Source organism: Citrobacter sp. XT1-2-2, from assembly GCF_023516235.1.
Lineage (GTDB): Bacteria > Pseudomonadota > Gammaproteobacteria > Enterobacterales > Enterobacteriaceae > Citrobacter > Citrobacter werkmanii.
Genome location: NZ_CP097324.1, coordinates 3158881 through 3216551, shown reverse-complemented (window position 1 = coordinate 3216551; position 57671 = coordinate 3158881). Strand labels below are relative to the sequence as shown.

Below are 57671 nucleotides of genomic sequence, written 5' to 3'. Positions count from 1 at the left end.
TCTTTTGAGGAAGCGGTATGCATTAAAATTACCGCGCTGATGGCAAACGTGGCGCTGATTGCGCCGCTGCTGGGACCGTTAGTTGGCGCGGCCTGGGTGCATGTTCTGCCGTGGGAAGGGATGTTTATCCTGTTTGCCGCCCTCGCAGCTATCTCCTTTTTTGGCCTGCAACGCGCGATGCCGGAAACGGCGACCCGGCTTGGTGAAAAACTGTCCATTAAAGATCTGGGTAAAGATTATAAGCTAGTGCTAAAAAATGGGCGTTTTGTTGCCGGCGCGCTGGCGTTGGGTTTTGTCAGCCTGCCGTTACTGGCGTGGATTGCCCAGTCGCCGATTATTATCATCAGCGGAGAACACCTCAGCAGTTACGAATATGGCCTGTTGCAGGTGCCGATTTTTGGGGCGCTGATTGCTGGTAATCTGGTGCTGGCGCGTCTGACTTCGCGCAAGACCGTGCGTTCGCTGATTATCATGGGCGGCTGGCCTATCGCCGTCGGGCTGGTGATTGCCGCGGCGGCCACGGTGGTGTCATCCCATGCGTATTTGTGGATGACGGCGGGTTTGAGTATCTATGCGTTTGGCATTGGCGTGGCGAATGCGGGGTTGGTCCGCCTGACGTTGTTTGCCAGTGAAATGAGTAAGGGTACGGTTTCTGCCGCCATGGGCATGTTGCAGATGCTGATTTTTACCGTCGGTATTGAGTTGAGCAAACATGCTTATCTGCTGGGAGGAAACGGCTTGTTCAGCCTGTTTAATCTGGCAAGCGGCGTACTGTGGCTGATATTGATGGTTATCTTTCTGAAAGATAAACGGGTAGGGAATTCCCGGGAAGGCTGAAGCCCGGTTGCCCGGGCTTCGCAAAACTTAGTGGTGATCGTCAATCTGATGTTCGATGATCATCCCTTCACCTACGCTGGCAACATGTCGCGCATAAGGATGCGCGCGATAGACCGGGGCCGGGGCAGGTGCCGGCGCAACATACACCGTTTGCGGCGCGGTCGTCACGCTGACCGCCTGCGGAACGCTGACGGAAGAGGGCACGACCACCACTTTATAACCGCTTGGTACATCCACGGTAACGCTTTGCGCAAATGTTGTTCCGGTAAAGCCCAGCAACAATGTTGCCATCAGTACACTTTTCTTCATGATCCGCTCGCCTGAAGTAATCACCGGAGGTAATAATCCAGTGGAGTTAATTTGAGGCGGATTATGAATAGATCATATCATCATTTTGTTGCCGTCTGTGCTGAGGCGTTAATGTGTAAACGGCGCTTCGTTTTTTAATACGCGGTCGATAACATCCAGCACACCCTCTTCGTTGTTCGATCCCGCGCGATATTTTGCCGCCTGGACAACCGGTTCGTGAGCGTTGGCCATTGCGAAACTAAATCCCGCCTGACGCAGCATCTCAATATCATTTCCGCCATCGCCAAACACAACAACCTCGTCGTCGCTAATATTCCAGCGTTGTTGCAGCAGGCGCAGACCGTTTGCCTTATGCACACCTGGAATAATTAAATCGATGCTGCCGTAGCCGGTATGCACCGGTACCATGATATCGCCAATTGCCTCATGGAGATCGGCCTGCACCTGCGGGATACGGTCGTCTGAAATATTCAGCCCGAATTTGAAAAAAACGTCGTTGAGATTGTCAAAATTATCTACAAACTCAAGACGATGATAGTACATGGCGGAAACGGATTTATGCTCATCGCTGTATTTTTTGAGCGTATAGGCGCTGTTTTTACCGCAGGCGATAATGTCGATGTCCGTACGGGTCAACAGATGATTCACGATGGCCTTGAAATCGTCTTTTGCCAGTTCACCGTTAAAAATATCTTTCCCTTCACTGACTACCCAACCGCCGTTTTCAGCGACAAATGAGATTTCATTGGCCAGTTCAGGGAAAAAGGAGATGAGCTGGTAATACTGGTTGCCGCTGGCGACGACAAAACGGATGCCTTGTTTTTTCATCTGCTGGTATTGCGCCATAAACCGCTCACGGTTATAGGTCTTTTGGTCGCTTAAAAAAGTGCCGTCCATGTCGACCGCAATTAATTTGATACTCATTAGCTGTTCTCCATCACAGGGGTATTTTTGAGATCCGGTTTCGCCACCGCTTTCGCGACGATGGCGGCGATAAGCACCAGCGCCAGCACCACCAGCATAGCGCTGCGCAGGCCGTAGTGTTCACCCAGATAGCCGAGCAGCGGCGGCCCTACCAGGAACGCCAGGTAGCCGGTGGTCGCCACAACGCTGACGCGGGTTGGCGCATCGGGACCGGTGTCGCTGGCGGCTGAAATGGTCAGCGGGAAGCCGAGTGATGCGCCAAGCCCCCAGAGAATAACGGAAACACCTGCTACCCATGTGCTATCGACAAAAATAATCAGACTGATGCCAAGTGCACCCATCAGCGCGCTGGCACGCACTACCGCGACGCGGCTGTAGCGGTCGATGAACCAGCCGCCGGTGAATCGACCCACGGTCATACCCAGCGTAAAACCAGCATAAATCAGCGAGCCTGATGTCGGGCTAAACCCGTGGCCATCCACCATTAGCAGCGGCAGCCAGTCGTTGGCCGAACCTTCAGCAAACGCCATTGCCAGCACTACGACGCCAATCAGCAGCAACTGAATGTCGCGATAAAAAGGCACGCCTTTTTCGCTGGAGTGAGCGCCGTCAGAGGCATTCTTGCCTGTGCCGTCTGGAATGGCCTTGATGGCGATAAAGATAGGCGTGATTGCCACCATTGCCGCCAGTAAAATATGTAAAGTCGCTGGAACGCTGAAGGCGGTAAGCATCATCCCGACCCCGGCTCCCGCCAGCGTTCCCAGACTGTAAAAACCATGCATCATCGGCAGCACGGTTTTGTTCATTTCGCGCTCAACTGCCGCGCCTTCGACGTTGATGGCGACTTCCGCCGCGCCAAAACTGGCGCCAAACACGCCCAGGCCAAACGCGAAAAGCCATGCGGAATGCAACCAGAGCGCCGCGCTGAGGATAGCCATCCCGAGGACTGCACAGGACATGGTGGTGCGGATCACTTTACGCGTGCCAAATCGTTTCACCAGCCAGGCCGAACAAAGAATGCCACTCATCGAACCAATTGAGAGTCCAAACAATACCGCGCCCATTTCGGCGGTGGAGATGGAGAGGATATCTCGGATGGCAGGAGTACGCGTTGCCCAGGAAGCCATTAGTAATCCGGGTAAAAAGAAAAACGTGAAAAGCGCCCAGGTGCGACGTCTTAAGGCTTTGCGTGATGAGATGCCAGTCATGAATTCGAGCCAAAGAAAAGAGGGAAGAAGACAACATTAGCAAGACTGTGTACATTTGTACACAAATGCAAGGAGAGGAAATGCAGTGCGACGCGCGAACGATCCGCTACGGCGGGAAAAGATAGTTCAGGCCACCCTGGAGGCGGTAATCGCCTACGGTGTCCATGGGGTTACGCACCGAAAAATTGCCATGATTGCCGGGGTGCCGCTGGGTTCAATGACCTATTATTTCTCAGGAATAGATGAGCTTTTAATGGAGGCGTTCGGGCGCTTTACTGACACAATGTCTCAGCAGTATCAGGCTTTTTTTGCCGACGTTGCGGATGCGCAGGCAGCCTGCCATGCCATTACCGAGATGATTTACAGCTCCCAGGTTACGACGCCCGATAATATGGAACTTATGTACCAGCTGTATGCTTTCGCCAGTCGCAAACCGACGTTGAAAATGGTGATGCAAAACTGGATGTTACGCAGTCAACAAACGCTGGAACAATGGTTTGAACCGGTAACTGCGCGGGCGCTGGATGCGTTTCTCGAAGGAATGACGCTGCATTTTGTCACCGACAAAAAACCGCTGTCGCGGGAGGATATTCTGGTGATGGTGGAGCGTATTGCCGGATTGCCGCAGAGATAACATTATCAAAATGGTTTGTCGAGGCGGGTAACGGCCTGACGTAAAAAATCGATGATTTTCATCGCCGCTGGCGTCAATGGTCGGGCGGCTATTTTTACCGTCCCGACATCCATATAAGTAATAAAATCATCAATCGTTCTGTGCATAACGCGCAGACCATCCAGTGACCACGGGCGATACACCAGGTCGGATAAAATGGTTATGCCTCTGCCTTTTGCAACCAGGCTTCTTATGGCTTCAAAAGAGTTGCTGCGAAAACTGATATTGGGCGTATAGCCACGCTGCTGCCAGTAATCGATGATTACGTCAGGGTACTTATCGGTTTCCAGCAGTAAAAATGGAAGCTTCTCGACGTCTTTTAAACGGATCGATGCCTGGCTCTGTAGCGGATGCCCAATAGACGTCCACAGGCGGCGCTGTGAACGAATAAATGTTTCGATCTCCAGGTCGTTATCATGGCTGATATTTGAGGTCAGAAGCAGACAAAAATCGACCTTGTGTTCCCGGAGCGCCTGTGCCAGTTCCGGTGCTGTAGCTTCATAAAACACGATCTCCAGCAAAGGAAAACGTCGTTCAATATCGTTGAGTATATCCGGGATAAGATAAGCAGAGAGCGTTTCGGCAATGCCTATGCGCACCGTGCCGGTAAGAATTTCACTCCTGTCATGCAGGTCGTCAACAGCCGAGTGGCTACTGTTGATGATGTTGCAGGCATGTGCCAGAAAGCGCTCGCCCTCGGCGGTGAGCTTCACCCCTTTGGGGTAACGTACAAATAGCTGCACGTCTAATGCTTCTTCCAGATTCCGCATGGCAATAGTCATTGATGACTGAGAAATATGACAGCGCGCAGCAGCTTTGGAAATTTGTAATGTTTCTGCAAGTGCGATGTAAAACTCAAGTTGCCTTAGCGTAAATTTCATAGTTTTAATCTATGCACATGGATAAAAACGTTATATTAGCATTCATTCTCACGCCGCCGTAGCCTTGTGGTCATACCGTATAACTGACAATAAGGCGCAAATATGCCCTATTTTTTACTCAGTCTGGCTGCCTGTTTTTGGGGTGGGAATTATGTGGTTGGTCATCTATTGGTCGCCGAAGTTGATCCCATTGTTTTATCAGCGGCACGCTGGATATTTACCGCGTTATTATTGATGGCGCTCTATTTTCGTCAGGTCGCAGAGCAATGGCCGGTGATGAAAAAATCCTTTGGTACTATCGTCTTCCTCGCGCTTTGTGGTCAGGTTCTTTTCCCCTTAACGCTGTATATCGGCCTGCAATATACAACCTCGCTCAATGCGGCGATTTATATGTCCACGACTCCGGCGCTCGTTCTGTTAATCAATAAGTTCTTTTTTAAAGAGCGGATTTCTGCGCGAAATATAGCCGGTGTGATCCTCAGCACCGTTGGCGTTATCTGGCTGGTATCGCAGGGAGATATGATGCATGCGCGGGTGTTTGCACACCTGAATCAGGGCGATGTCTGGACCATGGGGTCGGCGGTAAGTTGGGCTGTTTATTGTGCTTTTTTGCGCATTAAACCGCGTGAGGTGAAGGGAAACGCCTTTGTCGCCGTGAGCGCGCTGCTCGGTGCGATGGTGCTTATTCCGGTACTGGCTGTGGAGCTGATGCGCAATGGTATGCCGGGCTGGGATAGCTATGCCAATACAGGCGTTATTACTGGGCTGGCATACCTTGTTATTTTTCCTTCCTGGCTGTCATATTTGTTATGGAACAAAGGGATTAGCGCCATTGGCGCAACCCGCGGAGAGATATATTCACACTTGATCCCACTGAGTGGCGGATTATTTAGCGTTATGTTTTTGCACGTCACTCTGCATTCATATCATCTGGTGAGCGCGTTGGTTATTATGTGCGGTATAGCATTGTGTTCCCGCCCGAGTGCAAAAAAAGGCTCGCAGCAGCGCGCGGCGTAAAAAAGCGAGTAAATTAGCTTACAGTTGCGCCCCCGGTAATATTTACCACTGTGGCGGTTATTGCTCCGGCATGGTCTGAAGCCAGAAAGGTTGTAACCTCAGCGATTTGTGCCAGCGTAGGCAGGCGTCCGATCATGGTGCCTTGTGCCGCACCGCCTAACCATTGTTCGACGGTTAAACCCATTGACTGCGCTTTCGCGGTGAAAATCTCCCCGGTATAGGAACCGGCCGCTACCGCATCCACAATCGCATGCGAGCGCACGCCGACGACACGAATGTTTTTTGGTCCCGTCTCGCTGGCAAGCGCTTTAATAAACGCTTCTGTTCCTGCACAGCCGACGATATGGCCGAGATGCCCGGGCATCGCCATCGGGGCGGCGGGCGCAACGATGGTGATAATGACGCCAGCTCGATTGCCGCCCATGTGCGGCATTACGGCTTTTGCGATATTGAACTGCGCCGCAAGGAAAGGGGTGATACCGCTCATAAACTCAGAGAGGGATAATGCGTCGATGCGCTTGCCCTGTTCATGCATAAAGCCGGTCGCGTTAACCACCACATCAATTCCACCGGTTTGCTGTACCAGGCGGGTAACTTGTGTTGAGGTGTCGTGCTCGTCGAGCACATCGGTGATAAACGTATCGACGGTACCCCCCGCCATTCGCAGGTGACTGGCCGCCCAATCAAGCTTTTCCTGACAGCGCGCGCCCAGGCATACATGGGCACCTTCGCGTGCCATCGCCTGTGCAACCGCGCTACCAATAGCACCGCTGCCGCCGAAGATCACAGCAACCTTTCCAGTAAGCAACATAGTAAACTCCCGTCACCTTTAAGCACCGATTAAAAGTATGTGCCATAACCGGCGTGCTGCAAATTTTGGAGGGATGGCGGGGGAGAAGGGGGTGATAGCAAATTTCAGGCAACAAAAAACCCATCAACCTTGAACCAAAACGGCGGGGTTGATGGGCTCCACAAATTGGGGACATCAAAGAAAAGCAGTGGCAATAGTTATGACTGACACCTTGAAGAAAAGTTCTGCTGAACTGCAAAAAATTTTCTTTTAAGGGTAATTTTCAGTGCTAACCAAGGCCTGGCCAGACGATGACGATGAGTGTCCCCGCCAATGTCAGCAGAACGTTGGCAATGGCGTAAGTGCCAGCATAGCCTAATGCCGGGATGTTGCTGCGGGCCGTGTCGCTGATAATTTCCATTGCCGGAGCGCAGGTACGTGCGCCCATCATGGCGCCAAACAGCAGGGCGCGGTTCATGCGCAATACGTAAGCGCCAAACAAGAAACAAATAACAACCGGAACCAGGCTTACAATCAGACCGGCAATCAGCATTTGACCACCCACGACGCCAAGGCCATTGCCAATACCGCTACCCGCGCTTAAACCGACGCCTGCCATGAATACCATCAAACCAAACTCTTTCACCATGTTCAGCGCGCCCTGCGGGATATAGCCAAACGTAGGATGGTTGGCACGCAGGAAGCCCAGCATAATCCCGGCGAACAGTAATCCAGCCGCATTCCCGATGCCGAAGCTGAAATTGCTGAACTGGAAGGTGATCATCCCAATCATCAGACCAATGATAAAGAAGGCGCAGAAGGCCAACAGATCGGTCACTTGACTGTGAATGGAAATGAAGCCGATACGATCTGCGATCGTTTTAACGCGACGGGCATCACCGCTCACCTGCAACACGTCACCTTTATTGAGCACGACGTTGTCATCAATAGGCATTTCGATCTGGCTGCGGATTACGCGGTTGAGGAAACAGCCGTGGTCGGTCAGTTTCAACTGGGCCAGGCGACGGCCAACGGCATTGTGGTTTTTCACCACAATCTCTTCCGTGACGATACGCATATCGAGCAGATCGCGATCGAACACTTCTTTGCCGTTACGGAAACTGGGATCGAGGCGGGCATGCGCGTCTGGATAACCTACTAAGGCTATTTCGTCGCCCATTTGCAGCACTGCGTCACCGTCCGGGTTAGCCAGGATGCCGTTGCGGCGGATGCGTTCAATGTAACAGCCGGTCTGACGATAAATACCTAACTCGCGCAGGTTCTTACCATCAGCCCATGCTACCAGCTCCGGGCCCACGCGATAGGCGCGGATCACTGGCAGATAAACCTTACGGTTGGCGTCAGTGTCCAGACCTCGTTCACGCGCAATTTGTTGGGCGCTGGTTTGCAGGTCCTGATGCTGAAGTTTCGGCAGGTAGCGCGCACCGACAATCAGACTGACCAGTCCAATCAAATAGGTGAGGGCGTAACCCAGACTCAGGTTATCGAGGGCGGTGGAAAGCTGCGCGCCTGCCATTCCGGAATGGCGCAAGGTATCGCCTGCGCCGACCAGCACCGGCGTGGAGGTCATCGAACCGGCCAGCATACCCGCCGTCAGGCCGATGTCCCAGCCAAATAGCTTACCCAGCCCCAGGGCGATCAGCATTGCGCTACCGACCATCACCAGAGCAAGCATTAGATAATTTTTCCCATCGCGAAAAAAAATCGAAAAAAAGTTGGGGCCGGCTTCGACGCCGACACAAAAAATAAACAGCATAAAGCCGAGATTTAATGCATCGGTGTTAATACTAAAGTGCTGCTGACCTAATAATAGGGACACCACTAAAACGCCAATGGAATTACCGAGTTGGACTGAACCCAGGCGTAATTTACCCAGGCAGAGGCCCAGAGCCAGGACCACAAATAATAACAGGATGTAATTCCCATTTAACAAATCTGCGACGTTTATATTCACTGAGGCTAACTTCTTGTTTACTAGTAAGCTATTGAAAGAAATGGCAATTTACGCTAATGTTTTTGCCAGAAATTAAGGGGCGACAGCACCGCACACAGCCCCGATTAATGCAGCATAACAATATATGCGGATAGTTTAATCTCATTACGTATCAACGGCTATAAGAATCGTGTGGGTGTGTTTTTGGCATGGAATGCCGAGTTACTTTATCTGACTGGACGCCTGCGGGCGAAAAGAGTGTTCGATAGAGAATGTGTCAGGAGGAACGATTGAAACATAAGCAAAGTTGGGCGGGGGCGATCTGCTGCTTTGTGCTCTTTATTGTGGTGTGTCTTTCATTAACGCTAAACGTGAAAGGGGCATTCAGAGCGGCAGGGCATCCTGAGGTCGGGTTGTTGTTTTTTATCTTGCCTGGTGCTGCAGCAAGCTTTTTCTCCCACCGTCGGGAAGTGCTCAGACCTCTTCTTGGTGCAATGTTGGCGGCGCCATGCTGTCTGTTGCTAATGCGGTTCGTTTTTATGCCGACGCGTTCATTGTGGCAAGAACTGGCGTGGTTATTCAGTGCGGTTTTTTGGTGCGCGCTTGGCGCATTGTGTTTTTTGTTTATCAGTAGCTTGTTCAATCAGCATCAACGACGGAAAAAGAACTGATCACGCCCTCCCGCGGAGGGCGTAGAAACAGCTGTCAGGCGAACAGATTCATATTCTCTTTTGCCCACGCCTCAAAATCCGTGCAGCCGCCGATGTGTTTTTGATCAACAAAAATCTGCGGAACGGTTTCTACTGGCTTACCTACCGTCTTTTCCAGATCGGCTTTCGTAATACCTTCGGCATGAATATCAATGTAGCGGAAGTTAAAATCGTCATGCTCATTGCTTAATTTTTCTGCTAATTCTTTTGCGCGCACGCAATACGGGCACCCTGGGCGACCAAAAATAACGGCAAACATCTCTCTCTCCTCGAACTTATCAGGCCGGATGGCGAATACTTATTATGATGCCGCGATTTGTGACGGATGGAAAGCAGGTTCGGCCTGTTGCTTTGATATCCTCAAGCTATAACTGTTAAACACGACGAGCCGGAACGTTTTATAATAAAAGCCATTTCGCCGGGAGACCGCTTATGCGCACCATTGGTGTATTACCGAAAAGCGTATTGATGCTGGAAATAATGGGGATGGTTTTGTTATCGCTGGCGCTGCTGTCGCTTAACGATTACCTGACCTTACCCGCGCCGCTTAACAGCCCGCTCGCCTTAGTTGTGATGATATTTCTGGGCGTACTGCTGATGCTCCCTGCCGCGGTGATGTTGATGTGGCGCATTGCTCAACTGCTGGCGCCGCAGCTCCTGTCGCGCGCTCCCGACGATTCTTCCCGTTCAGACAGAGAAAAAAGAGATGACGCCAACCATTGATTTAATCCGCAGCCACCGTTCTATTCGCCGTTTCACCGAAGAAGCTATTTCTGACGCACAACGAGAGGCGATTATTGCCGCCGCTCAGGGCACCTCAAGCTCCAGTTTTTTACAGTGCACAACGATTGTTCGGATAACCGATAAAACCCTGCGTGAATCACTGTCTACCTTATCTGGCGGTCAAAAGCACGTGGCGCAGGCCGCTGAATTCTGGGTGTTTTGCGCTGACTTTAACCGTCATTTGCAGATTTGCCCTGACGCGCAGTTGGGGCTGGCAGAACAACTGCTGCTGGGCGTGGTTGATACGGCGATGATGGCGCAAAATGCGCTGACGGCGGCAGAATCGCTGGGACTTGGCGGTGTGTATATAGGTGGGTTGCGTAACAATATTGAGTCGGTCACGGAATTATTGAAGTTGCCGCAGCATGTTCTGCCGCTGTTTGGTTTGTGCCTTGGCTGGCCTGCGGATAACCCGGATATCAAGCCGCGCCTGCCTGCGTCGCTGGTTGTGCACGAAAACCAGTATCAGCCGCTTGATACAGACGTTTTGTCGCAGTATGACGAACAGCTTGCGCAGTACTATCTGACCCGCGGCAGTAATACGCGTCGTGACACCTGGAGCGATCACATTCGTCGAACCATCATTAAAGAAAGTCGTCCCTTTATCCTGGAATATTTGCATAAACAGGGATGGGCCACGCGCTAAAGATTTCAACCCAGTGTATGATACGCCTGCTTTTACCAGGTCATTGAGAGGTGCAGGGTGAAAATTGCCATTTTGTCCCGGGACGGAACGCTCTATTCTTGTAAGCGCCTGCGTGAAGCGGCGATGCAGCGCGGTCACCTGGTTGAAATTATCGATCCGCTTTCTTGCTATATGAACATCAGCCCGGCGGCGTCATCTATTCATTACAAGGGCCGCCAGCTTCCTCATTTTGACGCGGTGATCCCACGGATTGGTTCAGCGATTACCTTTTATGGTACGGCGGCGCTGCGTCAGTTTGAAATGTTGGGTAGCTATCCGTTAAATGAATCGGTAGCGATTACGCGCGCGCGCGATAAGCTGCGTTCGCTGCAGTTGTTGGCGCGTCAGGGAATCGATTTACCCATTACCGGGATTGCTCACTCCCCGGACGATACCAGCGACATGATTGATATGGTTGGCGGCGCGCCGCTGGTGGTGAAACTGGTTGAAGGTACACAGGGGATCGGCGTGGTGCTGGCGGAAACGCGGCAAGCCGCGGAAAGCGTCGTGGATGCGTTTCGTGGGCTGAATGCTCATATTCTGGTTCAGGAATATATCAAAGAAGCGCAAGGGCGGGATATTCGCTGTTTCGTGGTGGGTGACGAGGTGGTGGCCGCCATTGAACGCCGGGCGAAAGAGGGCGATTTTCGTTCTAATCTCCATCGCGGCGGGGTTGCTACGATTGCGAATATCACGCCGCGCGAAAGAAAAATTGCGCTCAAAGCCGCTCAGACTATGGGGCTGGATGTTGCAGGTGTTGATATTTTGCGTGCAGAACGTGGGCCGCTGGTCATGGAGGTTAACGCTTCTCCGGGACTGGAGGGGGTCGAGAAAACCACCGGGATAGACATTGCCGGCAAGATGATCCAGTGGATCGAGCGCCATGCTACGCCTGAATTTTGTCTTAAAATCGGCGGCTAAACACAATATCGATTGCGATCGTGGTATGACACGCTCTTTTTGCGTAAGCTGTGCCGGTATTTTTTTCATCAATAGAGGTCGCACATTATTATGACATCACTGGTCGTTCCCACTCTGGATACGTTGCGTCAATGGCTCGACGACCTGGGCATGAGTTTTTTTGAATGCGATACCTGTCAGGCGCTGCATTTACCTCATATGCAGAACTTTGACGGCATCTTTGATGCAAAAGTTGATTTGGTGGATAACGTCATTCTGTTTTCTGCAATGGCGGAAGTCAGACCTTCCGCACTGCTGCCACTGGCCGCCGATTTGTCCGCGATTAATGCCAGTTCACTGACGGTGAAAGCATTCCTGGATATGCAGGATGATAATCTGCCAAAGCTGGTGGTTTGCCAGTCTTTATCCGTTACGCCGGGCGTAACGTTTGAACAGTTTGAGTGTTTTGTTCGCCAGAGCGAAGAGCAGATATCGATGGTGATCCTCGAAGCCGGGGCGCATCAGCTGTTATTTAACGCTGAAGACGATACGCAAAACAGCAATGCTGAAGTCCATTTCCTCCATTAATTCTCCCTGAATCTGGACACATTTTGCGCAGCCGCTACCAGAGCGGTTGCGTACTGCCTGTTTTTATTCTGCTTTTAACCTTTTATTAAAGAATTATTCACTTCAATTCTGCTCCTTCCGCTTTATGTCATAGACAATTCCTGCATAAAAAATTGATAAAAGACGTTTTTTAATCTGGGCTATATCCACAAAACCTGGCTAAAGTTATTCTTGCGAAGCATATAGACGTCAATTCTCGAACAGCCCGGTGTGACCTGAGCTGTGACTACAATACGTGGTGAATGAGTGAGCGGATATCTGCGCGCGATAGCGGCATCGGGAGAGGACTCTCTTTTCATTGGTGCTGCATGAAAGAATATGCACGTTTCTTGCATATCATTAGAGTGTGACATTTTTGTTCGTTTGTTAACGAACTTTCAGAAGGAAAGAGATTATGACCGCCTTAAATAAAAAATGGTTATCAGGCCTGGTTGTGGGTGCTCTGATGTCCATCTCTGCCGGCACGCTCGCTGCTGAACAAAAAACGCTGCATATTTATAACTGGTCTGATTATATTGCTCCGGATACGGTGGCTAACTTTGAAAAAGAGACCGGAATTAAAGTTATCTATGACGTATTTGATTCCAATGAAGTACTGGAAGGTAAGCTCATGGCGGGTAGCACCGGTTTTGACCTGGTTGTTCCTTCCGCCAGTTTCCTCGAACGTCAACTGACCGCCGGCGTCTTCCAGCCGCTGGATAAGAGCAAACTACCGGGCTGGAAAAACCTCGATCCTGAGCTGCTGAAGCTGGTGGGTAAACACGATCCGGACAACAAGTTTGCGATGCCGTATATGTGGGCAACGACCGGCATTGGCTATAACGTGGACAAAGTGAAAGCGGTGCTGGGGCCAGATGCGCCGGTTGATAGCTGGGATCTGATCCTCAAACCGGAAAATCTGGAAAAACTCAAAAGTTGCGGTGTCTCTTTCCTTGATGCGCCTGAAGAGGTGTTTGCTACCGTACTGAACTATTTGGGTAAAGATCCCAACAGTACCAAAGCAGATGATTACACCGGACCGGCGACCGACCTGCTGTTGAAACTGCGTCCGAATATTCGCTATTTCCACTCTTCGCAATATATTAACGACCTGGCAAACGGAGATACCTGTGTAGCAATTGGTTGGGCGGGGGACGTATGGCAGGCGGCGAACCGTGCAAAAGAAGCGAAAAATGGCGTCAATATCTCTTTCTCAATTCCTAAAGAGGGGGCGATGGCGTTCTTTGACGTGTTCGCAATGCCAGCTGATGCTAAAAACAAAGAAGAAGCCTATCAGTTCCTCAACTACCTGCTGCGTCCTGATGTGATTGCGCATATTTCCGACCACGTGTTCTATGCCAATGCCAACAAAGAAGCGACGGCTCTCGTCAGTCAGGAAGTTCGTGATAACCCTGGTATCTACCCGCCTGCGGATGTGCGCGCCAAGCTGTTCACGCTGAAAGTACAGGATCCGAAGATCGACCGTGTCCGTACCCGAGCGTGGACGAAGGTAAAAAGCGGAAAATAACCTGATGTTTGGGACATGACCCGGCAGGATTTATGCCTGCCGGGCAGTGTTGATCCTAAACACACCTAACCCGGCAATACGCACCACCGTGGTGCGTTATTTGCACCGTTTCTTTGTTTTATGCCGGAGAGCACCTGAGTGAATGATGCAACCCCACGCCCACACGCGAAAATCCGCAAGGCGCTGACCCCGCTGCTTGAAATTCGCAACCTGACCAAGTCTTTCGACGGGCAACACGCCGTCGATGACGTCAATCTTACTATCTACAAAGGTGAAATATTTGCCCTGCTCGGCGCATCCGGCTGTGGCAAATCGACTCTGCTGCGCATGTTAGCGGGATTTGAACAGCCGACAACCGGGCAAATTATGCTTGATGGCGTCGATTTAGCGCACGTCCCGCCTTATCTGCGACCGATCAATATGATGTTTCAATCCTATGCCCTGTTTCCGCACATGACGGTAGAGCAGAACATTGCCTTTGGCCTCAAGCAGGACAAGCTGCCAAAAGCTGAAATTGCCAGCCGGGTGAATGAGATGCTGGGCCTGGTGCACATGCAGGAATTTGCCAAACGCAAACCGCATCAGCTTTCCGGCGGTCAGCGTCAACGTGTGGCGCTGGCGCGTAGCCTGGCGAAACGGCCGAAGTTGCTGCTGCTGGATGAACCGATGGGGGCGCTGGACAAAAAGCTCCGTGACCGGATGCAACTGGAAGTGGTGGATATCCTTGAACGCGTCGGCGTGACCTGCGTGATGGTAACGCACGATCAGGAAGAAGCCATGACGATGGCAGGGCGGATTGCGATCATGAACCGTGGGAAATTTGTGCAGATCGGCGAACCGGAAGAGATCTACGAGCATCCGACTACGCGCTATAGCGCCGAGTTTATCGGTTCGGTTAACGTCTTTGAAGGACTACTGAAAGAACGCCAGGAAGATGGGCTGATTATTGAGTCTCCTGGATTGGTGCATCCGCTGAAAGTAGATGCAGATGCGTCTATTGTCGATAACGTCCCAGTGTATGTTGCGCTGCGCCCGGAAAAAATCATGCTCTGTGAGGCTCCTCCCCCAGACGGTTATAACTTCGCGGTAGGCGAAGTGGTGCACATTGCCTATCTGGGCGATTTATCGGTGTATCACGTACGTTTGAAAAGCGGCCAGATGCTGAGCGCTCAGCTACAAAATGAACATCGTTATCGCAAGGGATTACCAACCTGGGGTGACGAGGTCCGTTTGTGCTGGGATGCAGACAGCTGTGTGGTGTTGACGGTTTAAGGAGCGAAGATGAGTACACTTGAACCTCCGGCGCGCGTGGATAAAGCAGGGCGATTCACGCTGCTTATGTCGCGGCTGCAAATGAACCACGGGCGCAAGCTGGTGATTGCGCTGCCGTATGTGTGGCTGCTGCTCCTGTTTCTTCTGCCGTTTCTGATCGTCTTCAAAATCAGTTTGGCTGAAATGGCGCGGGCTATTCCACCGTATACCGACCTCGTTTCATGGGCTGACGATCAGCTATCCATCACGCTCAACTTAGCCAACTTCCTGCAACTAACGGACGATCCGCTCTATTTTGATGCCTACCTGCAATCTTTGCAGGTGGCGGGGATTTCGACGATCTGTTGTCTGCTGTTGGGCTATCCGCTGGCGTGGGCCGTCGCACACAGTAAACCCTCGACACGCAATATTCTGTTGCTGCTGGTGATCCTGCCGTCCTGGACGTCGTTTTTGATTCGCGTGTACGCCTGGATGGGGATCCTGAAAAATAACGGTGTACTGAATAACTTTCTGATGTGGCTGGGCGTTATCGATCAACCATTGACGATTCTGCACACCAATCTGGCGGTCTATATCGGGATTGTTTATGCCTATTTACCCTTTATGGTGCTGCCGATTTACACCGCGCTGACGCGTATTGATTATTCGCTGGTAGAGGCGGCGCTGGATTTGGGCGCCCGACCGTTGAAAACCTTCTTTAGCGTGATTGTGCCATTGACCAAAGGTGGGATTATCGCCGGATCGATGTTGGTGTTTATCCCGGCTGTGGGTGAGTTTGTAATTCCGGAACTGCTGGGCGGCCCGGATAGTATCATGATTGGTCGCGTGCTGTGGCAGGAGTTCTTTAATAACCGCGACTGGCCGGTGGCATCTGCCGTTGCCATTATTATGCTGCTGTTACTGATTGTGCCAATCATGTGGTTCCACAAATATCAGCAAAAAAGCATGGGGGAACACGGATGAATAACTTACCGGTCGTGCGTTCGCCGTGGCGTATTTTTATCCTGGTGCTGGGCTTTACCTTCCTGTACGCACCGATGCTGATGCTGGTTATCTATTCGTTTAACAGCTCGAAGCTGGTAACGGTCTGGGCGGGGTGGTCAACGCGTTGGTATGGTGAACTTTTCCACGATACCGCGATGATAAGCGCCGTTGGCATGAGCTTAACGATTGCTGCGGGTGCGGCGACGATGGCGGCAATCCTCGGCACTATAGCCGCCGTGGTAATGGTGCGTTTTGGCCGTTTTCGCGGATCGAATGGGTTTGCTTTTATGATTACCGCACCGCTGGTTATGCCGGATGTCATTACCGGTTTATCACTGCTGCTGCTGTTTGTGGCGCTGGCGCATGCCATCGGCTGGCCTGCGGATCGCGGTATGTTGACCATCTGGCTGGCGCACGTCACCTTCTGTACGGCGTACGTGGCGGTGGTGATTTCCTCACGGTTGCGCGAACTGGATCACTCCATTGAGGAAGCGGCGATGGATCTTGGCGCTACGCCGCTGAAGGTCTTTTTCGTTATCACGCTGCCGATGATTATGCCTGCGGTGATCTCCGGCTGGTTACTGGCCTTCACGTTGTCGCTTGATGATCTGGTTATCGCCAGCTTTGTCTCTGGTCCTGGCGCCACAACATTACCGATGCTGGTGTTCTCCAGCGTACGTATGGGGGTTAACCCGGAGATCAACGCGCTGGCGACGCTGATTCTTGGCGTGGTAGGAATCATCGGATTTATCGCGTGGTATCTGATGGCGCGAACAGAAAAACAACGGATTCGCGATATCCAACGTGCAAGACGCGGCTGAAAAAACTAAAATCTGCCAACCTGTCTATACGGCGCCGCTGTGGTGGCTGCGCCGTTTTCATGGAAGACGACGCGTTGGGATTTTTTAAGAAATCATCCACATCACATGCTCGCTTAAACGTCCCTGCGTTGGTGCAGGTGGCGGCGCTGGCTATTATCATGATCCGCTGTCTCGATCTGTTGATGATTTTTAATACGCTAGGGTTGCGTGGAACCAGCGAATTTATTCATCGCAGCGTGCAGACCTGGAATTTGACGCTGGTGTTTCTGGGCAGCCTGGCGCTGCTGTTTATTGAAATCTACTGCGCATTTTCGCTGGTGAAAGGACGTAACTGGGCGCGTTGGGTTTATCTGTTGACCCAGATTATCGCCAGCGTTTATCTGTGGGCGGCCTCGTTGGGTTATGGTTATCCGGAACTGTTCAGCATTGCGGGAGAGTCCAGACGTGAGATCCTGCGTACGCTGGTGATGCAAAAGTTGCCGGATATGCTGGTGTTGCTGCTACTGTTTGTTCCCGCGTCCAGTCGGCGGTTCTTCCGTTTGCAGTAAATGTGGTCGGTGTTGTTTGTAGGCCAGATAAGGCGTTTACGCCGCCATCCGGCACCGACGCCGCACAATTGCCTGATGGCGACCCTAACGCGTCTTATCAGGCCTACGAAAGCTCAGGCCTGATATGCATCCCGAATGATTTTACGTATATAATCTCCGCCCTCGATCACGTAAAGGTTTTTGTATGCAGTGCGCACTCTATGACGCCGGTCGCTGTCGTTCCTGTCAGTGGATTGAACAGCCGGTTTCCCACCAACTCACCGCCAAAATGGCCGATTTACGCCAACTGCTTGCTGAACATGCGGTGGCGGAGTGGCGCGCGCCGGTCAGCGGCCCGGAACGCGCTTTTCGCAACAAAGCCAAAATGGTGGTCAGCGGCAGCGTGGAAAAACCACTGCTTGGGATGCTGCATCGTGACGGTACGCCGGAGGATTTGTGTGATTGTCCGCTCTATCCTGCGTCTTTTTCGCCCGTATTTGCCGCGCTCAAACCGTTTATCGCCCGTGCGGGGTTAACGCCCTATAATGTGGCGCGTAAACGCGGGGAGCTTAAATATCTGCTGTTAACGGAAAGCCGGTTTGATGGCGGTATGATGCTGCGCTTTGTCCTGCGTTCAGACGCCAAACTGGCGCAGTTGCGTGCAGCGCTACCGTGGTTGCAGGAACGGTTGCCACAGTTAAAAGTGATCACTGTGAATATTCAACCGGTGCATATGGCGATTATGGAAGGGGAGACAGAAATCTTCCTCACCGAACAACAGGCGCTGGCGGAACGCTTTAATGATGTGCCGCTGTGGATACGTCCGCAGAGCTTTTTCCAGACCAACCCAGTGGTGGCGGGACATTTATATGCCACCGCACGCGACTGGGTGCGCCAGCTTCCGGTTAATCATATGTGGGATCTGTTTTGCGGCGTAGGAGGGTTTGGTCTGCATTGCGCCACGCCGCAGATGAAACTGACAGGTATTGAAATCGCGCCAGAGGCGATTACCTGTGCGAAACAGTCGGCGCAGGAGCTTGGGTTGCAAAATCTGCGTTTTCAGGCGCTGGATTCGACTCAGTTTGCTACCGCCCAGGATGAAGTACCCGATCTGGTTTTGGTGAACCCACCGCGTCGCGGGATTGGCAAACCGCTGTGCGATTTTCTTTCCCGCATGGCGCCACGTTTTATTGTCTATTCAAGCTGCAATGCGCAAACCATGGCGAAGGATATTCACGAGTTGCCAGGGTATCGCATTGACCGCGTTCAGCTTTTCGACATGTTCCCACATACCGCGCATTACGAAGTGTTAACGCTGCTCAGCAGACAATAACGGATATGCCTGATGGCGCTTTGCTTATCTTAAACGGTTTGGCTGAGCAGGCGCTGTTTGATGTTTCTCACAAGTCTAACGGCTTTAGCAACGTTGATGTTTTGGAAGTAACGGATAAGGGACAAGAGGTTGAGTTTTGGGATCGCAAGGATGGTGCCTATATATATCATCGTGCGGTGGCTGAAATTAAAGAATGCACTGAAACCGGTCCAAGTGGCATGAAGATTGTTCGCGTGTCGTATACGAGGAAGCCGGTTGATGTACCAAGTTGGGTAGATAAAAGCGCATTCGCTGGTGTCAGAGAAATGACTGAACCTGCTGAAAGTCTTATCTCTCTTGTTAAGACCAGTAATAGTTGGAAAGCTAACTAAAGGGATACCAGATCGATAAATGCCCCTGTTGCTTTGTAGAAAGCCAGGCGGGGGCATGATTGCTCAAACTACTTAGTCACAGTTTGATATAGAGTCTACTCGAAATAGTATATCTTCGTAATATTTGAACTGTATTTCTCATTGGCATGTCTACGGTTATGGTTGGCACTTATATCAACCTCCCGGTAATTGCTATCATAGGACTATTGCTGTAAAGATGTTCTCTTTGATAATATTGAATTCAGTTAGTGAATAGAATGTGAAAATTAAAAAATGAGATCCACTATTTATCTAACGTTGTTGTTTTTAAATATTTGATTAATGCAAATGTTTATTCTGAAAATTATATTTTCATGTAGAGTATGATTGCTTTGAGACTGATAGGTAATCATGTCAGAGTAAAAATAATTGATTTGGCTAAGTGAGTTATTGTAATATGAGTTAATCCAGAACTGATAAAACATCAAAAGTAATGAACGTAATAGATATTGTAAAAGATTCGTGGTTATTCGATGAGCATTTCAAGGGGATCACTGGGCCGCTAATCGTAGCTATTTCTTTCTGGTCAGTAAAATCTATAAGACGACTTTTTTTTCCATTCTTTTGGATCTTTAGAAATAATCTGTCATCCGGTTTTTTAAAACTATCGGTAGATGATAAAATTGATGCCTTAAAAATAATAGGTGAATATAAAGAGAGTGACAAAGAATATAATGTTTTAATTAAGGAGTTAAAACTAAAACAATATGGTCTGTTTTATCCTCTACCAATACTACAAGTGTTATTCAGTTATATTCATGATAATAATATTCGTATGAACAGCACAGGTTTTTTGTCCTTTTTAGATTGCAATCAGATTTTTGATTATGATAGGCATACAATGCCAATACATTCTTCAAAAAAAATAATTCTTCATTTGATTGCTTATGCCGTATTTATGGCTTTTCTAATCTACTATATTTTTGGCGTGTTTGAGTTAATTGGTTCACTATATCATGATCCTAAAAATTTGATTAATACAATGACATTATTATCAATGCTTGTTATTGTTATTATAATATTTAGAATCATATATATAATTTTAGAAAATTCAGTTTCTTTTATTTGGGCTATTAACTTTTCGAAAAAACTTAGGGAGTATTCATTTTCAATGAAAAGAGAAAAGCTACTTGAGAAATATAGAGTAACACCTAAATATTCTGATAGAAGTAGCTAATATATTTATTTATCAAAAATAATAACAAGACTACGAATAGATATTATTATAACGTCTGATTAAACCTAGTTTTGTAGAGTTAGCTTTATAACAAACTCTACAAATATTTATGTAGTAGGCGTTTATAACGTCTGGATTGGGGACTGCATTTTATAAGAACAATGAAATATTGTTGGCTGCAGTAAGTCCTCCTCTATGTGCGCACCTAATTATTCAGGAGTAATATTCATGGTTGGCCATATTTTATTATTATCGATAAACCTGTCTAAATTAAGCTTGTTTAGATCTAAAAATAAATAATCTTCTGTCTCGCCTCTATTTATTCCTGCAGCCCAATATGAAAAAAAACGGCTATAATATCTGAGGCCTGTAATTGTAAATATTCTTCTGAGTTAGCATGTGTTAATTGCATCCCTTTTAATGAATGTTGAATTTACGGCGATCATAGCCTAATTCTACATCAGATTGAGATCAACCCAAAATTGTGAAAAGAGCAGTTTTTTCGATGCTGTGGGATTAATCATGGCTTATATAAAAGTCTTTTGGATAGTCATTGCCTCATTGAACACAATATGCAAATAGTGTAGGGATAGATGGATCTAAAGATAGTTTATTAACTCCATTTAATGCATCATATAATAATATTTCTAGTTTGAAATATAAGTTCTATATCTCTTTTGAATTGCTCATGTCTAGAGAATTCTCTAATGTTTTCAACATCAGGGTAAAATTTATCAATCTGCGCTTGTTCTTGTCCAGGAATCATGTTGACAAAAGATGAATACATTTCTGCTATTAAATTTTTATTGCAGAATGTTGGTGGGCAATAATATAGCATATTTGATAAAGCAATGTTCCAGCCATTTAAGTAAAGATTTTTTCAGTTAAATACATTATATGCTAAATTAAGATATCAATAATTTTAGGTGTTATCATGGAATATTTCAAAAATACACTGTATTTTTATGGTTTTATTCTTAATTAATTTGCTACACATGAATCTTATTATTGCATCTTGTCTATTTTTTCTATGCTTCAGACATTTTAAAATGAACTTCCAGTGATGATCTAGAATTGAGTGATCCTATAAGATTAAGGTCATTATTATCTGAAAAAGAACAACTTGCTAACGAAAAGACAGGCTGATTAACTTCTAATAAGTTGAGGCAGTGTTTCCAGATTCGTCAAGGTAAATATTTGGCACTAACATTTCCCTTCTTATAATTTTATCCTTGTTCCTATTCTCTTTTTGACGTGTTTTTCAAACTCATCTGGTGGTACATAGATACTCAGCACTTCATCAAACACGTATTTGTCAGCAATACGCATATCGTGTTCAATATCAGAAGTCACAGGCTTCTTCTTGGCCCAGACGAATTTCTTTTTTATGTATTTAACCGCAAGAATGGTGAAACGTTTGAAAATTCTATCCTGACGTGATTTAACCAGTTTCTTCTTACTGTTAACAAGAGTGCACTTAATCGCTCTGGTAGTTAAAGAGGATGCGGTTTTCAATTTATTGCGTGTATGAGGTGCAGGGGCAATCAGAACAGGAGATTTTTCTCCAGCCATACAAGCCTTACTTACCTTGTTGGGATCACGGTAAGATTTTACTGCTAGCCTTTGGTATAGTTCAGATGCCGCTACAACTGGCTGTTGCTTTTCTCTGGCTGTGGTTCAGAAAGAACAGATACCGTAAAGTTTCTGATATCAATAACGATCTCAAGTGGAAGATCACTGAAGGTTGTATAAACTGTCTTCGCCTCCGCGATTTGATGATCGCGTAAAGTTAGCAGGAACATCATACTCAGGTTTTTGAGTTTGTTGCACGCATCAGGTGTCGTCAGCCGCGAATCGGTACGCGTAAACTGCGCTATCTGCTGAACACTCAGACCGATAAAACGCTGAATATCGGGTGGGACCGTCTATTTAACCTGCTGAAACCCAGACCTGAACAGGTTACCGTTCTTGATCCTGAGCAGGTCTGGGTTGCCGATATTACTTATCTTGCACTACGCAGCGGCACGGCCTATCTGAGTCTGGTCACCGATGCCAGCTCCAGAAAAATCATGGGTTACCATATCGGGGAAAACCTGCAGACAGAAAACTTGGTTAAAGCGTTCAGACAGGCGCTGAGGCGAAGAAAAACGACAGGTCCGCTTGTACATCACTCTGACAGAGGAGTGCAATACTGTAGCTACTTTATAAGTCAGTCCATGAAAGAATCGGAATAACCTGTTCAATGACCGATGGTTATGACTGCTACCATAATGCGCTGGCTGAGCGGGTAAACAGGATCCTGAAAAATGAAATTTTACTCTCGCGCCCAACAGACCTGGTGCAGGCCCGGGAAATGGTAAAAGAATCCGTGGCAATTTATAACCATGAGCGGCCACATCTGGCCCTGAGATACAAAATGCCTGATGATGCTCATCAGGCATTTTACAGACAGAAAACTGTCAACCTATGTCAGGACTAGTCACATTTTATACAGGATAAAACCAATTTAGCGTTGTAAGAAATTGATTTTATATCAAATATGGAGTGGGGGATTGACTCGCTTTGCTCGCCCCTTCGGGGCAGCCCGTTCGCGATGCTCCCGGTCTGTCCAGCTGGCTGCGCCAGCAGTCGAACCCCGGTCGGGGCTTCTCATCCCCCCGCAGGCGTGCAATATGCGAAAAAAAAGCCCGTACTTGCGCACGAGCTCTTCTTAAAATATGGCGGTGAGGGGGGGATTGACTCGCTTTGCTCGCCCTGCGGGCAGATTCCTCACAGGCTCGTCATCTGTCCAGCTGGCTGCGCCAGCAGTCGAACCCCGGTCGGGGCTTCTCATCCCCCCGCAGGCGTGCAATATGCGAAAAAAAAGCCCGTACTTGCGTACGAGCTCTTCTTAAAATATGGCGGTGAGGGGGGGATTCGAACCCCCGATACGTTGCCGTATACACACTTTCCAGGCGTGCTCCTTCAGCCACTCGGACACCTCACCATATTGTATTGCTGCCTGACCGCTTGGGGGGCAACGGGGCGCTACTATAGGGAGTTGCGCTAAAACGGTCAAGCAGAATTTACATGTTCACTGTTGTTTGGTTACGCAGTGTACATATTCCTCCGCCCGGACTGGCGCGGAGGATATAATTAACGCTGAGAGTCCAGTTTTTCGCCGTTGGTCACGACTTCCTGGGCTTTGCTGTAGCTTTCTATCAGCAACTGATACGCCGGGAAGACTTTGGTATACACTTCAGCCCATTCAGCGGCGTCTTCACGGTTCCATGTCCCCTGAATTTCAGAAGCGACGGCAGCGGTATCCATCGGCACGACGCCAGCCTGAACCACGCGTGCCAGGGTAATTTCCTGCGCCATTTTGCTGTAGGTGCCGGAGGCGTCGATTACCGCGAAGACCTTATAACCTTCAGCCACTGCGCTGATGGCCGGGAAAGCCATGCAGACGCTGGTGATCGTACCGGCGATAATCAGCGTCTTACGACCTGTTGCTTTTACCGCTTTAACGAAGTCTTCGTTATCCCAAGCGTTGATTTCGCCTTTACGCGCCACGTATTGTGCGTGGGGCGCATTGGCATGGATCTCAGGGATCAGCGGGCCATTAGGTCCCTGCGGTACAGACGCCGTGGTAATCACCGGCATTTTTGCCAGGGTGGCCATTTTAGCCAGCGCAGCAGCACGCGCACGCAGCTCTGGCATTGGCATATCGCCGACGGTCTGGAAAAGCCCGCTCTGATGGTCGATAAGCAGCATGACGGAATCATTCACATCGATGACCGGACGTGAACCATTAAAGTTTGCAGGACTGGACATATTCTTCTCCTTCGATTCAGATTTGGCCAAAACGGCCGGAGTTAAAATCGCGTACGGCTTCAGCGATTTCTTGTTTCGTGTTCATGACAAACGGGCCGTAACCTACAATTGGCTCGTTCAACGGTTCGCCAGACAGCAGCAGCACGATGGCATCGCTGGTGGCTTCAATGTGCAGCGTTTTCCCCTGCTGGCTTAGCACCACCAGTTGCGCTTCGCTGGCTGGCGTGGCGCCGTTTACGGTGATATTGCCTTTCAATACCACCAGCGCGGTGCTCCATCCTTCAGGCTGAGACAACGTGAGCTGATGATTACGTTGCAGTCGCATATCCCAGACGTTCAGCGGCGAAAAAGTATGTGCAGGCCCTTTGGTTTCCTCGTAGCTACCCGCAATAACGCGAACGCTTCCTGCTTCATCAGGCAGAGCAACCGTTGGGATAACATCGCTGGTGATGCTCTGATAACCCGGCGTGGCCATTTTGTCTTTTGCCGGCAGGTTGACCCACAGCTGTACCATTTCCAGTTCGCCGCCCCGACGGGTAAATTCCGGTGAATGGAACTCTTCGTGCAAAATTCCTGCACCTGCGGTCATCCACTGCACGTCGCCGGGACCGATAATGCCGCCGCGACCGGTTGAATCACGATGTTCAACTTCACCGCTGTAAACGATGGTCACCGTTTCAAAACCACGGTGAGGGTGTTCGCCGACGCCGCGCTTTTCGTTACCCGGTGTGAACGTATGCGGACCGGCGTAATCCAGCAGCAGGAATGGACTTAACTGCTCTGCATGAGACTGGTAAGAGAACATTGAGCGAACCGGAAATCCATCGCCAACCCAGTGCGGGCGAGGTGCGGTGTAGACGCCTGTTACTTGTTTCATTTGTGTCTCCTCAGTGGCGTTATCTTGATGTGAATAAGCTTATATTCATGACAGCGAATTGAGTAGTCGCTAAAATGGTCTTCACTGTCTCATTAATAGGACAATAAAATGACAAAGCCGGATCTCAATGATTTTGCCTGGTTTGTACATGTCGTAGAGGAAGGTGGATTCGCCGCGGCGGGGCGTGCGCTTGATGAACCGAAATCAAAACTGAGCCGACGTATTGCGCAACTTGAAGAGAGGTTGGGGGTTCGACTTATTCAGCGAACCACCCGCCAGTTTAACGTGACTGAAGTCGGACAAACCTTTTACGAACACTGTAAGGCGATGCTGGTGGAAGCGCAGGCGGCGCAGGATGCCATTGCGGCTTTACAGGTTGAGCCGCGTGGCGTTGTGAAGCTGACTTGTCCGGTCACCTTGTTGCATGTGCATATTGGGCCAATGCTTGCCCGATTTATGGCGCGTTATCCCGATGTATCCGTGCAGCTTGAGGCGACGAACCGTCGCGTTGATGTTATCGGTGAAGGTCTGGACGTGGCGATTCGCGTCAGACCTCGTCCATTTGAGGATAGCGACCTGGTGATGCGGGTACTTGCAGACAGGGGACACCGGTTATATGCCAGCCCGCGATTAATTGAACAAATGGGCGCGGTTAACTCCCCGGCGGAATTGACCCGTTGGCCGGGCCTGAGTCTGGCATCGGGTAAACATGTGCATCGCTGGGAGCTATTCGGCCCACAGGGCGCACGGGCGGAGGTGCATTTCACGCCGCGAATGATCACCACTGATATGCTGGCGTTACGTGAAGCCGCGATTGCCGGCGTGGGGGTTGTACAACTTCCGCAACTGATGGTGAAAGAGCAATTAGCGGCGGGTGAACTGGTGGCATTGCTCGACGGTTGGGAGCCCAAGCGGGAAATTATTCACGCAGTCTTTCCGTCTCGTCGGGGATTACTGCCCTCGGTACGCGCCCTGGTGGATTTTTTAACAGAAGAATATGCGCGGATGATTGAGGATTAAATACAGATCCTCAGCCTATAAAAAAGGCCGGTTAAACCGACCTTTTATTATCTGGACGCCATCATGGTGGCGTGAAAACAATCAGCGACTACGGAAGACAATGCGGCCTTTGCTCAGGTCGTACGGGGTCAGCTCAACAGTCACTTTGTCGCCCGTCAGGATGCGGATATAGTTTTTGCGCATTTTACCGGAGATGTGTGCAGTAACCACGTGACCGTTTTCTAACTCTACGCGGAACATGGTATTAGGTAACGTATCGAGAACGGTACCCTGCATTTCAATATTGTCTTCTTTGGCCATCTAATCCTCTGGGGTATCACTACCGTAATTTGAACCGGCAAGATAATGCCGAAGTTCTTTTAATAAGTAAAGATTTGTGCGTTTAAAACACAGCAAATCGGGTTTGGCGCATTACTCTGACCACCCACGGCAAAGCTGCACGTAAAGCGCAACGTATAAGGGAACGAGGAGATAAACGATAGGCGTTGCCTGGCGCGAACTGTTCCTTAACGGCGGCGGGGTAATGGGCTAAACCAACTCTGCGGCACAATTATAACACCCCGACAAAAAATGTGCCGAAAACATTCACCCCTGAGGCGAAAATAACGTCCTTGGTATCCAGAAATGGCTCGGTAGCCGCTGCTGACGCAGTCTGCTCAGCTGCTCAAGGTACTCCCGTCGCGGGGTTTCGATGGCGCCCAGGGATGCTGTGTGGCTATTTAACACCTGGCAGTCGATTAATTTTCCGCCCTGACGGATAAATTCCGCGCAAAAAACAAGTAGTGCGGTCTTGGACGCATTTTCCTGACGACTGAACATTGATTCGCCACAAAACAGCGTACCTTGCGCTACGCCGTACATGCCGCCGACTAATTCATTTTGTCGCCATACTTCAATTGAGTGCGCATGTCCCAGTTCGTGCAGCCGATGGTAAGCGTCCACCACATCGTGTGTGATCCAGGTGCCTTCTTCCCGATCGTTCGCACAGCCTTCAATCACCTGACCGAACGCGTAGTTGAGCGTCACACGATAAGGCGAATTTTTATGAAAGCGTTTCATGCTGCGACTGAGGTGAAAGTTCTCAGGCCAAAGAATGGCGCGCGGATCGGGTGACCACCAGAGAATAGGGTCACCGGGAGAAAACCACGGGAAAATACCGCGCTGGTAGGCCATCAACAGGCGGGCAGGGCTAAGATCGCCTCCCAGCGCCAGTAAACCGTTAGGCTCGCGTAAAGCGCCTTCCGGTGATGGGAAGGCTATAGAATGGCGGGACAGTTGCACCAGGCGCATGACAGTGAAACTCCACTACGCGAGTTTGATCGTTCAATAATAGCTTACAGACGTTGCTTAAACTGGTAATAACGCCCCTGCCTGGCTAACAGATCTGCGTGATTACCTTGCTCAATAATTTGTCCGTTGTCCATCACTATTATTTGATCGAAACGCGACAATCCGCGCAGCCGATGTGTGACCATCAGCACGGTTTTATCCCGCATCACATCGCCAATTAATTCAAGCATTTGGCTTTCTGTTGTGGCATCAAGACCTTCGGTAGGCTCATCCAGCAGCATCAGCGGGGCATCATGCAGCAAGGCGCGGGCGATAGCCAGACGGCGGAGCTCGCCGCCGGAAAGCTGACGACCGCCTTCGCCCAACCAGGCGTTGAGCCCATCGTCTTCAAGTAGTTTTTCCAGACCGACGCGGCGCAGGATCGCGGATAATGCTTCATCGCTGGCGTGCGGAGCTGCCAGCAGCAGGTTATCGCGAAGCGTAGCGCTAAACAGATGTACGCGCTGTGGCACGACGCTGATGATTTGGCGCAACGTGGCTTCATTCAGGGCTGAAAGCGGTCGATCGTTAATCAGGATTTCGCCACTCTGTGGATCCCATGCGCGGGTCAGCAATTGCAGCAACGTTGACTTTCCGCAGCCGGTGCGACCTAAAATAGCGATGTGCTCACCGGGTTTTGCCAGTAAAGAAAGGGTGTCGAGTGCTTTTTGTGTCTGCCCCGGATAGCTGAATGAGACCTCACGCAGGGTAAGAGTGAGCTGCTCAGAAACCGGAGATTCGGTATCCGGGAAGGTGACTTCTGGCTGCTGTTCGGTCAGTTCGGTGATGCGTAATGCAGAGGCGATAACCTGGCCGAGATGCTGAAACGCGCCGGTGACAGGCGCTAATGCCTCAAACGCAGCCAGCGCACAGAAGACAAACAGCGCGATTAGCGCGCCTGGCTGGGTATTTCCGCCCACGTCGCCTGAGGCCATCCATAACATCATAATCACCGCCAGCGCGCCGATTAACAGCATGATCGCCTGCGACAGTGCCGTTAATTCGGACTGACGTCGCTGCGCTTCATGCCACTGCAATTCGGTGGCTTCCATTTGAGCCCGGTAGCGTTCACTGGCGCCGAAGATAGTTAATTCAGCCTGGCCCTGCAGCCAGGAGGTTACTTGCTGACGATATTGCCCACGCAAATGCGTCAGGTTTTGCCCGGTACTTTTACCGGCCTGATAAAAGAGTGGGGGCAGAATGAATAAGGTCAGCAGCATAATGCCGCCGAGGGTGACAGCCAGCGTGAAATCGAGAACGCTCAGTCCCAGCGTGACCACCATGATGACGACAAACGCTCCCACCAGCGGAGACAGAACGCGTAAATAAAGATGATCGAGCGTGTCGACATCAGCGACGACGCGGTTAAGTAATTCACCTTGTCTATAGCGGGACAGGCCAGCAGGGGAGAGCGGTAGCAGCTTGCTGAAGGTATAAATACGCAGGTGTTGCAGCACTCGGAACGTGGCGTCGTGACTGACCAGGCGCTCGAAATAACGGCCTGCGGTTCGGGTGATTGCCGCACCACGTACGCCCGCGGCGGGGAGCATATAGTTAAAACTGTAAATTCCAGTGACGCCCACCACCGCAGAAGCAGACAGGAACCAACCTGAGAGCGTCAGCAAGCCAATACTGGCCAGCAGCGTAACGATCGCCAGAACGATGCCCAGCGTTAACATCCATTTGTGACGTTTATACAGCGTCAGATAGGGTAGCAAAGCGCGCATTTAGATATCCTCCTGACGATGAGCCAGTAGTGTTGCAAAAGCACCGTCGGCAGCGCTAAGTTCAGCCCAGCTACCTTGTTCAACGATCTGACCATCCTGCATGACCCAGATAGCGTCCCAGTCGGCAAGATCTTCAAGCTGGTGCGTCACCATCAGCGTGGTCTGGCGGCGCGATGCTGCGTTCAATGCCTGCATCACGCGTTGTTCACTGTGGGCATCAAGGCTGGCTGCGGGTTCGTCCAGCAGAAGCAACTGACACGGATTAAGTAACGCGCGCGCCACGGCCACGCGCTGTGCTTGACCAACAGAAAGTCGGGCCGCCTGATCGCCGACTGGCGTATCTACGCCCTGCGGCAGCAGCGGTAAAAACTCGCTCACCCAGGCGCTGTCGAGTGCGGCCTGAAGCTGTTCTTCACTGGCATCGGGCCGTGCCAGCAGTACGTTTTCGCGTAACGTGGCGGCAGGAAGCTGCGGGTTTTGCCCAACCCACGATAGCTGTTTGCGCCAGGAATCAGGCGACAGGTCGCGTAGTTCAAAACCGTTAATCCGCAGCGACCCTTGATAAGAAAGAAAGCCGGACAGAACATTCAGCAGCGAACTTTTTCCCGAGCCGCTACGTCCTACCACTACCGCACGTTGACCTGCTGCCAGGGTAAAGTTGAGCGGTCCCGCAAGCACTTTTCCTTCCGGTGAGGTGATGACCAGACCTGCAGCCTCAATTGAAACGGCATCTTTCGTCGCCAGCTCAATCTCACCACGCTCAGGGTGCGCCAGCGGGGTTTCCATAAAGGTTTTCAGACTGTCTGCTGCTCCAACGGCTTGCGCTTTGGCGTGATAAAACGTCCCGAGATCGCGCAGGGGTTGGAAAAACTCTGGTGCCAGAATGAGCGCCAGGAAACCGGACGCCAGCGTGACGCCCATACCGTAGTGGCCGAAGTCGAGCTCGCCGAGGTAGGAAAAACCGAAGTAAACCGCGACCAGAGCGATAGACAACGACGTAAAGAACTCGAGGACCCCGGATGACAGGAATGCCAGGCGCAGGACTTCCATCGTGCGCTGGCGGAAATCCTGTGATGCTGCGCGAATACTTTCTGTTTCGGCTTCACCGCGGCCAAATATTCTCAGCGTTTCCATACCCCGGAGGCGATCGAGAAAATGACCGCTTAGTCGGGCAAGCGCCTGAAAGTTGCGGCGGTTAGCGTCGGCTGCGCCCATACCGACCATCGCCATAAACAGAGGGATTAGCGGGGCGGTTCCGAGCAGAATAAGAGCGGCTACCCAGTTTGACGGAAAAACGGCCGCCACAATCAACAGGGGAACGCATACGGCCAGCGCCATTTGCGGCAGATAACGCGCATAGTAGTCATGCATATCGTCAATCTGCTCGAGGATCAGGGTCGCCCAGCTCCCGGCTGGTTTACCCTGTATCCAGGCCGGACCCGCCTGTTGCAGGCGATCGAGAACCTGGCGACGAATCTCAAAGCGAATATGTTGCCCGGCGTGAAACCCGACGCGTTCGCGCAACCAGACGACCCATGCGCGCAGGATGAAAACCAAAATCAGCACGATGAAAGGGAGCAGAAGCGCTTCCCGGGGGATATTGCCCATGATCATATGGTCCAGAATTCGGGCCATGAGCCAGGCCTGAGCGACAATTAACAGGCCGCTCACGAATCCCAGCAGGCGTGAAATGTTCAGCCATCGTTGGGATATTACACTTTGCTGTTTTAACCAGCGGGTCAGCTCTTTTTGACGGGTTTTATTCATTGCACGCTTAGCAGGTGAGTTATTGGAATTTTTGGGCAGGACAATGTTACAACGAGGCAAAAATAAAGGCGACTTATAGTCGCCTTTTTTACTTTTGTTACTGATTTGTAAAACTTATTTGCAAGCGTCTGCCAGACCGTCGAGATAACGTTCTGCGTCAAGCGCAGCCATACAACCCGTGCCAGCAGAAGTGATCGCCTGGCGATAAATATGGTCCATCACGTCACCCGCTGCGAAGACGCCTGGAATGCTGGTTTGCGTCGCATTGCCGTGAATACCGGACTGAACTTTGATGTAGCCGTTTTCCAGTTCGAGCTGACCGTCGAAAATGGCGGTATTCGGGCTGTGGCCGATGGCGACAAACAATCCCGCAACGTCAAGTGATTCAACGTTGTCAGTATTTTGCGTATCGCGCAGGCGCAGTCCGGTTACGCCCATTTGATCGCCAGTCACTTCTTCCAGCGTACGGTGCGTATGCAGCACGATGTTGCCGTTTTCCACTTTATCCATTAACCGCTTGATAAGAATTTTCTCAGCACGGAAGCTGTCGCGACGGTGAATCAAATGTACTTCAGACGCGATATTTGCCAGATACAACGCTTCTTCAACAGCGGTATTGCCACCGCCGATCACCGCAACTTTTTGGTTACGGTAGAAGAAACCGTCGCAGGTGGCGCAAGCGGAAACGCCGCGGCCTTTAAATGCTTCCTCTGAAGGCAAGCCCAGGTAGCGTGCGGACGCGCCAGTGGCGATGATCAATGCGTCACAGGTGTATTCACCGCTGTCGCCGGTCAGACGGAAAGGGCGGTTTTGCAGATCAACTTTGCTGATGTGATCAAAAATGATTTCTGTCTCAAATTTGGTCGCATGTTCGTGCATACGTTCCATCAGCAATGGGCCAGTAAGATCGTGCGGATCGCCAGGCCAGTTTTCCACTTCTGTTGTTGTGGTCAGCTGACCACCTTTTTCCATACCGGTAATCAGTACCGGTTGCAGGTTAGCGCGCGCAGCGTAGACCGCAGCGGTATATCCCGCAGGGCCTGAGCCCAGAATAAGAAGTTTACTGTGTTTGGTTGCGCCCATGAGATCCCCATAGTTGTTGGCAGGCAATGAGCAGGATTGTAGGGAATTTACAGGCGTAAAAAAAGAGTATGGCGATTTTGTTAACAATATGTGTAATAGCGGAGACCGATGAACGACAGATTGAGTCGTAATACTATAACGATTTCTACTTAAAATCGGTCAGTTATAAGGTGATAAAATGACGAATTTCCATCACTGCGACTGAATAACTGGCATGTTGTACTAAAAATCGATGTTTTGCTTTGACAATCCCCTGCTGTTTTGCGAAAACATTCAAGGAAGAAAAAAACTGTGTCATGTATGTGCTGCATAATCATGCATGTAGATACCATGTTTACCGTGTTAGCGAAATCTACGCATGGTGTGGACAGATGCCATTCGTGATGTCGATAGCCGCCGACAGGCAACGGTCTTCTCACCATAAACCCAGACATTGCAAGCCGTAAATCCCTCTGGGCTGCGGTTTATTTTGATGGGGAGCGACTCTGAACAGTGATGTTAGTAGAGTCAGGCAGGAGTAGGGAAGGAATACAGAGAGACAATAATAATGGTAGATAGTAAGAAGCGCCCTGGCAAAGATCTCGACCGTATTGATCGTAACATTCTTAATGAGCTGCAAAAGGATGGGCGTATTTCTAACGTCGAGCTTTCTAAACGTGTGGGACTTTCACCGACGCCCTGCCTTGAGCGTGTGCGTCGGTTGGAAAGGCAGGGTTTCATTCAGGGCTATACAGCGCTGTTAAACCCACATTATCTGGATGCATCACTTCTGGTTTTTGTTGAGATAACTCTGAATCGTGGCGCCCCGGATGTGTTTGAACAATTTAACTCTGCAGTACAAAAACTTGAAGAAATTCAAGAGTGTCATTTAGTTTCCGGTGATTTCGACTATTTGCTGAAAACACGCGTACCGGATATGTCAGCATACCGTAAGCTGCTGGGGGAAACCCTGCTGCGTCTGCCTGGCGTAAATGACACACGTACTTATGTAGTAATGGAAGAAGTCAAACAGAGCAATCGTCTGGTAATTAAGACGCGCTAACACGGAACAGGTGCAAAATCGACGCAGTTTGATTACACTCCTGTTAATCCATACAGCAACAGTGCCGGGGCAACCCGGTGCTGTTGTCCGTTTTAGCATCGGGCAGGAAAAGCCTGAAACCTGGAGAGCCGTTTTTGAGCCAGGAATACACTGAAGACAAAGACGTCACATTGACGAAGTTAAGCAGCGGGCGCCGACTTCTGGAAGCGCTACTGATCCTTATTGCCCTTTTTGCCGTCTGGTTGATGGCTGCCTTACTCAGCTTTAACCCTTCGGATCCCAGTTGGTCGCAAACCGCATGGCATGAACCTATCCATAACCTGGGAGGCATTCCCGGTGCATGGCTGGCGGACACGCTGTTCTTTATTTTTGGCGTCATGGCCTACACCATTCCGGTCATTATTGTCGGCGGCTGCTGGTTTGCCTGGCGACACCAGGCCAGCGACGAATACGTCGATTATTTTGCTGTTTCATTGCGCATTATTGGCGTTCTGGCCCTGATCCTCACCTCCTGCGGGCTGGCCGCTATTAACGCCGATGACATCTGGTATTTCGCCTCTGGCGGGGTGATTGGCAGCCTGCTCAGCACTACGCTGCAGCCATTACTGCACAGTAGCGGCGGTACGCTTACGCTTTTGTGCATCTGGGCTGCGGGATTAACGCTGTTTACCGGCTGGTCATGGGTGAGCATTGCGGAAAAACTGGGTGGCTGGTTACTTAATATCCTGACATTTGCCAGCAACCGTACCCGCCGCGACGATACCTGGGTCGATGACGAAGAATATGAAGATGAAGAAGAGTTTGTCGACGCCGCTGATGGTAAACCCCATGAATCGCGTCGGGCTCGAATTCTGCGCGGTGCGTTAGCGCGCCGTAAACGCCTGGCTGAGAAATTTACCAATCCGCTGGGCCGTCATACTGATGCTGCGCTGTTCTCCGGCAAACGCATGGATGATGAAGACGACATTGAATACAGCGCCCGTGGCGTGGTCGCCGATCCGAACGATGTGCTGTTTTCCGGTAATCGGGCAACATTGCCTGAATACGACGAACTCGATCCACTGCTGAACGGTCATTCGGTGACAGAGCCGGTAGCTGCCGCAGCAGCAGCCACAACGGCATCTCAGGCCTGGAGCGCGCCGGTTGATCCGCTGTTGCAAACGTCGCCAGTTACCAGCACCGTTATGGAACAATCGACGCCAGCCGTTGCCTGGCAATCCGCGCCTGGCCCGCAAACCGGTGATGCGGTGATTGCGCCTGCGCCTGAAGGTTATCCGCAGTCAGCCGAATATGCTCAGCCTGCGGTGCAGCAGCCGTATGAGCCATGGCAACAGCCGGTTGCACAGGAGAATCCTCAGCCGGAATATTACGCACCGCAAACGTCTGAACCGGTGTATGCGCAACCCGCCGCGCCGCAGCCGCAGGAATTCACCGCGCAGCAAAACTGGCAGCCGGAACCTGTTTATCAGCCGGAGCCTGAGCCGCAACCGGTCTATCAGCAGGAGCCTGGCTTCCAACAACCTTCCGCGTTCCAGCAACCGGTGGTTGAACAACCTTCTGTAGTGGAACCTGAGCCAGTTGTTGAGGAGACGAAACCCTCTCGTCCACCGCTCTACTATTTTGAAGAAGTCGAAGAGAAACGAGCGCGCGAGCGTGAGCAGTTGGCCGCCTGGTATCAGCCTATTCCAGAACCCGCTCAGGAGCCTGAGCGTGTTAAGCCGTCTATGCCATCTATGCCGACGGCTGCCTCCATTCCGCCCGTTGAGTCTGTTGCTGCCGTTGCGCCGCTGGCTGCCGGGGTGAAAAGCGCCGCTTCTGGGGCAAGTGCCGCTGCCGCAGCACCTGTGTTTAGCCTTGCGGGTAGCGGTGCGCCGCGTCCGCAGGTGAAAGAAGGAATTGGCCCGCAACTGCCGCGCCCGAATCGTGTGCGCGTGCCTACTCGTCGGGAGTTAGCATCGTATGGCATAAAACTGCCGTCACAGCGTATGGCTGAAGAGAAAGCTCGCGAAGAGCAGCTTGATACCAATGCGTACAGCGACGATGAAATTGATGCAATGCAGCAGGATGAGCTGGCACGTCAGTTTGCCCAGTCTCAGCAGCACCGTTATGGCGATGATTATCAGGACGATACCCATCAGACTGATGACGAAGATTTGGCCGCAGAAGCGGAACTGGCTCGCCAGTTTGCCTCGTCCCAGCAGCAGCGCTATTCCGGCGAACAGCCTGCCGGGGCCAATCCGTTCTCGCTTGATGACTTTGAATTTTCGCCAATGAAAACGCTGGTGGATGACGGTCCGCATGAGCCGCTGTTTACGCCAGGCGTGATGCCGGAGCCTGCGCCGCTGCACCAGGAACCAGTCGCACCGCAGCAGCATTACCAGCAGCCGGCACAGCCTGTCGCACCGCAGCAGCATTACCAGCAGCCAGCACAGCCTGTTACACCGCCGCCGCAGGATAGCCTGATCCATCCACTCTTGATGCGTAACGGCGACAGTCGTCCGGTTCAGCGTCCGAGTACGCCGCTGCCATCGTTAGATCTGCTCACACCGCCGCCGAGTGAAGTTGAGCCGATTGATACTTTTGCACTGGAACAAATGGCGCGTCTGGTGGAAGCGCGTCTGGCGGACTTCCGTATTAAAGCTGATGTAGTGAACTACTCTCCAGGGCCGGTCATTACCCGTTTTGAACTAAACCTGGCACCAGGGGTTAAAGCGGCGCGCATTTCCAACCTGTCACGAGATCTGGCGCGTTCGTTGTCGACCGCTGCGGTCCGCGTGGTCGAAGTCATTCCTGGCAAACCGTATGTCGGACTGGAATTACCGAATAAAAAACGTCAAACCGTTTATCTGCGCGAAGTGTTAGATAACGCGAAATTCCGTGATAACTCGTCCCCGTTGACTGTGGTGCTGGGTAAAGATATTGCGGGCGAACCGGTTGTTGCCGATCTGGCTAAAATGCCGCACCTGCTGGTGGCAGGGACTACCGGTTCCGGTAAGTCTGTTGGGGTGAACGCCATGATCCTCAGCATGTTGTATAAGGCGCAGCCAGAAGACGTTCGCTTTATCATGATTGACCCGAAAATGCTGGAGCTGTCGGTTTATGAAGGCATTCCGCATCTGCTGACTGAAGTTGTGACCGACATGAAAGATGCTGCCAACGCTTTGCGCTGGAGCGTCAATGAAATGGAACGTCGCTACAAACTGATGTCGGCGCTCGGCGTACGTAACCTTGCCGGTTATAACGAGAAAATCGCCGAAGCAGCTCGTATGGGACGTCCGATCCCGGACCCGTACTGGAAGCCGGGCGACAGCATGGACGTTCAGCATCCAGTGCTGGAAAAACTGCCGTATATCGTTGTTCTGGTGGATGAATTCGCCGATCTGATGATGACCGTAGGTAAGAAAGTGGAAGAACTGATTGCACGTCTGGCGCAAAAAGCGCGTGCGGCGGGGATCCACCTGGTGCTGGCAACCCAGCGACCATCCGTTGACGTCATTACCGGTCTGATTAAAGCGAATATCCCGACGCGTATTGCCTTTACCGTGTCCAGCAAAATTGACTCGCGTACTATCCTTGATCAGGGCGGCGCGGAATCGCTGCTGGGGATGGGCGATATGCTCTATTCGGCGCCGAACTCGACGATTCCTGTGCGTGTACACGGTGCCTTTGTTCGTGACGAAGAAGTTCATGCGGTGGTTCAGGACTGGAAAGCGCGCGGTCGTCCACAATATGTTGATGGCATTACCTCAGACAGCGAAAGCGAAGGTGGCGCTGGCGGCTTTGATGGTGGCGAAGAGTTAGATCCGTTGTTCGATCAGGCGGTGAACTTTGTTACCCAAAAACGCAAAGCTTCCATCTCCGGTGTTCAACGACAGTTCCGTATCGGCTACAACCGAGCGGCGCGCATCATCGAACAGATGGAAGCGCAGGGAATTGTCAGTGAGCAAGGGCATAATGGTAATCGTGAAGTGTTGGCTCCGCCGCCCTTCGATTGATTGCAAAGTTAAGTAATTCAGTATTATCTACTTTCCTCATGCTGTTTTTTGGCCTGAAATGGATAGCAGAGGGATCTCCCCGTTGGGAGTGACGTATTTTGAGGAATAACGATGAAAAGAATCGCAATCACCTGTGCATTACTGTCGAGCTTTGTAGTGAGCAGCGTCTGGGCTGATGCTGCCAGCGACCTGAAAAGCCGCCTGGATAAAGTCAGTAGCTTCCATGCCAGCTTTACGCAAAAGGTTACGGACGGTAGCGGTGCGGCAGTGCAGGAGGGTCAGGGTGATTTATGGGTTAAACGTCCTAATCTGTTTAACTGGCACATGACGCAGCCTGACGAGAGCATCCTGGTCTCTGATGGTAAAACGCTGTGGTTCTTTAACCCGTTTGTTGAACAAGCTACTGCAACCTGGCTGAAAGACGCCACCGGCAACACGCCGTTCATGTTGATTGCGCGTAACCAGGCCAGCGACTGGCAGCAGTACAACATTAAGCAAAACGGCGATGATTTCGTGCTGACGCCGAAAACCAGCAACGGAAACCTGAAACAGTTTACGATCAATGTTGGGCGTGACGGGACGATCCATCAGTTTAGCGCCGTTGAGCAAGACGATCAGCGCAGCAGCTATCAACTGAAATCGCAGCAGAATGGCGCGATTGAACCATCTAAATTCACCTTTACCCCGCCACAAGGTGTAACGGTTGACGATCAACGTAAGTAGAGGCGTGTGAGTGAGCAATCTGTCGCTCGACTTTTCTGATAATACCTTTCAGCCACTGGCCGCGCGTATGCGGCCAGAAAATTTAGCGCAGTATATCGGCCAGCAGCATCTGCTGGCTACCGGTAAGCCTTTGCCCCGCGCCATTGAGGCCGGGCACCTGCACTCTATGATTTTATGGGGACCGCCGGGAACGGGTAAAACCACCCTTGCCGAAGTTATTGCCCGTTACGCTAACGCCGATGTTGAACGAATTTCGGCGGTCACCTCTGGCGTAAAAGAAATTCGTGAAGCGATTGAGCGTGCGCGTCAGAACCGTAACGCTGGCCGACGCACAATACTGTTTGTGGACGAAGTCCATCGATTTAATAAAAGCCAGCAGGATGCGTTTTTACCGCATATTGAAGACGGTACAATTACGTTTATTGGCGCTACCACCGAAAACCCCTCGTTTGAATTGAATTCGGCGCTGCTGTCGCGGGCACGCGTTTATTTGCTGAAATCGTTAACCACCGACGATATTGAACAGGTGCTGGACCAGGCGATGTCTGACAAAGCGCGTGGCTACGGCGATCAGGATATTGTTCTGCCACAAGAGACGCGTCGGGCGATTGCTGAACTGGTTAATGGTGATGCGCGGCGGGCGCTGAATACGCTGGAAATGATGGCCGATATGGCCGAAGTTGATGATTCCGGCAAGCGCGTATTGAAAGCGGAATTGCTGACCGAAATTGCTGGTGAACGCAGCGCGCGCTTTGATAATAAAGGCGATCGCTTTTACGATCTCATCTCCGCCTTACACAAGTCGGTACGTGGTAGCGCCCCGGATGCGGCGCTCTACTGGTATGCGCGAATCATTACCGCTGGTGGCGATCCGCTGTACGTTGCCCGTCGCTGCCTGGCGATTGCCTCTGAAGATGTGGGCAACGCAGATCCTCGTGCTATGCAGGTGGCGATTTCCGCGTGGGATTGTTTCACTCGCGTGGGACCCGCGGAAGGCGAGCGGGCAATCGCTCAGGCGATCGTCTATCTGGCCTGTGCGCCGAAGAGTAACGCGGTTTACACCGCCTTTAAAGCCGCGCTGGCCGACGCCCGTGAACGTCCGGATTACGACGTTCCCGTTCACCTGCGCAATGCGCCGACTAAGCTGATGAAAGAGATGGGCTACGGTCAGGAGTATCGTTACGCGCATGATGAACCAAATGCCTATGCCGCCGGAGAAGAGTACTTCCCCCAGGAAATGGCACAAACGCGCTATTATCGCCCCACAAACAGAGGTCTTGAAGGCAAGATTGGCGAAAAGCTCGCCTGGCTCGCCGGACAGGATCAAAATAGCCCTATAAAACGCTACCGTTAGTGTTATCGTTGCGGTAATGTTGTCTCTGTATCCCTGTGACCGCAGGCTGTGGTCACTTTTCCCATTTTAATTCGATAAGCACAGGATAAGCATGCTCGATCCCAATCTGCTGCGTAATGAGCCAGACGCAGTCGCAGAAAAACTGGCAAGCCGGGGCTTTAAGCTGGATGTAGATAAGCTGCGCGCTCTTGAAGAGCGTCGTAAAGTTCTGCAGGTACAAACTGAAAACCTGCAGGCAGAGCGTAACTCTCGATCGAAATCCATTGGCCAGGCAAAAGCGCGCGGGGAAGATATCGAGTCTTTACGTCTGGAAGTGAACAAACTGGGCGAAGAGCTGGATGCCGCGAAAGCTGAACTTGATACCTTACAGGCTGAGATCCGCGACATTGCGCTGACCATTCCTAACCTGCCAGCGGATGAAGTTCCGGTGGGTAAAGATGAAAATGACAACGTCGAAGTCAGCCGCTGGGGTACACCGCGTGAGTTTGATTTCGAAGTCCGCGATCATGTTACCCTGGGTGAAATGCACACGGGTCTTGATTTCGCCGCTGCGGTGAAGCTTACCGGCTCTCGTTTCGTGGTCATGAAAGGGCAGATCGCACGTATGCATCGTGCGCTGTCTCAGTTCATGCTGGATCTGCATACCGAACAGCATGGTTACAGCGAAAACTATGTTCCGTATCTGGTTAACCATGACACGCTGTACGGTACCGGGCAACTGCCGAAATTCGCTGGCGATCTGTTCCATACCCGTCCGCTGGACGAAGAAGCTGACAGCAGCAACTACGCGCTGATCCCAACGGCCGAAGTTCCGCTGACTAACCTGGTGCGTGACGAAATCATTGACGAAGATGTGCTGCCGATCAAAATGACCGCGCATACGCCGTGCTTCCGTTCTGAAGCAGGCTCTTACGGTCGTGATACCCGTGGTCTGATCCGTATGCACCAGTTCGATAAAGTTGAGATGGTGCAGATTGTTCGTCCGGAAGATTCAATGGACGCACTGGAAGAGATGACCGGCCACGCTGAGAAGGTTCTTCAACTGCTGGGTCTGCCGTACCGTAAGATCATTTTGTGCACAGGCGACATGGGCTTCGGCGCATGCAAAACCTACGATCTGGAAGTGTGGATCCCAGCGCAGAATACCTATCGCGAAATCTCATCCTGCTCCAACGTGTGGGATTTCCAGGCGCGTCGTATGCAAGCGCGTTGCCGCAGCAAATCCGACAAAAAGACCCGTCTGGTGCATACCCTGAACGGTTCCGGTCTGGCAGTTGGACGTACGCTGGTGGCGGTAATGGAAAACTATCAGCAGGCAGATGGCCGCATTCAGGTTCCGGAAGTATTACGTCCGTACATGAATGGCCTGGAATTCATCGGCTAACCTATCTTTCTATGCTAAAAAGCGCCTCAGGGCGCTTTTTTTATGCCCGTTTGACGTCGGACAATAACCCTTACCTACATAGGAGTAATACTGCCTTCGAATGAAAGTCAGTATCTACCAGTCTGTATAGTGATACTAGCGATATAAAAAAATATATACAACGAGTATTTATTTTTTGTTTATTGTGAGCAGCAGAGTGAGCCCCTATGAAAACTAAGATCCCCGATGCCGTGCTGGCAGCTGAGGTTAGTCGCCGCGGTTTGGTAAAAACGACGGCGATAGGCGGGCTGGCGGTGGCCAGTAGCGCGTTTACCCTGCCATTTACCCGTATTGCAAACGCTGCAGAAGCCATTAATCCCACGCAGCGCAGTGAGAAAGTCATCTGGAGCGCGTGTACGGTGAACTGCGGTAGCCGCTGTCCACTGCGGATGCATGTGGTAGACGGTGAAATAAAATATGTCGAAACCGACAACACAGGTGATGATAACTATGACGGCCTGCACCAGGTGCGTGCTTGTCTGCGTGGTCGCTCCATGCGTCGTCGCGTTTATAATCCCGATCGTCTGAAATACCCGATGAAACGTGTCGGTAAGCGCGGCGAAGGTAAATTTGAGCGCATCAGTTGGGATGAGGCGTACGAGATTATTGCCAGCAACATGCAGCGTCTGATTAAAGACTATGGTAACGAATCTATCTATCTGAACTACGGCACCGGCACGCTGGGTGGCACCCTGACACGCTCCTGGCCGCCGGGTAAAACCCTGGTGGCACGTCTGATGAACTGCTGTGGTGGGTACCTGAATCACTACGGGGACTACTCTTCGGCACAAATCGCTGCCGGGTTGAACTACACCTACGGCGGCTGGGCCGACGGTAACAGCCCGTCCGATATAGAAAACAGCAAGCTGGTGGTGCTGTTCGGTAATAACCCTGGTGAAACCCGTATGAGCGGGGGCGGGGTAACCTACTACCTTGAACAGGCGCGCCAGAAATCCAATGCCCGGATGATTATTATCGATCCCCGATATACCGACACCGGCGCGGGGCGTGAAGATGAATGGATTCCGATCCGTCCTGGTACAGATGCGGCGCTGGTTAATGGTCTGGCGTATGTTCTGATCACCGAAAACCTGGTGGACCAGGCGTTCCTCGACAAATACTGCGTGGGTTACGACGAGAAAACCTTACCGGCCGACGCGCCGAAGAATGGCCACTATAAGGCGTATATTCTTGGGCAGGGGACAGACGGTATTGCCAAGACCCCGGAATGGGCGGCGCAGATTACCGGTATTCCCGCTGACCGTATCATCAAACTGGCGCGTGAAATTGGCAGCGCTAAACCGGCATACATCAGCCAGGGTTGGGGGCCGCAGCGTCATGCTAACGGTGAAATAGCGACCCGCGCTATTTCTATGCTGGCCATTCTGACCGGTAATGTTGGCATCAACGGCGGCAACAGCGGTGCGCGTGAGGGTTCATACAGTCTGCCGTTTGAGCGTATGCCTACGCTGGAAAACCCTGTTGAAACCAGCATCTCAATGTTTATGTGGACGGACGCTATTGAGCGTGGCCCGGAGATGACGGCGCTGCGTGACGGCGTTCGCGGCAAAGATAAGCTTGATGTTCCGATTAAAATGATCTGGAACTATGCTGGTAACTGCCTGATTAACCAGCACTCTGATATTAACCGTACGCACGAAATCCTGCAGGATGAGAAAAAGTGCGAGATGATCGTGGTCATCGACTGCCATATGACCTCCTCGGCGAAATATGCGGATATTTTGCTGCCAGACTGTACTGCTTCCGAACAGATGGACTTCGCGCTGGATGCGTCCTGCGGAAACATGTCCTATGTGATTTTCACCGATCAGGCGATCAAACCACGTTTCGAATGCAAGACTATCTACCAGATGACCAGCGAGCTGGCGAAACGCCTTGGCGTCGAGCAGCAGTTTACCGAAGGTCGTACTCAGGAAGAGTGGATGCGTCATCTGTATGAGCAGTCGCGTAAAGCCATTCCTGAACTGCCTGGGTTTGAAGAGTTCCGCAAACAAGGCATCTTTAAGCAGCGAGATCCTGAAGGGCACCACGTGGCGTACAAAGCGTTCCGTGAGGATCCCAAAGCCAATCCGCTCACCACGCCGTCGGGTAAGATCGAAATTTATTCACAGCAGCTTGCCGAGATCGCGGCAACCTGGGAACTGCCGGAAGGGGATGTGATCGATCCATTACCGATTTATACCCCTGGCTGTGAAAGTTTAGACGATCCGCTGGTGGAGAAATTCCCGCTGCAACTGACCGGCTTCCACTACAAATCTCGCGTTCACTCGACCTATGGCAACGTAGATGTTCTGAAAGCATCCTGCCGCCAGGAAATGTGGATCAATCCGTTGGATGCGCAGCGACGTGGCATTAACAACGGCGACAAGGTACGCATCTTTAACGATCGTGGCGAGGTGCATATCGAAGCGAAAGTGACCCCGCGAATGATGCCCGGCGTGGTGGCATTAGGCGAAGGGGCCTGGTACGACCCGGACACGAAGCGTGTGGATCAGGGCGGCTGTATTAACGTCCTGACGACTCAGCGTCCTTCTCCTCTCGCGAAGGGGAATCCGTCACATACGAACCTTGTTCAGGTTGAAAAGGTGTAAGGAGTAACCGATGACAACCCAGTATGGATTTTTTATTGATTCCAGCCGTTGCACCGGTTGCAAAACCTGCGAACTGGCCTGCAAAGACTTCAAAAATTTAACCCCGGATGTCAGTTTCCGCCGCATTTACGAGTACGCGGGTGGCGACTGGCAAGAAGACAATGGCGTCTGGCATCAAAACGTCTTTGCCTATTACCTCTCTATTGCCTGTAACCACTGTGAAGACCCGGCCTGCACCAAGGTGTGTCCGAGCGGCGCGATGCACAAACGTGAAGATGGCTTTGTCGTCGTGGATGAAGATGTGTGCATTGGCTGTCGGTATTGCCACATGGCCTGTCCTTACGGTGCGCCCCAGTACAATGCTGAAAAAGGACATATGACCAAATGCGATGGCTGCCATGAGCGCGTCGCTGAAGGTAAGAAACCTATCTGCGTTGAGTCCTGCCCACTGCGTGCGCTGGATTTCGGTCCGATTGACGAACTGCGCAAAAAACACGGTACTCTGGCCGCGGTTGCGCCACTACCGGGCGCGCACTTCACCAAACCGAGCATTGTTATCAAACCTAACGCCAATAGCCGCCCGACCGGGGATACCACGGGTTATCTGGCCAATCCGAAGGAGGTGTAAGATGGGAAGTGGATGGCATGAATGGCCGCTGATGATCTTCACGGTCTTCGGACAGTGTGTGGTTGGTGGCTTTATCGTTCTGGCGTTGGCGTTAATGAAAGGGGACTTACGTCCTGAATCACAGCAGCGGGTAATCGCCTGCATGTTCGGGCTGTGGGTACTGATGGGTATTGGCTTTATTGCTTCTATGCTCCATCTGGGCTCGCCGATGCGTGCCTTTAACTCGCTCAATCGCGTAGGCGCTTCTGCGCTGAGCAATGAAATCGCCAGTGGTTCAGTGTTCTTTGCCATTGGCGGCATCGGCTGGCTACTGGCGATGTTGAAAAAAATGCCGCTCGCACTACGCAATCTGTGGTTAGTTGTCACCATGGTGCTGGGCGTCGTTTTTGTCTGGATGATGGTACGTGTGTATAACACCATTGATACCGTGCCGACCTGGTACAGCGTCTGGACGCCGCTGGGTTTCTTCCTGACGCTGTTTATGGGCGGTCCGCTGCTGGGATATCTGCTATTGAGAATTGCCGGTATTGACGGTTGGGCGATGCGTCTGCTGCCTGCCATTTCGGTTCTTGCTCTGGTCATAAGCGCCATTATGTCTGTAATGCAGGGGGCCGAACTGGCGACGATCCACAGTTCGATTCAACAGGCGTCTGCGCTGGTTCCGGATTATGGCTCACTGATGGCCTGGCGGATCGTGGCACTGGCGTTAGCGTTGTGCTGCTGGATTGTACCGCAAGTCAAAGGTTACCAACCCGCAATACCACTGCTTTCCGTCGCGTTTATTCTGTTGATAGTCGGCGAGCTGATTGGTCGTGGCGTGTTCTATGGCCTGCATATGACTGTCGGTATGGCGGTTGCAAGCTAATTCATAATATGCCGGATGGCGGCTCGTGCCTTCTCCGGCCTACAGATCCGTAGGCCTTAACGCGCGCGCCATCAGGCATTATGTTACGCCAGGTTATTCCCCGGTTTTTTATTTCTGTTTCGTTAACGTATCGTAGCTGGTCATCAGATTGCGATAATCCGGAATGTGATTAGAGAACAACGTCGCCAGCCCTTCGATATCGTTACGCCAGTCACGGTGTAGTTCACACGCGACGCCGAACCATGTCATCAATTGCGCGCCAGCCTGCGACATCCGATCCCATGCTGAATGGCGGGTGATTTCGTTAAATGTACCTGAAGCATCAGTGACGACAAAAACGTCAAACCCTTCTTCTATCGCGGAGAGCGCAGGGAAGGCGACACAAACTTCCGTCACGACCCCAGCAATGATCAACTGCTTTTTACCAGTCGCTTTCACCGCCTTCACAAAATCTTCGTTATCCCACGCGTTGATGTTTCCCGGGCGAGCAATATAAGGCGCATCGGGGAATTGAGCTTTCAGTTCCGGTACCAGCGGTCCGTTCGGTCCTGTTTCAAAACTGGTGGTCAGAATAGTCGGGAGCTTGAAGTATTTTGCCAGATCACCCAGGGCAAGCACGTTATTCTTGAATTTATCGGGATCGATATCCCGAACCAGAGAGAGCAAGCCAGCCTGATGATCGACCAGCAATACTGCCGCATTATCTTTATCAAGTCTTACGTAAGGTTTAGTCATGATATTTCTCCTGTTCGGCATCGGTGCGGGAAATTTGATGAGTTTAAGTCTGGAGAAAGAACGGTATCCGGACTGGAAGTATAAATAAGAACTGACTGTTCTATTTCGAAGACAATACCGCTCTGCATCTCGCATAGAGTTTAGTAAGAAATAAAAGTAAGGGGAGTCCATGAAATTTTTCGACTGAACGTAACGTGAGATTTTTGTTTTAGATCAATAAAAACAAGCAGATGTGTTTTTGTATTTTTTATCTATTCACATTAAGAATCAGTAATGCAAATCGATCGTCAGAAAAGCGCCTCAGCCCTTTGATTACGCCGATTGACAATGTTTTTGGCAGTGGCATGATGCGCATGAAATTTGAACTTCCTCACGGTTTTTATTCATGTCCATCTATACCCGTCCCGTCATGCTTCTGCTGTGCGGGCTGCTTCTGTTGACCTTGGCGATCGCCGTGTTAAACACGCTCGTCCCGCTTTGGCTCGCCCATGAAAATCTGCCAACCTGGCAGGTCGGTATGGTGAGTTCGTCCTACTTTACCGGTAATTTGGTAGGGACGTTGCTGACCGGGTATTTAATTAAACGCCTTGGATTTAACCGCAGCTATTACATCGCCTCGTTTATTTTTGCCGCGGGCTGTGTTGGGCTGGGGGTTATGGTTGGATTCTGGAGCTGGATGAGCTGGCGCTTTATTGCCGGCGTTGGCTGCGCCATGATTTGGGTGGTAGTGGAAAGTGCGCTGATGTGCAGCGGGACTTCGCGCAATCGCGGACGTTTGCTTGCCGCCTATATGATGATCTATTACGTGGGGACGTTCTTAGGACAATTGCTGGTCAGTAAGGTATCAACAGAATTGATGAACGTGCTGCCGTGGGTGACGGGAACCATCCTGGCTGGCGTTCTACCGCTGCTCTTTGCGCGCATTGCCAATCAGCAGGGTGATGAACAGCACTCAACCCCTATTGTATCGATGCTGAAGCTGCGACAGGCGCGTCTGGGCGTTAATGGCTGCATTATTTCCGGGATTGTGCTGGGCTCTTTGTACGGCCTGATGCCGCTGTATCTGAACCATCAGGGAGTAAGCAATGCCAGCATTGGTTTCTGGATGGCGGTTCTGGTTAGTGCCGGTATTCTGGGGCAATGGCCGATTGGCCGCCTGGCGGACAAGCTGGGACGCCTGCTGGTCTTACGCGTCCAGGTGTTTGTGGTGATCGTCGGAAGTATTGCTATGCTGAATCAGGCGGCGATGGCCCCCGCATTATTTATGTTGGGTGCGGCAGGTTTTACTCTCTATCCGGTCGCGATGGCCTGGGCCTGTGAAAAGGTGGAACATCATCAACTGGTGGCCATGAATCAGGCTTTGCTATTAAGCTATACCGTTGGCAGTCTGCTTGGCCCTTCGTTTACCGCAATGCTGATGCAGAATTACTCAGATAGCTTGCTGTTTATCATGATTGCCAGCGTATCGTTTATTTATCTACTGATGCTGCTGCGCAAGACGGGCCATACGCCCAATTCTATCGCGCATATTTGACCTGTTTTAACAGAATGCGAACAGGTGTACTTGTTGGCTGGGATTGATTTTCCCGCTGCTGGCGAGAAGAGGGCGTTAAGAAGGCATGAGGTGGGTAACTGGTTTGTTACCCACCTTAAGACTTAATACATCACTTTATGACCATACTGCTCAAGGATGCCTTTCACTCGCTCCATGGTCTCTTTCTTCGGCGGCTTCACACCATCGAGTTTGTACTCTTCGCCCATCGCTACCCATTTGTGTTTGCCCAGTTCGTGGTAAGGTAGCAGCTCGATTTTTTCAACGTTGCCCATATCGCGGGTAAATTCGCCCAGACGGTGCGCGGAGTCGTCATCGTCAGACCAGCCTGGCACTACCACGTAACGGATCCACACTTTAATGTCTTTGTTCGACAGGTAACGAGCAAATTCCAGCGTGCGATGGTTAGACACGCCGACCAGATTCTGGTGGATTTCGTCGTTCATCTGTTTGAGATCGAGCATCACCAGGTCGGTGACTTCCAGCAGTTCATCAATTACCGGATCGTAGCGGCGAACAAAACCGTTGGTGTCCAGGCAGGTGTGAATGCCTTCTTTTTTACAGGCGCGGAACCAGTCACGTACGAACTCAGCTTGCAGGATGGCTTCACCGCCGGATGCCGTCACGCCGCCACCGGAGGCGTTCATAAAGTGGCGATAAGTCACCACCTCTTTCATTAATTCGTCGACAGTGACTTCTTTACCGCCGTGCGTATCCCATGTGTCACGGTTATGGCAATACAGGCAGCGCATCAGGCAGCCCTGGAAGAAGGTAATAAAACGGATGCCCGGGCCGTCTACAGTGCCACAGGATTCAAAGGAGTGAATGCGACCAATAACTGACATTGCGGTGTTTCTCCAGATGTGGCCCATCCGGGGCCTGTGTTAGTGCACAGTTATTAACTGTGTCGAGTCTGTTTTGGCTGCTATCCATAAGTATAGATAGCTGACAAAGCAGGCTATTAAAAAGGCCCCACTTACGTGGAGCCTTTATTGTACGCTTTTTAAAGTACGATTTCAGTCAAAACCAATTACATGGTCTGAGTGAAGGTACGAGTAATAACGTCCTGCTGCTGTTCTTTAGTCAGGGAGTTAAAACGTACTGCGTAGCCAGAAACGCGGATGGTCAGCTGCGGATATTTTTCCGGATGTTCCATCGCATCCAGCAGCATTTCACGGTTCATGACGTTCACGTTCAGGTGCTGACCACCTTCGATGGACGCTTCGTGGTGGAAGTAACCATCCATCAGACCAGCCAGGTTAGTCTTACGAACTTCGTCGTCTTTACCCAGTGCGTTCGGAACGATAGAGAAGGTATAAGAGATACCATCTTTAGCGTAAGCAAACGGCAGTTTAGCTACGGAGGTCAGAGAGGCAACAGCACCTTTCTGGTCACGACCGTGCATTGGGTTAGCACCCGGTCCGAACGGCGCGCCAGCACGACGACCGTCTGGGGTGTTACCCGTTTTCTTACCATAAACCACGTTAGAGGTGATGGTCAGAACAGACTGAGTCGGGATAGCGTTACGGTAAGTAGTCAGTTTCTGAATTTTCTTCATGAAACGTTCTACCAGGTCAACCGCCATGTCATCTACACGAGAGTCGTTGTTACCAAACTGCGGGTATTCGCCTTCGATTTCGAAGTCGATAGCCAGACCGTCTTCGTCACGAATCGGTTTAACTTTCGCATATTTGATTGCAGACAGGGAGTCAGCAGCAACGGACAGACCAGCGATACCACACGCCATGGTGCGGATAACGTCACGGTCGTGCAGCGCCATCAGAGAGGCTTCGTAGCTGTATTTGTCGTGCATGTAGTGGATAACGTTCAGCGCGGTGACGTACTGCTTCGCCAGCCAGTCCATGAAGTGATCCATGCGGTCCATCACTTCGTCGAAGTTCAGAACGTCGCCTTTGATCGGTTCAGATTTAGGACCAACCTGCATTTTCAGTTTTTCATCAACGCCGCCGTTGATTGCGTACAGCATGGTTTTCGCCAGGTTTGCACGCGCACCGAAGAACTGCATTTGTTTACCAACAACCATCGGGCTTACGCAGCAAGCGATAGCGTAGTCGTCGTTGTTGAAGTCCGGACGCATCAGGTCATCGTTCTCGTACTGCAGAGAAGAGGTGTCGATGGACACTTTAGCGGCGAATTTCTTGAAGTTCAGAGGCAGTTTTTCAGACCACAGAACGGTAATGTTCGGTTCCGGAGAAGGACCCATGGTGTACAGGGTGTTCAGGAAGCGGAAGCTGTTTTTGGTAACCAGAGTACGGCCATCAACGCCCATACCACCGATAGATTCAGTTGCCCAAATCGGGTCACCGGAGAACAGTTCATCATATTCCGGAGTACGCAGGAAGCGAACCATACGCAGTTTCATGACCAGGTGGTCAATCATTTCCTGAGCGTCTTGTTCAGTGATTTTGCCTGCTTTGATATCACGTTCGATGTATGCATCCAGGAAGGTGGATACACGACCGAAGGACATTGCTGCGCCGTTCTGAGATTTAACCGCGGCCAGGTAGCCGAAGTAAGTCCACTGGATAGCTTCCTGAGCGTTGGTAGCCGGACCAGAGATATCGCAGCCATATTTCGCTGCCATTTCTTTGATCTGACCCAGGGCGCGGTGCTGTTCAGCGATTTCTTCACGCAGACGGATAGTCGCTTCCAGGTTTACGCCGTTTTCCAGGTCAGACTGCAGGGAAACAAACTGCGCGTATTTGTCTTTCATCAGGAAGTCGATACCGTACAGCGCAACGCGACGGTAGTCACCGATGATACGGCCACGGCCATACGCATCTGGCAGACCAGTCAGAACACCGGATTTACGGCAGTTCAGAATGTCTTTGGTATAAACATCGAATACGCCCTGGTTGTGGGTTTTACGGTATTCGGTGAAGATTTTTTTCAGCATCGGATCCAGTTCGCGATTGTACGCTTTGCAGGAACCTTCAACCATTTTGATGCCGCCGAACGGAATGATCGCACGTTTCAGCGGAGCTTCAGTCTGCAGACCAACAATTTTCTCCAGCGCTTTGTTGATGTAACCAGCGTCGTGAGAAGTGATGGTAGAAGCAACGGAGGTGTCAAAGTCAACAGGCGCGTGAGTGCGGTTTTCCTGTTTAACGCCTTCCATTACGCTGTCCCACAGCTTGGTGGTCGCGTCAGTAGCGCCAGCCAGGAAGGACTCGTCACCCTCATACGGAGTGTAGTTTTTTTGAATGAAGTCACGTACGTTTACTTCATTCTGCCAGTCACCTTTGGTAAAACCTTCCCAGGCTGTGGCTAACTTTTCATTAAGCTCGGACATGTAACACCTACCTTCTTAAGTGGATTTTTTATTTACTGCGTGTAATGGGCATCAACAAATTAATGATGATCGTTACCACGCAGGTAAATGACCCAGTATGTCAACCCGACCAACAAACCGCCGCCGATAATATTACCGATCGTAACCGGAATCAGGTTATCGGTGATGAAATTCATCACGGTCAGGTGAGAAAAATTCTCCGGAGAAGAACCGACAGCGGTCCAGAATTCCGGGGTGGCGAAATCGCGTATTACAATACCCATAGGGATCATAAACATGTTTGCGATACTGTGCTCAAAACCGCTGGCAACAAACATTGCGACCGGTAATACCATGATAAACGCTTTGTCCATCAGGCTGCGACCTGAGTAGCTCATCCATACGGCCAGACACACCATCAGGTTAGCCAGGATACCGAGGCTTACCGCCTCAACAAAAGTATGGTGTACTTTGTGGTCGGCTGTTTGCAGGACGTTGAGTCCCCACGCGCCGTTGGCGGTCATATACTCGCCGGAAAGCCACATAAGTAACACGAAGATCAGGGCGCCAATCAGGTTGCCGACATAAACGTTAAGCCAGTTTTTAGCCAACTGTCCCCAGGTAATACGACCACTGGCTTTAGCAACAACAATCAGTACGGTTGAGGTGAAGAGGTCTGCACCGCAGATAACACAAAGAATCAACCCCAGGGAAAAGCAGATACCACCTATTAATTTTGCCATGCCGAAGGGCATAGTACCGGTACCGGTAGTGGCGGTGATATAGAAAACAAAGGCAATTGAAATGAATACACCGGCAGTAATTGCCAGATAGAACGTCTTAAGCGGATGTTTCGTTGCTTTATAGACGCCTGCTTCTTCGGCAACTTTGGCCATTGCAGCAGGAAGTAAAAGATCAAAAGGGTTGTCAGCTTTCACACTAACTCTCTCTTTATTAAGTCGGCGACGAGATACTAACAAAGCATTATAGATGAGAATTTGATATAGATCATATCTCGCCTGGCTTATAGGCCCGCAAGACGCATGGTTTTTATGCAAATGCGGAGTAACTTATTGATTATCCATGTAAAAATAAATTTTAAAAATTATAAAGTGAGTTGAATTTTTTCTTTCAGCCTCCTGCTGGACAGTTAATTAATATGGAGTAATTGAGATAAAAAGCCACATTAATAAGCTAATTTTTTTAATATCAACTACTAATATTTAACCTTGCTTTTACATTTATTTTTTGATTTGACCAAAATAAAAAACAGGGCGCTTAAAGCGCCCCGTAATATAGCCCAGACAATACATTTAGCCTACTTAACGCAGGCTGTTTGGCACTATTTTGACCAGTGCGCCGCTTTCGCGCGCTGCAGTTTTTCATAGGCTTTCAGCAGAGACTGATGCGCCGGGAATGCGTGCAGATCGTTGTCTACTGGTTGAAGACCATAAAATGCGGCTTCACCACTCAATGCCGCACTTGCCGCTTCAACCGCATCGGCGCCGTACATGCGGACAAAGGCGTTCAGATATTGCAGCGGCTGACGCTCCTCTTCCTGCGACAATAGCAGCAGCGTTTGCAGGCAACGGTAGTAGTTTGCACGTTCAGCGCTAAAGACGGAGGCGTTGAATTCCATCGTCCATTCTGTCCATACCAGCGCTTGCTCCAGGTCACCACCGGCCAGCGCCAGCATCACTTTAAGCTCGCCAATGCGCAGGGTATACCAACCGTTATCTGCGCCGGTCGCCAGACCAAGCAGTTCGCGTACGCGGGTGAAGTCGTCAAAACCTTCTTCATCCAGTTGTTCGAGCAGATTGAGATAGTCTTCTTTATCCCACTCACTGCCTGGCAGAGAGAGGATCGTTTCGCGCAGATGCGTACCCATTGCGTTGTTGGCTAACCACAGATCTTCAGCCGGGTAGATGTCAGACATCCCCGGAACGATAATGCGGCAGGCGTATACCCCCAGATGTTCGTAGTCGGCGATATACACTTCTTTATCTTCTGCGTTGAAGATGGCCATCAGGGTAGAGAACTCTTCTTCCGTAGTGCCGGAGTAATTCCAGTCAACGAACGGATAATCAGCATCCTGCTTGAACAGATCCCAGGAGATCAGACCGCTGGAATCAATGAAGTGGGTTTCAAGGTTAGTGTGTTCAGCCACTTCTTCATCGTCGAAGGTTGGCGGGGTGAAGACATCAAGATCTTTCAGACCACGACCCTGCAGCAGTTCGGTAACGGTACGCTCCAGCGCAACGCCGAAATCCGGGTGCGCGCCGAAGGACGCAAAGCAGGTACCGTTGGCCGGGTTGAACAGGACAACGCAAATCACTGGGTATTTGCCGCCCAGCGAGCCATCGTAGGCGAAAATCGGGAAACCTTCCGCTTCCAGTGTGGCGATGGACTCCACTACCGCCGGGTAACGCGCCATCACCTCGGCCGGGATTTCCGGTAGGCTGATGCTTTCCGCGATAATGCGGTTCTTCACATAACGTTCAAAGACTTCAGACAGGCCCTGAACGCGCGCTTCGTTAGGCGTGTTACCCGCAGACATACCGTTAGAAACGTACAGATTGCCGATAATATTCATCGGAATATAGACAGTCTGGTTATCAGACTGACGGGTAAACGGCAGGCCGCAGACGCCACGATCTTCATTTCCGGATTGCAGGTCGATAAGCATGCTTCCGGTCAATTCGTTTTCTGGATCGTAAAACGCGCGCAGACGCGCATCCAGCAGACCTTCCGGCACGTCATCGTCTTCCGTCAGCGGGAACCATTTTTCGTTCGGATAATGCACGAACGGGCCGTTGGCGATGGTTTCGCCCAGCCAGAAATCCGCAAAGAAGTAGTTCGTAGACAGACGCTCAAAATATTCGCCCAGCGCGGAGGCCAGCGCCGCTTTTTTCGTCGCACCTTTACCGTTGGTAAAGCACAGCGCGCATTCTTTGTCGCGAATATGCACAGACCAAACGTTAGGCACAGGGTTCAACCAGGAGGCTTCTTCAATCTGAAAACCAAGGTCGAGTAATTTTTGCTGGAAGCGAGCGATGGAGTCTTCCAGAGCGGCATCTTTGCCGGGAATAAATGTTTGCGTCATGAAAATCACTTTTGTCGTACGGAAAGCGCGCAATGATACGGGTTTTCAATGAACGGCGCTATCGCCGCCGGAGCCCAGGCGTAAATAAAACTATTGGCTATGCTTTCACACAGTCAACAATGTTAAGAGCACAAAATGAAAGCATTCGATTTACAGCGTATGGCACTGGATAAGGTGCCAATGGAGTTTCTTGGCGAGGTTGCGCTGCGTAGTCTCTATACCTTTATATTGGTTTTTCTGTTTTTAAAGCTTACAGGGCGGCGTGGCGTACGGCAGATGTCGCTTTTTGAAGTGCTGATTATTCTTACGCTGGGCTCAGCGGCGGGCGATGTGGCGTTTTATGACGATGTGCCGATGATTCCGGTGCTGGTGGTTTTTATTACCCTGGCGCTGCTTTATCGTCTTGTCATGTGGCTGATGTCACACAGCGAAAAGCTGGAAGATCTACTGGAAGGTAAGCCAGTGGTCATCATTGAAGACGGTGAATTGTCATGGTCAAAGCTTAATCGCGCCAATATGACGGAATTCGAATTCTTTATGGAGCTGCGTTTGAACGGCGTAGAGCAACTGGGGCAGGTGAAACTCGCTATTCTGGAGACGAATGGGCAGATCAGCGTTTACTTCTTTGCCGATGAAGACGTAAAACCGGGACTCAGCATTCTGCCTAAACATTGTACACAGCGATTTAAGGTGGTGCCTGAAACAGGCGACTATGCATGTGTACGGTGTAGTGAAGTGGTGCAAATGAGCGCGGGGGATCATCAATTATGTCCGCGCTGCGCAAATCCAGAATGGTCGAAGGCCAGTCGGGCAAAACGGGTCACCTGACAGCGAAAATCTCGGTTTTTACCCGTCAATCCGATAGATTCTGTTGTGTGACCTATGACTCATTTTTACCCCGCTCAGTTTTACCCATTGCGGCGCGTGTCACTGAATGATAAAACCGATATCCACAGGAATAACTTATGCCCAATGTCTGTCACAGGATTATCGTCAATGACAGGATGTTGATTGGATAACAACACAACGTGGTGAGGGGAAATGGCTCAGGTCTTCAATTTTAGTTCAGGTCCGGCAATGCTACCGGCGGAAGTACTTAAACTGGCTCAACAGGATCTTCGCGACTGGAACGGTCTTGGCACGTCGGTCATGGAAATTAGCCACCGGGGCAAAGAGTTTATCCAGGTGGCAGAGGAAGCAGAGCAGGATTTTCGCGATCTCCTCAGCATCCCCTCTAACTATAAAGTGTTGTTCTGTCATGGCGGTGGCCGTGGGCAATTCGCCGGTATCCCGTTAAATATTCTCGGTGATAAAACGACAGCGGATTACGTCGATGCCGGTTACTGGGCTGCCAGTGCGATTAAAGAAGCGAAAAAGTACTGCACGCCAAACGTTATCGATGCCAAAGTCACCGTTGACGGTCTGCGCGCTGTTAAGCCAATGAGCGAATGGCAGCTTTCTGACAACGCCGCGTACCTGCACTATTGCCCGAATGAAACCATCGATGGCATTGCGATTGATGAAACGCCGAACTTTGCCAGCAATGTGGTGGTTACGGCGGATCTCTCTTCTACCATCCTCTCCGCGCCGCTTGATGTTAGCCGCTATGGCGTAATCTATGCCGGGGCGCAGAAAAACATTGGTCCTGCGGGACTGACGATTGTCATTGTACGCGAAGATCTGCTGGGTAAAGCGCATGTTTCATGCCCGTCAATCCTTGACTATACCGTGCTAAATGACAACGACTCCATGTTCAACACGCCGCCAACCTTTGCCTGGTATCTGTCTGGCCTGGTCTTTAAGTGGCTCAAAGAGCAGGGCGGTGTTAATGCGATGAATAAAATTAACCAGCAAAAAGCAGAGCTGTTGTATGGCGTGATCGACAACAGCGACTTCTATCGTAACGATGTCGCGAAGTCGAACCGTTCACGTATGAACGTCCCGTTCCAACTGGCTGACAGCGCCCTGGATAAACTCTTCCTGGAGGAGTCTTTCGCTGCGGGTCTGCATGCGCTGAAAGGGCACCGTGTGGTCGGCGGTATGCGTGCGTCTATCTATAATGCGATGCCGCTCGAAGGCGTAAAAGCACTGACCGATTTCATGGTCGATTTCGAACGCCGCCGCGGTTAATCTGCTGTACTTTCATCCCCACAGTCCGCCTGTGGGGTTTTTATATCTGTTTTGAGAGTTGAGTTTCATGGAATCCCTGACGTTACAACCCATTGCGCGGGTGGATGGCACCATCAATCTGCCTGGATCCAAAAGTGTTTCTAACCGCGCTTTGCTGCTGGCCGCATTAGCAAATGGCACCACTGTCCTGACCAACCTGCTGGACAGCGACGATGTCCGTCATATGCTCAATGCACTCAATGCGTTAGGGATTAGCTATACCCTTTCCGCCGATCGTACCCGCTGCGAGATTATCGGCAACGGCGGTGCATTACATGCCGAAAGGGCAGTGGAACTGTTTCTTGGCAATGCCGGAACCGCAATGCGTCCGCTGGCCGCTGCGCTGTGCCTTGGCAGCAATGACATCGTGTTGACAGGCGAACCGCGCATGAAGGAGCGCCCGATTGGCCATCTGGTTGATGCGCTGCGCCAGGGGGGAGCCAACATTGAGTACCTGGAACAGGAAAACTATCCGCCGCTTCGTTTGCGCGGGGGCTTCTCCGGCGGGCAAGTTGAGGTAGACGGCAGCGTATCCAGCCAGTTCCTCACTGCGCTACTGATGACTGCACCGCTGGCGCCGCAGGATACAACGATCGCCATTAAAGGCGAGCTGGTATCTAAACCTTATATTGATATCACCTTGAATCTGATGAAGACGTTTGGTGTTGAAATTGAGAATCAGAACTACCAGCGCTTTGTCGTGCAGGGGCAGCAGCAGTATCAGTCTCCGGGCGCCTATCTGGTTGAGGGCGATGCTTCTTCTGCTTCATACTTCCTCGCGGCGGGCGCCATTAAAGGCGGCACGGTTAAAGTCACCGGGATTGGCCGCAACAGTATGCAGGGCGATATTCGCTTTGCTGATGTACTGGAGAAAATGGGCGCGACCATTACCTGGGGTGATGATTTTATTGCCTGTACTCACGGCGAACTGAACGCAGTGGATATGGATATGAACCATATTCCCGACGCGGCGATGACTATTGCCACGGCCGCGCTGTTTGCTAAAGGCACCACGACCCTACGCAACATCTACAACTGGCGCGTCAAAGAGACCGACCGTCTGTTTGCGATGGCGACGGAATTACGCAAAGTGGGCGCGGAAGTTGAAGAGGGGCATGACTTCATCCGCATCACACCACCAGCGACGCTGAAGTTTGCGGATATCGCAACCTATAACGATCACCGTATGGCGATGTGTTTCTCGCTGGTGGCGCTGTCTGATACCCCTGTGACCATTCTTGACCCCAAATGTACCGCCAAAACTTTCCCGGATTATTTCGAACAGTTGGCGCGTATTAGTACACCTGCCTGATTTTATTGCCGCACTACCCGGTGCGGCACATTCTGCCATCTCCGATTGTCTATTTCTTCTACACTCAGCTTCAATGATTCTGCATTTTTCACACAAAGATAACGATCGTTGTCGTTGGCGCGTATAATGCGCGGCGTTCACGTTAACGTATGCCCGTTTAAGGAGAAAAAGATGACGGCAATTGCCCCGGTTATTACCATTGATGGCCCAAGCGGTGCAGGTAAAGGCACCTTGTGCAAGGCAATGGCGGAAGCATTGCAGTGGCATCTGTTAGATTCAGGCGCGATCTATCGCGTACTGGCGCTCGCAGCGTTACATCACCATGTCGATGTCACCTCTGAAGATGCTCTGGTACCGCTTGCCTCACACCTGGATGTGCGTTTTATCTCAACGGACGGCAACCTGGAAGTCATTCTGGAAGGTGAAGATGTTAGTGGCGAAATCCGCACTCAGGAAGTGGCGAATGCCGCATCCCAGGTGGCTGCTTTTCCCCGCGTGCGCGAAGCGCTTTTACGTCGTCAACGCGCGTTTCGCGAAGCGCCTGGCCTGATTGCCGACGGACGCGATATGGGAACCGTCGTGTTCCCGGATGCGCCGGTGAAAATTTTTCTGGACGCCTCCTCGCACGAACGTGCGCATAGACGTATGCTACAGTTGCAGGAGAAGGGCTTTAGTGTTAACTTTGAACGCCTTTTGGCCGAGATCGAGGAACGCGATTACCGCGATCGTAACCGTGCTGTAGCGCCGCTGGTTCCCGCTGCTGATGCTTTAGTTTTGGATTCAACCCGATTAAGCATTGAGCAAGTGATTGAAAAAGCGTTACAATATGCGCGCCAAAAACTGGCACTCGCTTAAGTGCGACCGAATTTGCAGTACCCCCGTTGCAATGGACTGACAGCGGGTATGTTAAACAACCCCATC

General features: G+C 51.1%; 48 protein-coding genes, 1 tRNA gene, 1 other RNA gene and 5 pseudogenes (1 of these 55 running past the window's edge). 31 read left to right on the top strand and 24 right to left on the bottom strand.

Annotated features, from left to right (window positions below; translation table 11 throughout):
- Positions 1–837, top strand: the 3' portion of a protein-coding gene (locus tag M4I31_RS15385) for an MFS transporter (RefSeq protein ID WP_038639204.1). It extends 396 nt beyond the left edge of the window; 837 of the gene's 1233 nt are visible here — the last part of the coding sequence; its start codon lies off the left edge, out of view; it ends in the stop codon at positions 835–837.
- A 27-nt stretch (positions 838–864) separates the two neighbouring features.
- On the opposite strand, the gene M4I31_RS15380 is transcribed toward M4I31_RS15385, so the two are convergent.
- The 3 genes from M4I31_RS15380 to M4I31_RS15370 all read right to left on the bottom strand — a co-directional run bounded on the left by M4I31_RS15380 (position 865) and on the right by M4I31_RS15370 (position 3278).
- A complete protein-coding gene (locus tag M4I31_RS15380) occupies positions 865–1146 on the bottom strand; it encodes a hypothetical protein (RefSeq protein WP_085049175.1) in 282 nt (93 codons plus the stop codon).
- 108 nt (positions 1147–1254) lie between these two features.
- Positions 1255–2070 carry a Cof-type HAD-IIB family hydrolase gene (locus tag M4I31_RS15375; protein WP_085049176.1) on the bottom strand — a complete coding sequence of 272 codons (816 nt, stop codon included), beginning with the start codon at positions 2068–2070 and terminating at the stop codon, positions 1255–1257.
- Complete coding sequence (locus tag M4I31_RS15370) at positions 2070–3278, bottom strand: MFS transporter (RefSeq protein ID WP_085049177.1); 1209 nt, start codon at positions 3276–3278, stop codon at positions 2070–2072. The genes M4I31_RS15375 and M4I31_RS15370 overlap by 1 nt, the downstream gene beginning before the upstream one ends.
- An 85-nt stretch (positions 3279–3363) precedes the next feature.
- Between M4I31_RS15370 and M4I31_RS15365 the strand changes: the two genes are divergently transcribed.
- Positions 3364–3912, top strand: coding sequence for a TetR/AcrR family transcriptional regulator (locus M4I31_RS15365; RefSeq protein ID WP_069323233.1), 549 nt, complete (start codon positions 3364–3366; stop codon positions 3910–3912).
- 5 nt (positions 3913–3917) lie between these two features.
- Here the strand turns inward: M4I31_RS15365 and M4I31_RS15360 are convergent, their stop codons facing one another.
- The gene (locus M4I31_RS15360; protein WP_161668270.1) at positions 3918–4832 is read right to left on the bottom strand and encodes a LysR family transcriptional regulator; all 915 of its coding nucleotides are present in this window, start codon (positions 4830–4832) and stop codon (positions 3918–3920) included.
- 102 nt (positions 4833–4934) lie between these two features.
- Between M4I31_RS15360 and M4I31_RS15355 the strand changes: the two genes are divergently transcribed.
- Complete coding sequence (locus M4I31_RS15355) at positions 4935–5849, top strand: DMT family transporter (protein ID WP_085049179.1); 915 nt, start codon at positions 4935–4937, stop codon at positions 5847–5849.
- Positions 5850–5862: 13 nt separating this feature from the next.
- Here the strand turns inward: M4I31_RS15355 and M4I31_RS15350 are convergent, their stop codons facing one another.
- A complete protein-coding gene (locus M4I31_RS15350; protein WP_085049180.1) occupies positions 5863–6660 on the bottom strand; it encodes an SDR family NAD(P)-dependent oxidoreductase in 798 nt (265 codons plus the stop codon).
- 268 nt (positions 6661–6928) lie between these two features.
- On the bottom strand, positions 6929–8614 hold the full coding sequence (locus M4I31_RS15345; RefSeq protein WP_085049181.1) for an aspartate:alanine antiporter: 1686 nt from the start codon (positions 8612–8614) through the stop codon (positions 6929–6931).
- 269 nt (positions 8615–8883) lie between these two features.
- Here M4I31_RS15345 and M4I31_RS15340 point away from each other — a divergent pair, with 269 nt between their 5' ends.
- Entirely contained in the window at positions 8884–9264 is a 381-nt protein-coding gene (locus M4I31_RS15340) for an inner membrane protein YbjM (protein ID WP_061388467.1), read from the top strand.
- Positions 9265–9298: 34 nt separating this feature from the next.
- Here the strand turns inward: M4I31_RS15340 and M4I31_RS15335 are convergent, their stop codons facing one another.
- Positions 9299–9562: a GrxA family glutaredoxin gene (locus M4I31_RS15335; RefSeq protein WP_016152408.1), complete on the bottom strand. Its 264-nt coding sequence runs from the start codon at positions 9560–9562 to the stop codon at positions 9299–9301.
- Positions 9563–9735: 173 nt separating this feature from the next.
- Here M4I31_RS15335 and M4I31_RS15330 point away from each other — a divergent pair, with 173 nt between their 5' ends.
- The 12 genes and pseudogenes from M4I31_RS15330 to M4I31_RS15275 all read left to right on the top strand — a co-directional run bounded on the left by M4I31_RS15330 (position 9736) and on the right by M4I31_RS15275 (position 20329).
- Positions 9736–10026: a YbjC family protein gene (locus M4I31_RS15330; RefSeq protein ID WP_085049182.1), complete on the top strand. Its 291-nt coding sequence runs from the start codon at positions 9736–9738 to the stop codon at positions 10024–10026.
- Complete coding sequence (gene nfsA / locus M4I31_RS15325; protein ID WP_085049183.1) at positions 10010–10732, top strand: nitroreductase NfsA; 723 nt, start codon at positions 10010–10012, stop codon at positions 10730–10732. The genes M4I31_RS15330 and nfsA overlap by 17 nt, the downstream gene beginning before the upstream one ends.
- A gap of 57 nt (positions 10733–10789) precedes the next feature.
- The gene (gene rimK, locus M4I31_RS15320; protein ID WP_038639233.1) at positions 10790–11692 is read left to right on the top strand and encodes a 30S ribosomal protein S6--L-glutamate ligase; all 903 of its coding nucleotides are present in this window, start codon (positions 10790–10792) and stop codon (positions 11690–11692) included.
- Between the two features lie 90 nt (positions 11693–11782).
- On the top strand, positions 11783–12259 hold the full coding sequence (locus M4I31_RS15315) for a YbjN domain-containing protein (RefSeq protein ID WP_038639236.1): 477 nt from the start codon (positions 11783–11785) through the stop codon (positions 12257–12259).
- Between the two features lie 433 nt (positions 12260–12692).
- Positions 12693–13805 carry a spermidine/putrescine ABC transporter substrate-binding protein PotF gene (gene potF, locus M4I31_RS15310; RefSeq protein WP_038639239.1) on the top strand — a complete coding sequence of 371 codons (1113 nt, stop codon included), beginning with the start codon at positions 12693–12695 and terminating at the stop codon, positions 13803–13805.
- Positions 13806–13943: 138 nt separating this feature from the next.
- A complete protein-coding gene (potG, locus tag M4I31_RS15305; RefSeq protein WP_069323238.1) occupies positions 13944–15077 on the top strand; it encodes a putrescine ABC transporter ATP-binding subunit PotG in 1134 nt (377 codons plus the stop codon).
- Between the two features lie 9 nt (positions 15078–15086).
- The gene (gene potH / locus M4I31_RS15300) at positions 15087–16040 is read left to right on the top strand and encodes a putrescine ABC transporter permease PotH (protein ID WP_069323239.1); all 954 of its coding nucleotides are present in this window, start codon (positions 15087–15089) and stop codon (positions 16038–16040) included.
- The gene (potI, locus tag M4I31_RS15295; protein ID WP_038639247.1) at positions 16037–16882 is read left to right on the top strand and encodes a putrescine ABC transporter permease PotI; all 846 of its coding nucleotides are present in this window, start codon (positions 16037–16039) and stop codon (positions 16880–16882) included. The genes potH and potI overlap by 4 nt, the downstream gene beginning before the upstream one ends.
- A 59-nt stretch (positions 16883–16941) precedes the next feature.
- The gene (locus M4I31_RS15290) at positions 16942–17430 is read left to right on the top strand and encodes a YbjO family protein (protein WP_038639250.1); all 489 of its coding nucleotides are present in this window, start codon (positions 16942–16944) and stop codon (positions 17428–17430) included.
- Positions 17431–17596: 166 nt separating this feature from the next.
- Positions 17597–18742 (top strand): annotated as a pseudogene (gene rlmC, locus M4I31_RS15285) (23S rRNA (uracil(747)-C(5))-methyltransferase RlmC); the annotation flags it as partial.
- 26 nt (positions 18743–18768) lie between these two features.
- Positions 18769–19113, top strand: a pseudogene (locus M4I31_RS15280) (DNA-directed RNA polymerase subunit beta); the annotation flags it as partial.
- A gap of 472 nt (positions 19114–19585) precedes the next feature.
- Positions 19586–20329 (top strand): hypothetical protein, encoded by a 744-nt coding sequence (locus M4I31_RS15275; protein ID WP_085049185.1) that lies wholly within the window; start codon positions 19586–19588, stop codon positions 20327–20329.
- Positions 20330–21547: 1218 nt separating this feature from the next.
- Here M4I31_RS15275 and M4I31_RS15270 read toward each other — a convergent pair.
- The gene (locus M4I31_RS15270; protein WP_085049186.1) at positions 21548–21901 is read right to left on the bottom strand and encodes a hypothetical protein; all 354 of its coding nucleotides are present in this window, start codon (positions 21899–21901) and stop codon (positions 21548–21550) included.
- A gap of 236 nt (positions 21902–22137) precedes the next feature.
- On the opposite strand from M4I31_RS15270, the pseudogene M4I31_RS15265 reads away from it, so the two are divergent.
- A pseudogene (locus M4I31_RS15265) lies at positions 22138–22808 on the top strand (IS3 family transposase); the annotation flags it as partial.
- A 239-nt stretch (positions 22809–23047) separates the two neighbouring features.
- On the opposite strand, the gene M4I31_RS15260 reads toward M4I31_RS15265, so the two are convergent.
- From M4I31_RS15260 to M4I31_RS15245, 4 genes are all read right to left on the bottom strand, one after another.
- Positions 23048–23183: non-coding RNA, RtT sRNA (locus M4I31_RS15260), on the bottom strand.
- Between the two features lie 44 nt (positions 23184–23227).
- Positions 23228–23315, bottom strand: a tRNA-Ser gene (locus tag M4I31_RS15255).
- Positions 23316–23464: 149 nt separating this feature from the next.
- Positions 23465–24142: an isochorismatase family protein gene (locus M4I31_RS15250; protein WP_032939929.1), complete on the bottom strand. Its 678-nt coding sequence runs from the start codon at positions 24140–24142 to the stop codon at positions 23465–23467.
- Between the two features lie 16 nt (positions 24143–24158).
- Positions 24159–25019, bottom strand: coding sequence for a pirin family protein (locus M4I31_RS15245; RefSeq protein WP_085049187.1), 861 nt, complete (start codon positions 25017–25019; stop codon positions 24159–24161).
- A gap of 108 nt (positions 25020–25127) precedes the next feature.
- Here M4I31_RS15245 and M4I31_RS15240 point away from each other — a divergent pair, with 108 nt between their 5' ends.
- Positions 25128–26039 (top strand): LysR family transcriptional regulator, encoded by a 912-nt coding sequence (locus tag M4I31_RS15240; protein ID WP_069323241.1) that lies wholly within the window; start codon positions 25128–25130, stop codon positions 26037–26039.
- An 81-nt stretch (positions 26040–26120) separates the two neighbouring features.
- Here the strand turns inward: M4I31_RS15240 and infA are convergent, their stop codons facing one another.
- The 7 genes and pseudogenes from infA to trxB form a co-directional block, all read right to left on the bottom strand.
- Positions 26121–26339 (bottom strand): translation initiation factor IF-1, encoded by a 219-nt coding sequence (infA, locus tag M4I31_RS15235; protein ID WP_002211347.1) that lies wholly within the window; start codon positions 26337–26339, stop codon positions 26121–26123.
- A pseudogene (locus M4I31_RS24120) lies at positions 26267–26443 on the bottom strand (hypothetical protein); the annotation flags it as partial. The pseudogene M4I31_RS24120 and the gene infA, both read right to left, overlap by 73 nt.
- 40 nt (positions 26444–26483) lie before the next feature.
- Positions 26484–26624 (bottom strand): annotated as a pseudogene (locus tag M4I31_RS24115) (hypothetical protein); the annotation flags it as partial.
- Positions 26625–27329, bottom strand: coding sequence for a leucyl/phenylalanyl-tRNA--protein transferase (gene aat, locus M4I31_RS15225; RefSeq protein ID WP_038639268.1), 705 nt, complete (start codon positions 27327–27329; stop codon positions 26625–26627).
- Positions 27330–27373: 44 nt separating this feature from the next.
- On the bottom strand, positions 27374–29095 hold the full coding sequence (gene cydC / locus M4I31_RS15220; protein WP_085049188.1) for a cysteine/glutathione ABC transporter ATP-binding protein/permease CydC: 1722 nt from the start codon (positions 29093–29095) through the stop codon (positions 27374–27376).
- Positions 29096–30862 carry a cysteine/glutathione ABC transporter permease/ATP-binding protein CydD gene (cydD, locus tag M4I31_RS15215; protein ID WP_085049189.1) on the bottom strand — a complete coding sequence of 589 codons (1767 nt, stop codon included), beginning with the start codon at positions 30860–30862 and terminating at the stop codon, positions 29096–29098.
- Between the two features lie 114 nt (positions 30863–30976).
- On the bottom strand, positions 30977–31945 hold the full coding sequence (gene trxB / locus M4I31_RS15210; protein ID WP_003831889.1) for a thioredoxin-disulfide reductase: 969 nt from the start codon (positions 31943–31945) through the stop codon (positions 30977–30979).
- A gap of 547 nt (positions 31946–32492) precedes the next feature.
- Here trxB and lrp point away from each other — a divergent pair.
- The 8 genes from lrp to M4I31_RS15170 all read left to right on the top strand — a co-directional run bounded on the left by lrp (position 32493) and on the right by M4I31_RS15170 (position 44587).
- Complete coding sequence (gene lrp / locus M4I31_RS15205) at positions 32493–32987, top strand: leucine-responsive transcriptional regulator Lrp (RefSeq protein ID WP_002439523.1); 495 nt, start codon at positions 32493–32495, stop codon at positions 32985–32987.
- Between the two features lie 134 nt (positions 32988–33121).
- Positions 33122–36982: a DNA translocase FtsK gene (locus M4I31_RS15200; protein WP_085049190.1), complete on the top strand. Its 3861-nt coding sequence runs from the start codon at positions 33122–33124 to the stop codon at positions 36980–36982.
- 111 nt (positions 36983–37093) lie between these two features.
- Positions 37094–37705, top strand: coding sequence for an outer membrane lipoprotein chaperone LolA (gene lolA, locus M4I31_RS15195; RefSeq protein ID WP_085049191.1), 612 nt, complete (start codon positions 37094–37096; stop codon positions 37703–37705).
- A 10-nt stretch (positions 37706–37715) separates the two neighbouring features.
- Entirely contained in the window at positions 37716–39059 is a 1344-nt protein-coding gene (gene rarA, locus M4I31_RS15190; protein WP_038639284.1) for a replication-associated recombination protein RarA, read from the top strand.
- Positions 39060–39150: 91 nt separating this feature from the next.
- Complete coding sequence (gene serS / locus M4I31_RS15185; RefSeq protein WP_003035737.1) at positions 39151–40443, top strand: serine--tRNA ligase; 1293 nt, start codon at positions 39151–39153, stop codon at positions 40441–40443.
- Positions 40444–40649: 206 nt separating this feature from the next.
- A complete protein-coding gene (dmsA, locus tag M4I31_RS15180) occupies positions 40650–43094 on the top strand; it encodes a dimethylsulfoxide reductase subunit A (RefSeq protein WP_085049192.1) in 2445 nt (814 codons plus the stop codon).
- 10 nt (positions 43095–43104) lie between these two features.
- The gene (locus tag M4I31_RS15175; RefSeq protein WP_038639290.1) at positions 43105–43722 is read left to right on the top strand and encodes a DMSO/selenate family reductase complex B subunit; all 618 of its coding nucleotides are present in this window, start codon (positions 43105–43107) and stop codon (positions 43720–43722) included.
- Between the two features lies 1 nt (position 43723).
- Entirely contained in the window at positions 43724–44587 is an 864-nt protein-coding gene (locus M4I31_RS15170; protein WP_085049193.1) for a dimethyl sulfoxide reductase anchor subunit family protein, read from the top strand.
- A 108-nt stretch (positions 44588–44695) separates the two neighbouring features.
- Here M4I31_RS15170 and ycaC read toward each other — a convergent pair whose 3' ends face one another.
- Positions 44696–45322 carry an isochorismate family cysteine hydrolase YcaC gene (ycaC, locus tag M4I31_RS15165; protein WP_016152433.1) on the bottom strand — a complete coding sequence of 209 codons (627 nt, stop codon included), beginning with the start codon at positions 45320–45322 and terminating at the stop codon, positions 44696–44698.
- A gap of 385 nt (positions 45323–45707) precedes the next feature.
- Here ycaC and M4I31_RS15160 point away from each other — a divergent pair, with 385 nt between their 5' ends.
- Positions 45708–46856, top strand: coding sequence for an MFS transporter (locus tag M4I31_RS15160; RefSeq protein WP_085049194.1), 1149 nt, complete (start codon positions 45708–45710; stop codon positions 46854–46856).
- A 122-nt stretch (positions 46857–46978) separates the two neighbouring features.
- On the opposite strand, the gene pflA is transcribed toward M4I31_RS15160, so the two are convergent.
- From pflA to ycaO, 4 genes are all read right to left on the bottom strand, one after another.
- Positions 46979–47719 carry a pyruvate formate lyase 1-activating protein gene (gene pflA / locus M4I31_RS15155; protein ID WP_003035751.1) on the bottom strand — a complete coding sequence of 247 codons (741 nt, stop codon included), beginning with the start codon at positions 47717–47719 and terminating at the stop codon, positions 46979–46981.
- Positions 47720–47904: 185 nt separating this feature from the next.
- Positions 47905–50187, bottom strand: a complete 2283-nt coding sequence (gene pflB, locus M4I31_RS15150) for a formate C-acetyltransferase (RefSeq protein ID WP_006685273.1) — start codon at positions 50185–50187, stop codon at positions 47905–47907.
- A 59-nt stretch (positions 50188–50246) separates the two neighbouring features.
- Positions 50247–51104, bottom strand: a complete 858-nt coding sequence (gene focA / locus M4I31_RS15145) for a formate transporter FocA (RefSeq protein WP_032939923.1) — start codon at positions 51102–51104, stop codon at positions 50247–50249.
- 404 nt (positions 51105–51508) lie between these two features.
- Complete coding sequence (gene ycaO / locus M4I31_RS15140; RefSeq protein ID WP_085049231.1) at positions 51509–53269, bottom strand: 30S ribosomal protein S12 methylthiotransferase accessory factor YcaO; 1761 nt, start codon at positions 53267–53269, stop codon at positions 51509–51511.
- A 135-nt stretch (positions 53270–53404) separates the two neighbouring features.
- Here ycaO and M4I31_RS15135 point away from each other — a divergent pair, with 135 nt between their 5' ends.
- The 4 genes from M4I31_RS15135 (at position 53405) to cmk (ending at position 57605) form a co-directional block, all read left to right on the top strand.
- Positions 53405–54097 (top strand): DUF421 domain-containing protein, encoded by a 693-nt coding sequence (locus M4I31_RS15135; protein WP_038639302.1) that lies wholly within the window; start codon positions 53405–53407, stop codon positions 54095–54097.
- Between the two features lie 213 nt (positions 54098–54310).
- Complete coding sequence (serC, locus tag M4I31_RS15130; RefSeq protein WP_061381866.1) at positions 54311–55399, top strand: 3-phosphoserine/phosphohydroxythreonine transaminase; 1089 nt, start codon at positions 54311–54313, stop codon at positions 55397–55399.
- Positions 55400–55466: 67 nt separating this feature from the next.
- On the top strand, positions 55467–56750 hold the full coding sequence (gene aroA / locus M4I31_RS15125; RefSeq protein ID WP_085049195.1) for a 3-phosphoshikimate 1-carboxyvinyltransferase: 1284 nt from the start codon (positions 55467–55469) through the stop codon (positions 56748–56750).
- Between the two features lie 171 nt (positions 56751–56921).
- On the top strand, positions 56922–57605 hold the full coding sequence (gene cmk, locus M4I31_RS15120; protein ID WP_032939922.1) for a (d)CMP kinase: 684 nt from the start codon (positions 56922–56924) through the stop codon (positions 57603–57605).
- The last annotated feature ends 66 nt before the right edge of the window (positions 57606–57671 follow it).

Coding starts and splice junctions, on each gene's coding strand:
- M4I31_RS15380 (WP_085049175.1), bottom strand. CDS start 1,146: ATGAAGAAAAGTGTACTGATGGCAACATTGTTGCTGGGCTTTACCGGA.
- M4I31_RS15375 (WP_085049176.1), bottom strand. CDS start 2,070: ATGAGTATCAAATTAATTGCGGTCGACATGGACGGCACTTTTTTAAGC.
- M4I31_RS15370 (WP_085049177.1), bottom strand. CDS start 3,278: ATGACTGGCATCTCATCACGCAAAGCCTTAAGACGTCGCACCTGGGCG.
- M4I31_RS15360 (WP_161668270.1), bottom strand. CDS start 4,832: ATGAAATTTACGCTAAGGCAACTTGAGTTTTACATCGCACTTGCAGAA.
- M4I31_RS15355 (WP_085049179.1), top strand. CDS start 4,935: ATGCCCTATTTTTTACTCAGTCTGGCTGCCTGTTTTTGGGGTGGGAAT.
- M4I31_RS15350 (WP_085049180.1), bottom strand. CDS start 6,660: ATGTTGCTTACTGGAAAGGTTGCTGTGATCTTCGGCGGCAGCGGTGCT.
- M4I31_RS15335 (WP_016152408.1), bottom strand. CDS start 9,562: ATGTTTGCCGTTATTTTTGGTCGCCCAGGGTGCCCGTATTGCGTGCGC.
- M4I31_RS15330 (WP_085049182.1), top strand. CDS start 9,736: ATGCGCACCATTGGTGTATTACCGAAAAGCGTATTGATGCTGGAAATA.
- nfsA (WP_085049183.1), top strand. CDS start 10,010: ATGACGCCAACCATTGATTTAATCCGCAGCCACCGTTCTATTCGCCGT.
- M4I31_RS15315 (WP_038639236.1), top strand. CDS start 11,783: ATGACATCACTGGTCGTTCCCACTCTGGATACGTTGCGTCAATGGCTC.
- potF (WP_038639239.1), top strand. CDS start 12,693: ATGACCGCCTTAAATAAAAAATGGTTATCAGGCCTGGTTGTGGGTGCT.
- potH (WP_069323239.1), top strand. CDS start 15,087: ATGAGTACACTTGAACCTCCGGCGCGCGTGGATAAAGCAGGGCGATTC.
- potI (WP_038639247.1), top strand. CDS start 16,037: ATGAATAACTTACCGGTCGTGCGTTCGCCGTGGCGTATTTTTATCCTG.
- M4I31_RS15290 (WP_038639250.1), top strand. CDS start 16,942: ATGGAAGACGACGCGTTGGGATTTTTTAAGAAATCATCCACATCACAT.
- M4I31_RS15275 (WP_085049185.1), top strand. CDS start 19,586: ATGAACGTAATAGATATTGTAAAAGATTCGTGGTTATTCGATGAGCAT.
- M4I31_RS15270 (WP_085049186.1), bottom strand. CDS start 21,901: ATGGCTGGAGAAAAATCTCCTGTTCTGATTGCCCCTGCACCTCATACA.
- M4I31_RS15250 (WP_032939929.1), bottom strand. CDS start 24,142: ATGTCCAGTCCTGCAAACTTTAATGGTTCACGTCCGGTCATCGATGTG.
- M4I31_RS15245 (WP_085049187.1), bottom strand. CDS start 25,019: ATGAAACAAGTAACAGGCGTCTACACCGCACCTCGCCCGCACTGGGTT.
- M4I31_RS15240 (WP_069323241.1), top strand. CDS start 25,128: ATGACAAAGCCGGATCTCAATGATTTTGCCTGGTTTGTACATGTCGTA.
- infA (WP_002211347.1), bottom strand. CDS start 26,339: ATGGCCAAAGAAGACAATATTGAAATGCAGGGTACCGTTCTCGATACG.
- aat (WP_038639268.1), bottom strand. CDS start 27,329: ATGCGCCTGGTGCAACTGTCCCGCCATTCTATAGCCTTCCCATCACCG.
- cydC (WP_085049188.1), bottom strand. CDS start 29,095: ATGCGCGCTTTGCTACCCTATCTGACGCTGTATAAACGTCACAAATGG.
- cydD (WP_085049189.1), bottom strand. CDS start 30,862: ATGAATAAAACCCGTCAAAAAGAGCTGACCCGCTGGTTAAAACAGCAA.
- trxB (WP_003831889.1), bottom strand. CDS start 31,945: ATGGGCGCAACCAAACACAGTAAACTTCTTATTCTGGGCTCAGGCCCT.
- lrp (WP_002439523.1), top strand. CDS start 32,493: ATGGTAGATAGTAAGAAGCGCCCTGGCAAAGATCTCGACCGTATTGAT.
- lolA (WP_085049191.1), top strand. CDS start 37,094: ATGAAAAGAATCGCAATCACCTGTGCATTACTGTCGAGCTTTGTAGTG.
- serS (WP_003035737.1), top strand. CDS start 39,151: ATGCTCGATCCCAATCTGCTGCGTAATGAGCCAGACGCAGTCGCAGAA.
- dmsA (WP_085049192.1), top strand. CDS start 40,650: ATGAAAACTAAGATCCCCGATGCCGTGCTGGCAGCTGAGGTTAGTCGC.
- M4I31_RS15175 (WP_038639290.1), top strand. CDS start 43,105: ATGACAACCCAGTATGGATTTTTTATTGATTCCAGCCGTTGCACCGGT.
- M4I31_RS15170 (WP_085049193.1), top strand. CDS start 43,724: ATGGGAAGTGGATGGCATGAATGGCCGCTGATGATCTTCACGGTCTTC.
- ycaC (WP_016152433.1), bottom strand. CDS start 45,322: ATGACTAAACCTTACGTAAGACTTGATAAAGATAATGCGGCAGTATTG.
- M4I31_RS15160 (WP_085049194.1), top strand. CDS start 45,708: ATGTCCATCTATACCCGTCCCGTCATGCTTCTGCTGTGCGGGCTGCTT.
- pflA (WP_003035751.1), bottom strand. CDS start 47,719: ATGTCAGTTATTGGTCGCATTCACTCCTTTGAATCCTGTGGCACTGTA.
- pflB (WP_006685273.1), bottom strand. CDS start 50,187: ATGTCCGAGCTTAATGAAAAGTTAGCCACAGCCTGGGAAGGTTTTACC.
- ycaO (WP_085049231.1), bottom strand. CDS start 53,269: ATGACGCAAACATTTATTCCCGGCAAAGATGCCGCTCTGGAAGACTCC.
- M4I31_RS15135 (WP_038639302.1), top strand. CDS start 53,405: ATGAAAGCATTCGATTTACAGCGTATGGCACTGGATAAGGTGCCAATG.
- serC (WP_061381866.1), top strand. CDS start 54,311: ATGGCTCAGGTCTTCAATTTTAGTTCAGGTCCGGCAATGCTACCGGCG.
- aroA (WP_085049195.1), top strand. CDS start 55,467: ATGGAATCCCTGACGTTACAACCCATTGCGCGGGTGGATGGCACCATC.
- cmk (WP_032939922.1), top strand. CDS start 56,922: ATGACGGCAATTGCCCCGGTTATTACCATTGATGGCCCAAGCGGTGCA.